Origin of the sequence: Sphingomonas sp. QA11, from assembly GCF_028473665.1 — a bacterium.
Taxonomy (GTDB): Bacteria; Pseudomonadota; Alphaproteobacteria; order Sphingomonadales; family Sphingomonadaceae; genus Sphingomonas; species Sphingomonas phytovorans.
Window position 1 is genome coordinate 2,055,518 of the sequence record NZ_CP098774.1, and the last position, 54,872, is coordinate 2,110,389.

Annotated in this window: 59 protein-coding genes, 1 other RNA gene and 1 pseudogene (1 of these 61 cut by a window edge); 25 read left to right on the forward strand and 36 right to left on the reverse strand. The window is 65.4% G+C overall.

Annotation, left to right across the window (positions count from 1 at the left end; all coding sequences use genetic code 11):
- The 9 genes from addB to NDN01_RS09425 all read right to left on the reverse strand — a co-directional run.
- Nucleotides 1-2,746, reverse strand: the 5' portion of a protein-coding gene (gene addB, locus NDN01_RS09385; RefSeq protein ID WP_272627126.1) for a double-strand break repair protein AddB. It extends 224 nt beyond the left edge of the window; only the first 2,746 of its 2,970 coding nucleotides appear in the window; its start codon is at nucleotides 2,744-2,746; its stop codon lies beyond the left edge, outside the window.
- A complete protein-coding gene (locus tag NDN01_RS09390; RefSeq protein WP_272627127.1) occupies nucleotides 2,739-3,500 on the reverse strand; it encodes a nucleotidyltransferase family protein in 762 nt (253 codons plus the stop codon). The genes addB and NDN01_RS09390 overlap by 8 nt, the downstream gene beginning before the upstream one ends.
- Nucleotides 3,497-4,468 (reverse strand): aminoglycoside phosphotransferase family protein, encoded by a 972-nt coding sequence (locus NDN01_RS09395; RefSeq protein WP_272627128.1) that lies wholly within the window; start codon nucleotides 4,466-4,468, stop codon nucleotides 3,497-3,499. The genes NDN01_RS09390 and NDN01_RS09395 overlap by 4 nt, the downstream gene beginning before the upstream one ends.
- Nucleotides 4,465-4,905 (reverse strand): tRNA (adenosine(37)-N6)-threonylcarbamoyltransferase complex ATPase subunit type 1 TsaE, encoded by a 441-nt coding sequence (tsaE, locus tag NDN01_RS09400; protein WP_272627129.1) that lies wholly within the window; start codon nucleotides 4,903-4,905, stop codon nucleotides 4,465-4,467. Before tsaE ends, NDN01_RS09395 begins: the two co-directional genes overlap by 4 nt.
- Before the next feature lie 7 nt (nucleotides 4,906-4,912).
- A complete protein-coding gene (locus NDN01_RS09405; RefSeq protein WP_272627130.1) occupies nucleotides 4,913-5,212 on the reverse strand; it encodes a CcdB family protein in 300 nt (99 codons plus the stop codon).
- Nucleotides 5,212-5,466, reverse strand: a complete 255-nt coding sequence (locus NDN01_RS09410; protein WP_272627131.1) for a type II toxin-antitoxin system CcdA family antitoxin — start codon at nucleotides 5,464-5,466, stop codon at nucleotides 5,212-5,214. Before NDN01_RS09410 ends, NDN01_RS09405 begins: the two co-directional genes overlap by 1 nt.
- 157 nt (nucleotides 5,467-5,623) lie before the next feature.
- Nucleotides 5,624-7,978, reverse strand: a complete 2,355-nt coding sequence (locus NDN01_RS09415; protein WP_272627132.1) for a sensor histidine kinase — start codon at nucleotides 7,976-7,978, stop codon at nucleotides 5,624-5,626.
- A gap of 126 nt (nucleotides 7,979-8,104) precedes the next feature.
- Complete coding sequence (gene ahcY / locus NDN01_RS09420; protein WP_272627133.1) at nucleotides 8,105-9,526, reverse strand: adenosylhomocysteinase; 1,422 nt, start codon at nucleotides 9,524-9,526, stop codon at nucleotides 8,105-8,107.
- A gap of 135 nt (nucleotides 9,527-9,661) precedes the next feature.
- Nucleotides 9,662-10,222, reverse strand: a complete 561-nt coding sequence (locus NDN01_RS09425) for a YqgE/AlgH family protein (RefSeq protein WP_272627134.1) — start codon at nucleotides 10,220-10,222, stop codon at nucleotides 9,662-9,664.
- A 162-nt stretch (nucleotides 10,223-10,384) separates the two neighbouring features.
- Here NDN01_RS09425 and NDN01_RS09430 point away from each other — a divergent pair, with 162 nt between their 5' ends.
- The 4 genes from NDN01_RS09430 to NDN01_RS09445 all read left to right on the forward strand — a co-directional run bounded on the left by NDN01_RS09430 (nucleotide 10,385) and on the right by NDN01_RS09445 (nucleotide 13,239).
- A complete protein-coding gene (locus NDN01_RS09430) occupies nucleotides 10,385-10,864 on the forward strand; it encodes a peroxiredoxin (protein ID WP_272627135.1) in 480 nt (159 codons plus the stop codon).
- A gap of 121 nt (nucleotides 10,865-10,985) precedes the next feature.
- On the forward strand, nucleotides 10,986-11,189 hold the full coding sequence (locus NDN01_RS09435) for a hypothetical protein (RefSeq protein ID WP_272627136.1): 204 nt from the start codon (nucleotides 10,986-10,988) through the stop codon (nucleotides 11,187-11,189).
- A 110-nt stretch (nucleotides 11,190-11,299) separates the two neighbouring features.
- The gene (locus tag NDN01_RS09440; RefSeq protein ID WP_272627137.1) at nucleotides 11,300-12,754 is read left to right on the forward strand and encodes an AMP nucleosidase; all 1,455 of its coding nucleotides are present in this window, start codon (nucleotides 11,300-11,302) and stop codon (nucleotides 12,752-12,754) included.
- 152 nt (nucleotides 12,755-12,906) lie between these two features.
- The gene (locus NDN01_RS09445; RefSeq protein ID WP_272627138.1) at nucleotides 12,907-13,239 is read left to right on the forward strand and encodes a hypothetical protein; all 333 of its coding nucleotides are present in this window, start codon (nucleotides 12,907-12,909) and stop codon (nucleotides 13,237-13,239) included.
- A 129-nt stretch (nucleotides 13,240-13,368) separates the two neighbouring features.
- On the opposite strand, the gene NDN01_RS09450 is transcribed toward NDN01_RS09445, so the two are convergent.
- The 3 genes from NDN01_RS09450 to NDN01_RS09460 are packed head-to-tail and all read right to left on the reverse strand — an operon-like array spanning nucleotide 13,369 to nucleotide 16,451.
- A complete protein-coding gene (locus NDN01_RS09450) occupies nucleotides 13,369-15,207 on the reverse strand; it encodes a M2 family metallopeptidase (RefSeq protein ID WP_272627139.1) in 1,839 nt (612 codons plus the stop codon).
- Between the two features lie 58 nt (nucleotides 15,208-15,265).
- On the reverse strand, nucleotides 15,266-16,027 hold the full coding sequence (locus NDN01_RS09455; protein ID WP_272627140.1) for an alpha/beta fold hydrolase: 762 nt from the start codon (nucleotides 16,025-16,027) through the stop codon (nucleotides 15,266-15,268).
- A complete protein-coding gene (locus tag NDN01_RS09460) occupies nucleotides 16,008-16,451 on the reverse strand; it encodes a GFA family protein (RefSeq protein WP_272627141.1) in 444 nt (147 codons plus the stop codon). Before NDN01_RS09460 ends, NDN01_RS09455 begins: the two co-directional genes overlap by 20 nt.
- Before the next feature lie 84 nt (nucleotides 16,452-16,535).
- On the opposite strand from NDN01_RS09460, the gene NDN01_RS09465 reads away from it, so the two are divergent.
- From NDN01_RS09465 to NDN01_RS09475, 3 genes are read left to right on the forward strand one after another with little or no spacing between them, the layout of a single operon-like run.
- Nucleotides 16,536-16,982 (forward strand): MarR family winged helix-turn-helix transcriptional regulator, encoded by a 447-nt coding sequence (locus NDN01_RS09465; protein WP_272627142.1) that lies wholly within the window; start codon nucleotides 16,536-16,538, stop codon nucleotides 16,980-16,982.
- Nucleotides 16,975-18,066, forward strand: coding sequence for an HlyD family secretion protein (locus tag NDN01_RS09470; RefSeq protein WP_272627143.1), 1,092 nt, complete (start codon nucleotides 16,975-16,977; stop codon nucleotides 18,064-18,066). Before NDN01_RS09465 ends, NDN01_RS09470 begins: the two co-directional genes overlap by 8 nt.
- Nucleotides 18,059-19,594, forward strand: coding sequence for a DHA2 family efflux MFS transporter permease subunit (locus tag NDN01_RS09475; protein ID WP_272627144.1), 1,536 nt, complete (start codon nucleotides 18,059-18,061; stop codon nucleotides 19,592-19,594). Before NDN01_RS09470 ends, NDN01_RS09475 begins: the two co-directional genes overlap by 8 nt.
- Nucleotide 19,595: 1 nt before the next feature.
- Here NDN01_RS09475 and NDN01_RS09480 read toward each other — a convergent pair whose 3' ends face one another.
- From NDN01_RS09480 to NDN01_RS09505, 6 genes are all read right to left on the reverse strand, one after another.
- Nucleotides 19,596-19,982, reverse strand: a complete 387-nt coding sequence (locus NDN01_RS09480) for a GFA family protein (RefSeq protein WP_272627145.1) — start codon at nucleotides 19,980-19,982, stop codon at nucleotides 19,596-19,598.
- Nucleotides 19,983-20,034: 52 nt separating this feature from the next.
- On the reverse strand, nucleotides 20,035-21,063 hold the full coding sequence (locus NDN01_RS09485) for an aspartate-semialdehyde dehydrogenase (RefSeq protein WP_272628138.1): 1,029 nt from the start codon (nucleotides 21,061-21,063) through the stop codon (nucleotides 20,035-20,037).
- A gap of 428 nt (nucleotides 21,064-21,491) precedes the next feature.
- A complete protein-coding gene (locus NDN01_RS09490) occupies nucleotides 21,492-23,735 on the reverse strand; it encodes a S9 family peptidase (protein ID WP_272627146.1) in 2,244 nt (747 codons plus the stop codon).
- A gap of 124 nt (nucleotides 23,736-23,859) precedes the next feature.
- Complete coding sequence (locus tag NDN01_RS09495; RefSeq protein WP_272627147.1) at nucleotides 23,860-24,411, reverse strand: DNA-3-methyladenine glycosylase I; 552 nt, start codon at nucleotides 24,409-24,411, stop codon at nucleotides 23,860-23,862.
- Nucleotides 24,412-24,487: 76 nt separating this feature from the next.
- A complete protein-coding gene (locus NDN01_RS09500; protein ID WP_272627148.1) occupies nucleotides 24,488-25,603 on the reverse strand; it encodes a serine hydrolase domain-containing protein in 1,116 nt (371 codons plus the stop codon).
- 419 nt (nucleotides 25,604-26,022) lie between these two features.
- Nucleotides 26,023-26,397, reverse strand: a complete 375-nt coding sequence (locus tag NDN01_RS09505) for a MerR family transcriptional regulator (protein WP_272627149.1) — start codon at nucleotides 26,395-26,397, stop codon at nucleotides 26,023-26,025.
- 74 nt (nucleotides 26,398-26,471) lie between these two features.
- Between NDN01_RS09505 and NDN01_RS09510 the strand changes: the two genes are divergently transcribed.
- The gene (locus NDN01_RS09510) at nucleotides 26,472-27,914 is read left to right on the forward strand and encodes a nitrilase-related carbon-nitrogen hydrolase (protein ID WP_272627150.1); all 1,443 of its coding nucleotides are present in this window, start codon (nucleotides 26,472-26,474) and stop codon (nucleotides 27,912-27,914) included.
- 119 nt (nucleotides 27,915-28,033) lie between these two features.
- Here the strand turns inward: NDN01_RS09510 and NDN01_RS25875 are convergent, their stop codons facing one another.
- Together NDN01_RS25875 and NDN01_RS25880 are read right to left on the reverse strand one after the other, a co-directional pair.
- The gene (locus NDN01_RS25875) at nucleotides 28,034-28,381 is read right to left on the reverse strand and encodes a MerR family DNA-binding protein (RefSeq protein WP_336298363.1); all 348 of its coding nucleotides are present in this window, start codon (nucleotides 28,379-28,381) and stop codon (nucleotides 28,034-28,036) included.
- Nucleotides 28,382-28,439: 58 nt separating this feature from the next.
- Nucleotides 28,440-28,538: pseudogene (locus NDN01_RS25880) on the reverse strand (MerR family DNA-binding transcriptional regulator); the annotation flags it as partial.
- 84 nt (nucleotides 28,539-28,622) lie between these two features.
- Here NDN01_RS25880 and NDN01_RS09520 point away from each other — a divergent pair.
- Nucleotides 28,623-29,003, forward strand: a complete 381-nt coding sequence (locus NDN01_RS09520; RefSeq protein WP_272627151.1) for a VOC family protein — start codon at nucleotides 28,623-28,625, stop codon at nucleotides 29,001-29,003.
- Nucleotides 29,004-29,300: 297 nt separating this feature from the next.
- Here the strand turns inward: NDN01_RS09520 and rplS are convergent, their stop codons facing one another.
- The 7 genes from rplS to ffh are packed head-to-tail and all read right to left on the reverse strand — an operon-like array spanning nucleotide 29,301 to nucleotide 33,647.
- The gene (gene rplS / locus NDN01_RS09525; RefSeq protein WP_272627152.1) at nucleotides 29,301-29,690 is read right to left on the reverse strand and encodes a 50S ribosomal protein L19; all 390 of its coding nucleotides are present in this window, start codon (nucleotides 29,688-29,690) and stop codon (nucleotides 29,301-29,303) included.
- A 1-nt stretch (nucleotide 29,691) separates the two neighbouring features.
- Entirely contained in the window at nucleotides 29,692-30,423 is a 732-nt protein-coding gene (gene trmD / locus NDN01_RS09530; RefSeq protein WP_272627153.1) for a tRNA (guanosine(37)-N1)-methyltransferase TrmD, read from the reverse strand.
- A complete protein-coding gene (locus tag NDN01_RS09535) occupies nucleotides 30,420-30,803 on the reverse strand; it encodes a type II toxin-antitoxin system VapC family toxin (protein ID WP_272627154.1) in 384 nt (127 codons plus the stop codon). Before NDN01_RS09535 ends, trmD begins: the two co-directional genes overlap by 4 nt.
- Nucleotides 30,796-31,068: an AbrB/MazE/SpoVT family DNA-binding domain-containing protein gene (locus NDN01_RS09540; RefSeq protein WP_272627155.1), complete on the reverse strand. Its 273-nt coding sequence runs from the start codon at nucleotides 31,066-31,068 to the stop codon at nucleotides 30,796-30,798. Before NDN01_RS09540 ends, NDN01_RS09535 begins: the two co-directional genes overlap by 8 nt.
- A 30-nt stretch (nucleotides 31,069-31,098) precedes the next feature.
- Complete coding sequence (gene rimM, locus NDN01_RS09545; protein WP_272627156.1) at nucleotides 31,099-31,575, reverse strand: ribosome maturation factor RimM; 477 nt, start codon at nucleotides 31,573-31,575, stop codon at nucleotides 31,099-31,101.
- Nucleotides 31,575-32,114, reverse strand: a complete 540-nt coding sequence (gene rpsP, locus NDN01_RS09550; protein ID WP_272627157.1) for a 30S ribosomal protein S16 — start codon at nucleotides 32,112-32,114, stop codon at nucleotides 31,575-31,577. Before rpsP ends, rimM begins: the two co-directional genes overlap by 1 nt.
- 27 nt (nucleotides 32,115-32,141) lie before the next feature.
- Entirely contained in the window at nucleotides 32,142-33,647 is a 1,506-nt protein-coding gene (ffh, locus tag NDN01_RS09555) for a signal recognition particle protein (protein ID WP_272627158.1), read from the reverse strand.
- Nucleotides 33,648-33,902: 255 nt separating this feature from the next.
- On the opposite strand from ffh, the gene NDN01_RS09560 reads away from it, so the two are divergent.
- Nucleotides 33,903-35,543, forward strand: coding sequence for a putative bifunctional diguanylate cyclase/phosphodiesterase (locus NDN01_RS09560; RefSeq protein WP_272627159.1), 1,641 nt, complete (start codon nucleotides 33,903-33,905; stop codon nucleotides 35,541-35,543).
- Here the strand turns inward: NDN01_RS09560 and NDN01_RS09565 are convergent.
- The gene (locus tag NDN01_RS09565) at nucleotides 35,518-36,099 is read right to left on the reverse strand and encodes a DUF924 family protein (protein ID WP_272627160.1); all 582 of its coding nucleotides are present in this window, start codon (nucleotides 36,097-36,099) and stop codon (nucleotides 35,518-35,520) included. The genes NDN01_RS09560 and NDN01_RS09565 overlap by 26 nt on opposite strands.
- A 23-nt stretch (nucleotides 36,100-36,122) precedes the next feature.
- Between NDN01_RS09565 and mtaB the strand changes: the two genes are divergently transcribed.
- From mtaB to NDN01_RS09580, 3 genes are read left to right on the forward strand one after another with little or no spacing between them, the layout of a single operon-like run.
- Entirely contained in the window at nucleotides 36,123-37,355 is a 1,233-nt protein-coding gene (gene mtaB / locus NDN01_RS09570) for a tRNA (N(6)-L-threonylcarbamoyladenosine(37)-C(2))-methylthiotransferase MtaB (RefSeq protein WP_272627161.1), read from the forward strand.
- Nucleotides 37,352-38,293, forward strand: coding sequence for a signal recognition particle-docking protein FtsY (gene ftsY / locus NDN01_RS09575; RefSeq protein WP_272627162.1), 942 nt, complete (start codon nucleotides 37,352-37,354; stop codon nucleotides 38,291-38,293). Before mtaB ends, ftsY begins: the two co-directional genes overlap by 4 nt.
- Nucleotides 38,283-38,900: a septation protein A gene (locus NDN01_RS09580; protein WP_272627163.1), complete on the forward strand. Its 618-nt coding sequence runs from the start codon at nucleotides 38,283-38,285 to the stop codon at nucleotides 38,898-38,900. Before ftsY ends, NDN01_RS09580 begins: the two co-directional genes overlap by 11 nt.
- A 40-nt stretch (nucleotides 38,901-38,940) precedes the next feature.
- Here NDN01_RS09580 and NDN01_RS09585 read toward each other — a convergent pair whose 3' ends face one another.
- Entirely contained in the window at nucleotides 38,941-39,543 is a 603-nt protein-coding gene (locus NDN01_RS09585; protein ID WP_272627164.1) for a superoxide dismutase, read from the reverse strand.
- Between the two features lie 89 nt (nucleotides 39,544-39,632).
- Nucleotides 39,633-40,661, reverse strand: coding sequence for a phage shock protein operon transcriptional activator (pspF, locus tag NDN01_RS09590; RefSeq protein WP_272627165.1), 1,029 nt, complete (start codon nucleotides 40,659-40,661; stop codon nucleotides 39,633-39,635).
- Nucleotides 40,662-40,837: 176 nt separating this feature from the next.
- Between pspF and NDN01_RS09595 the strand changes: the two genes are divergently transcribed.
- From NDN01_RS09595 to NDN01_RS09640, 10 genes are all read left to right on the forward strand, one after another.
- Nucleotides 40,838-40,984, forward strand: coding sequence for a hypothetical protein (locus NDN01_RS09595; RefSeq protein ID WP_272627166.1), 147 nt, complete (start codon nucleotides 40,838-40,840; stop codon nucleotides 40,982-40,984).
- A 100-nt stretch (nucleotides 40,985-41,084) separates the two neighbouring features.
- On the forward strand, nucleotides 41,085-41,756 hold the full coding sequence (gene pspA / locus NDN01_RS09600) for a phage shock protein PspA (RefSeq protein WP_272627167.1): 672 nt from the start codon (nucleotides 41,085-41,087) through the stop codon (nucleotides 41,754-41,756).
- 1 nt (nucleotide 41,757) lies between these two features.
- Nucleotides 41,758-42,024, forward strand: coding sequence for an envelope stress response membrane protein PspB (pspB, locus tag NDN01_RS09605; RefSeq protein WP_272627168.1), 267 nt, complete (start codon nucleotides 41,758-41,760; stop codon nucleotides 42,022-42,024).
- Between the two features lies 1 nt (nucleotide 42,025).
- A complete protein-coding gene (gene pspC, locus NDN01_RS09610; protein ID WP_272627169.1) occupies nucleotides 42,026-42,406 on the forward strand; it encodes an envelope stress response membrane protein PspC in 381 nt (126 codons plus the stop codon).
- A gap of 29 nt (nucleotides 42,407-42,435) precedes the next feature.
- Nucleotides 42,436-42,726 (forward strand): hypothetical protein, encoded by a 291-nt coding sequence (locus tag NDN01_RS09615; protein WP_272627170.1) that lies wholly within the window; start codon nucleotides 42,436-42,438, stop codon nucleotides 42,724-42,726.
- A gap of 25 nt (nucleotides 42,727-42,751) precedes the next feature.
- On the forward strand, nucleotides 42,752-43,063 hold the full coding sequence (locus tag NDN01_RS09620; protein ID WP_272627171.1) for a hypothetical protein: 312 nt from the start codon (nucleotides 42,752-42,754) through the stop codon (nucleotides 43,061-43,063).
- A 10-nt stretch (nucleotides 43,064-43,073) separates the two neighbouring features.
- Entirely contained in the window at nucleotides 43,074-43,349 is a 276-nt protein-coding gene (locus NDN01_RS09625) for a hypothetical protein (protein WP_272627172.1), read from the forward strand.
- A gap of 87 nt (nucleotides 43,350-43,436) precedes the next feature.
- On the forward strand, nucleotides 43,437-43,796 hold the full coding sequence (locus NDN01_RS09630; protein ID WP_336298364.1) for a hypothetical protein: 360 nt from the start codon (nucleotides 43,437-43,439) through the stop codon (nucleotides 43,794-43,796).
- 17 nt (nucleotides 43,797-43,813) lie between these two features.
- Complete coding sequence (locus NDN01_RS09635) at nucleotides 43,814-44,056, forward strand: hypothetical protein (RefSeq protein WP_272627173.1); 243 nt, start codon at nucleotides 43,814-43,816, stop codon at nucleotides 44,054-44,056.
- Between the two features lie 262 nt (nucleotides 44,057-44,318).
- Nucleotides 44,319-44,726 (forward strand): SufE family protein, encoded by a 408-nt coding sequence (locus NDN01_RS09640; RefSeq protein ID WP_272627174.1) that lies wholly within the window; start codon nucleotides 44,319-44,321, stop codon nucleotides 44,724-44,726.
- Between the two features lie 6 nt (nucleotides 44,727-44,732).
- On the opposite strand, the gene NDN01_RS09645 is transcribed toward NDN01_RS09640, so the two are convergent.
- From NDN01_RS09645 to NDN01_RS09665, 5 genes are all read right to left on the reverse strand, one after another.
- A complete protein-coding gene (locus tag NDN01_RS09645; protein WP_443025220.1) occupies nucleotides 44,733-45,056 on the reverse strand; it encodes a hypothetical protein in 324 nt (107 codons plus the stop codon).
- Nucleotides 45,038-45,580, reverse strand: coding sequence for a J domain-containing protein (locus NDN01_RS09650; protein WP_272627175.1), 543 nt, complete (start codon nucleotides 45,578-45,580; stop codon nucleotides 45,038-45,040). Before NDN01_RS09650 ends, NDN01_RS09645 begins: the two co-directional genes overlap by 19 nt.
- 51 nt (nucleotides 45,581-45,631) lie before the next feature.
- On the reverse strand, nucleotides 45,632-47,593 hold the full coding sequence (locus tag NDN01_RS09655) for a hypothetical protein (protein WP_272627176.1): 1,962 nt from the start codon (nucleotides 47,591-47,593) through the stop codon (nucleotides 45,632-45,634).
- 79 nt (nucleotides 47,594-47,672) lie between these two features.
- An RNA gene (gene rnpB / locus NDN01_RS09660) (RNase P RNA component class A) lies at nucleotides 47,673-48,050 on the reverse strand.
- 44 nt (nucleotides 48,051-48,094) lie between these two features.
- The gene (locus tag NDN01_RS09665) at nucleotides 48,095-48,406 is read right to left on the reverse strand and encodes a hypothetical protein (RefSeq protein WP_272627177.1); all 312 of its coding nucleotides are present in this window, start codon (nucleotides 48,404-48,406) and stop codon (nucleotides 48,095-48,097) included.
- Between NDN01_RS09665 and NDN01_RS09670 the strand changes: the two genes are divergently transcribed.
- Nucleotides 48,365-52,312 carry a Pls/PosA family non-ribosomal peptide synthetase gene (locus tag NDN01_RS09670; RefSeq protein WP_272627178.1) on the forward strand — a complete coding sequence of 1,316 codons (3,948 nt, stop codon included), beginning with the start codon at nucleotides 48,365-48,367 and terminating at the stop codon, nucleotides 52,310-52,312. The genes NDN01_RS09665 and NDN01_RS09670 overlap by 42 nt on opposite strands.
- A gap of 16 nt (nucleotides 52,313-52,328) precedes the next feature.
- A complete protein-coding gene (locus NDN01_RS09675) occupies nucleotides 52,329-52,970 on the forward strand; it encodes a 4'-phosphopantetheinyl transferase family protein (RefSeq protein ID WP_272627179.1) in 642 nt (213 codons plus the stop codon).
- A gap of 45 nt (nucleotides 52,971-53,015) precedes the next feature.
- On the opposite strand, the gene NDN01_RS09680 is transcribed toward NDN01_RS09675, so the two are convergent.
- The gene (locus NDN01_RS09680) at nucleotides 53,016-54,683 is read right to left on the reverse strand and encodes an MFS transporter (protein ID WP_272628144.1); all 1,668 of its coding nucleotides are present in this window, start codon (nucleotides 54,681-54,683) and stop codon (nucleotides 53,016-53,018) included.
- Nucleotides 54,684-54,872: the final 189 nt, after the last annotated feature.

Sequence of the window (54,872 nt, forward strand, 5' to 3'; positions counted from 1 at the left end):
TGTCGTTGCGCTTGCCCAGCGACCAATATTCGAAACCACGTGCGTCGCCGTTGATTCCCTCGAACCCGCCCCGCTCGGCGATCAGGCCGAGCAGGCCAAGTTGCAGGCTGAACCCGGCGCGCACCGAGGCGGGCGACGGCGCCTTGCCGGTCTTGTAGTCGATCACCGCCAGCGTCCCGTCGGGCATCCGGTCGATCCGGTCGAACTTGCCGGTCAGCGTCACGCCAGCGATATCGATCCTTCCCTCGCGCTCGACCGCAAGCACCTGCCGGCCCAGCGAACTCCCGCGCGCGATCTCCGCCGCGATCCAGTCGATCGCCTCCATCAGCCGCGGCTGCCACAGCGCGCGCATCATCGGATGAGTGCGCTCGTCGGCCAGCATCGCCAGCGCGCGCACCCGCAGGGTGTCGGGCGCACACTGGTCCTCGCGTGCCCAGACCTCCAGGATTTCATGCACCGCCGTCCCACGCCACGCCGCGCTCGGATCGGCATCGACCGGGTCGAGCGCCATCAGCCGCAGGATGCGCTTGGCGTAAAAGGCATAGGGGTCAGCCTTCAACCGGTCGACATCGGTGACGGCGATTCGTTTCGGCCGCAGGATTGCCGGGGGCGAGGGCGCTGGCTGGTCCGCCGGTTCGTGCATGCCCGGATCGTCCAGCGCTCTCGTCCAGCGCTCCAGTGTCCGCGCCCGCTCGAAACGTTCTCCGGCCAGCGCCTGCAATCGCAGCCAGAACCGCGAGGCGATCGCTGGCTGGCTCGCATCGCGTCGCGCCCGCGTGATCAGCGCCTGCGGCGCGCCTAGCGCGCCGGCGAGATCATGCGCTGACACACCGATCCGGCGCTCCAGCCCCGGCAGGCCAAGCTCCGCCCGGATGCGCGGCGCGAGCCACGGGTCGGGCGCGGGCTGGCCGGGCCAGACGCCCTCGTTCAGCCCGCCCAGGATCATCAGGTCGGCGGTCTGCAACCGCGCCTCGATCAGGCCGTAGATCGCCAGACGCGGATGGCCGCCCTGCGGCGGCCGCACCGCGACCTCATCCATCAGCGTCTTCAGCAGCGGCGCAAGACTGGCCGGTTCGACACTCGCCGGCCCGGCACTCGCCTCAGCTTCCAGATCGGCCAGCAATTCGGCCGCCGCGCGCCCCGCCGGGCCGCTCCACAGCGCATCGCCGCACAGCGCCTGGGCGGTCTCGCGTAGCGCCGCCACCAGCGCCGCCAGAGGCTGCGCGTCGTCCTCGAACACCGTCTCGATCGGCGCCAGCAGCGCGCGCGCGTCGGGCCACCATGCCAACGCTTCGCCGAAGAGCCGCCGCTCACGTTCCGAGGGCGTGGCGAGATGGTCATCGATCCCCGCGAGTCCGGGCGCCGGCCGCGGCCCCCGCAACACGCGGTCGAGTGCGCGGGCGCCATCCAGCCACGCGCCCCGCGCCTCGCCAAAGCGCACCAGCGGATGCTTGAGCAATGTCAGCAGCGCCAGCGGGGCGAAACGCTGGGTCGCGGCTTCGGCAAGCGCGGTCAGCAACGTGCCCGAAGGCAGGATCGACAGCGGCCGCCCGGCTGAATCGTCGATCGCGATCCCCCAGCGCGCGACATGAGCCGCGACCCGACGCGCCAGCGCGCGATCGGGTGTCACCAGCGCCGCGGTCCTCCCGGGGATTTCCAGCGCCTTCCGCAGGGCAAGCGCGATCGCCTGCGCCTCCTCGGCAGGCGTGGCCAGTTCGGCGGCGGCAATGCCCGACAAACGGCGATCCTCGGCGTCGAGCGAGGTCCATTTGCCCGTAAACTCGGCGGGCGCGAGCGCGTTGGCGATGGCCCGGCCCCGCGCCGCGGTGGCATCATGGCCCCCGCCGTCTCGCCAAAGCGAGAATTCGCCGCGGTTCACCCCCATCCGGTGCAGCAGCAGCTTAAGATGGAATTGCGGATGTGTCTCGATCGACCGGCGGCGGAACCCGGTTACCGGATCGGGCTCATGCGGCCCCAGTGCCTGCCATTCCTGCTCGTCCATGCCCGTCGCGAGATCGGCCAGCACCACCATGCCGTGCGGCAACCCGGACACGCGCCGCAGCAGCGCCGCCACCGCCGGCGCTGAATCGGTAATGCCCGCCGCGCACACAAAGCCCGGCGGCGGGATATTTTTCCACCGCTCGGCTAGTCGATGCAGCAACCGCCCGCGCCGGTCGGCCAGGTCGATCTTTCCCAGCCGTTTCAATTCGCCCGGCCAGCGGTCCAGCACGATCCCGAACAGGGCCAGCGCCCGGCGCCAGTGATCCGAGAGTTCCTCGCTCAATTCGAGGTCGCGCAGCTTCGTCGGCGCCACTTCCTCGACCAGTAGCTGGTCAAGCGTCCGCGCGAGATCGCCCGCCAGCCGGACAGCCTCAGCCGCATCGACTGGTTGGCCGCCTCGCGATCGCTCCTCAGCGACCAGCCGGGCCAGAATCATCCGGCGCTGGAGCGGGGCCACCGCCGGGGGGACCGGATCGCCGTCGTCGGCCGGATCGAGCGCAGCCCCCGTCGCCTCGTCCAGGTCACCGATCGCGACCAGCCGTGGCAGCAGCAATCCTCCCTGGCTCGCCCGCACGAACGCATCGGTCATCGCCCGCTTGGCGCGATTGTTGGGCAGCAACACCAGCCCGCGCGCCAGCCCCAGCGATTCCCCGCCGAAGCGCCGGATCAACCCGGCGGCAAGCGCGTCGGCAAAGGCCCGGTGCGCAGGAATGGTGAAGAGTGCCGGTTTGACGGCCTCAGCCATCAGCGAGGATCGCCTCGGTCTGTCCTATCGCGGCGGGTGTGCCCACATCGAACCACAGCCCCTGGTGGACAAGTCCATAAGCCCGTCCGGCCGTGATCGCACGTTCCCAGAAGACCATCGTGGAGAACGGTCCCTCGGGCCAATCCCTGATCACGCGCGGCGACAGGATCTGAACGCCGGTATAGACGAAAGGCGCCGGTCGCCCGGGCTGGCGCCGCCTGGTGATACGGCCGTCGGGCGCCAGGTGGAAATCGCCTTGCCCGCCATGATTATAGGCCTTGGCGAATGGCACCATGAGGAGCAGCGCGTCCATCTGCGCATCGTCCCACCGCGCCGCGAGCAGCCGTATCGCATCCGCCGGCCCGTCGATCCACAGATTGTCGCTGTTGATGACGAGGAACGGCTTGTCTCCGATCAGGTCGCGCGCCTGGACGATGCCGCCCCCTGTCTCCATCAGCCTATCCCGCTCGTCCGACACCGCGATCTCGATGCCCTTCACCCGGTTCATCAGATGCGCTTCAAGCGCGTCGGCCAGATAATGGACGTTGACCACCGCCCGCTTCACGCCGGCCGCGCGCAGCCGGTTGAACACATGGTCGATCAGCGGCCGGCCGGCGACCTCGACCAGCGGCTTGGGCCGAGTCGCGGTGAGCGGCCGCATGCGCTTGCCCAGCCCCGCTGCCATCACCATCGCGGTCTCAGGAATCTCGCCGCCCGGGTCGGGACGGATCGCAAGGGTACGCTTGGTCGTCATTGGCCGGAAATCACCATCGGGTCACCGCGCATGTCGGCAGGGATATTGGCATCGAACCAGGTCTTCACCGGCGCCAGCGCCGGATGAGAGAGGTCGCGCTCCAGATAGCGCCAGACGCGCGGACAAAGTGCCGCATAGCGCAGCTTGCCGTCGCGCTTCCAAAGGCGGGTGAAGATGCCGGCGATCTTGGCATTCCGCTGCGCGCCAAGGACATGATAGGCAATGTCGAAATCCTTTCCGGCGCCGGTGATCCGCTTGTAGCGGTCGAGCATGACGCTTTCGAGCGCCGGGTCGACGTCGCGCCGCGCATCCTGCAGCAGCGAGACGAGATCATAGGCCGGATGCCCCGCCAGCGCGTCCTGGAAGTCGAGCAGGCCGAGCGTGTCGCCGCCGCCGATCAGCATCAAATTTTCGGAATGATAATCCCGCAGCACCGTCACCCGCGGCCCGGCGAGCACGGCATCGAACACCGCATCCCATGCCGCATCATACCCCGCCTGGTCGGCCGCGATGCCGACCGCCGGGCAATACCATTCCGTCAGCAGGCTGGCCTCGCGGTGAAGCACCGAGCGGTCATAGGGCGGGAGCGGTCCCGCCTCGTGCGCGCGCAGTTGAACCAGGATGTCGATCGCCGCTTCGTAGAGTCCGGTCTCACGCTCCGACAGGTCGTCCGCCGTCTCGCGCAGCCGCACGTCGCCGAAATCGTCGAGCAGCACGAGGCCTCGCTCCAGATCCGCGCCGTGGATCACCGGCGCGGCAAAGCCCCGCTCGCACAGCCAGCGCGCGATCTCGATAAAGGGTCGTGGGTCCTCCTCCGGCGGTGGCGCGTCCATCAGGATCGCACTGCGATCGCCGTCGACCACCCGGAAATATCGACGGAACGAGGCATCGCCCGCCACCGGCAGGATATCCGCCCCGCCCCAGCCATTCGCCGCGAGAAAAGCGGCCGCCGCAGCCGGGGGAATCATATCTGTCGCCATCGCGCCTTCCATGCCGCCGGCACCTGCGCTGTCAAGGCGCGGGTGCCATCGGGTTCGATCGTGAGCGCCAGCGCCAGCGCCTCGGGCCACATGCCGGGCGCCCGTTCGGGCCATTCGACGATCAGCAGCGAATCGGACAATGCCTCATCGAGCCCCAGTTCCTCGATCTCATCGGGCTCGTCGATACGGTAGAGATCGACATGCAATACGGGTATGCTCACCTCGGGCGGCGCATAGGGCTGCACGATCGCGAAGCTCGGGCTCGGCGCCTCGCCCTCAAGCCCCAGCGCCGCGAGCAACCCACGCGCGATGCTTGTCTTTCCGGCGCCGAGGGGGCCGGTCAGCGTAATCACGTCGCCGGGCCCGGCAAGCGTCCCGAGACGCGCACCCAGCAACTCGGTTGCGGCGGCATCCGCAAGTGTCATCGTCATCTCAATAGCCGGTCAGGAGCATGTCGATGGCGTTCATGATGGTAGACTGCTCCTCCACCAGCGACGTGACACGTTGACCGATCAATCGGACTGGGATGGTGGCGGCCGACTGAGTCGCCATGATCACGCTCCGCCCCTCTACCTCGAAGGTCGGATTCAGCCGGGCGAACGTCTTGTGGAACATGGATGCCGGCAACAAGGGCACGACAAAACGACTGTCCAGTTCGTCAAGCACATCCGCCTGGCAATCGAGCAGCAATTCGTCACTATCTTTCGGTCGATAGACATCGAAGCGCGCCATCAGAATTGACGGAAGCGCTCAAGTGGCAACCCATGCTCTGCGACATAGGCGTTCCATTCGGCGGTCGCCTCGCGATTCTCTTCCTTCCAGCGTCGCCCGCGCTCCTCGGAGATCTGCTTCGCCAGCCCCTCTTCGCAGGCGCGCGAGATATTGATGCCCAATTCCTTGGCATCCTCGATCATCGTGGAATCGAGCGAGATATTAGTCGGCCGCCTGAACGGCACCTTCGCGTCACGAACGGTGGATCGCGTCATCAACAGCCTCCAGATTATGCGCATATAATATGCGCATAACCATGCACATACAAGCTTGGCCATCGTGCTGAAAAGTGGATACCGGTTTCCAGCTTCCCACGATGCGACAACAAATATCTGGAGCAAGCAGCACGATTCCGATTTCGGACTGCTTGCTCTAACGCCGCCGCAGCCTGACGGTGATGAGGGTTCCCTCGCCCGGTTCGGACACCAGCTCGATCGTGCCGCCATGCGCCTCGACGAACTGCTTGGCGAGCGGCAGGCCAAGTCCGAGCGACCGTTCGCCTCCGCGAGTCACGCCGGGCTCCGCGAAGCGGTCGAACGCATGCGCCACGGCCTGCGGAGTCATGCCAGCGCCGTCGTCCGACACAACGATCCGCGCCGCGGCCGCGGTCCCGTCGACATGGAGCAGGATTCGCCCGCCTTCCTCGGCCCCACTCACCGCATGGCGCAACAGATGCTCGATCACCTGCCGCAGCCGCTTGGCGTCCCCCTTCATGCCGCCGGTCGAGGGCAATATCTCTACCGCGAAATCCAGCTTCTTGCGGGCGGTGAGCGGCCGAATCGTCTCGGCCGCCTCGCGCGCCACCACATCGAGATCGACCTCGAGCATTTCCAGTGCGGGCGTACGACCCTCATTCTGCGTAAGATCGAGCACTTCGTCGACGAAGAAGCCAAGCCGCTCGACCGATTCCAGGATCGCCCCGACATAGCCGTGCGCGTCCTTGCTCAGCTTGCCGGCATAGCCCTCGGCCAGCATCTCGGCGAAGCCGCTGATGGAGGTGATCGGCGTGCGCAATTCATAACTCATATTGGCGACGAACGCGGTCTTGATCCGGTCGGCTGCCTCGAGCGCCTCGTTGCGGTCACGCAGCGCGCGTTCGATCCGGCGACTGTCGGAGATGTCGAGCATCGTGAACAGCCCGTTGCCGTCGGGCAGCGGCACCGCCGCCAGTTCGAAGAAGCGCCCGTCGGCGAATTCAAGCTCCCCGCCGCGCTGCTGTCGCTCCACCGTCGCCGCGCGCACCAGATCGCCGATCAGCGATGCCCGCGCCGGCTTGGCAAGCTGCCGCGCGGCCGCGTCGGCCAGCGTGTCGACGCCCGGATGGCCCGTCAGGAACGCCTCATCGAACCCCCACAGCGCGCGGAACTTGTTGTTCCACAACTGCAGCCGCCCATCAGCCGCGAACACGCCCAGCGCCTCATAGAGATTGTCGAACGTCGCCGTCCGCACCCGCAGCAGCGTGTCGCGCGCGCTGGCGAGCTGGACCTGTTCGGTACGATCCTCGAAGATCAGCAACAGCCCGCCGTCCGGCAAGGGCTGCGCGACGACGCGAAGATGCACGCCACCCGGCAGATGCCATTGCTCCTCGATCGCGCCGCTCGCCTCGAGGAACCAGTCGCGCCGCTCCGCCTTCCAGCCCGGAAAGTCGCGCACCTCGGGCAGGCGGTTGGCCTCGCGCATCCGTTCGAGCACGCGATCGAATTCAGGCCGATCAGCGAGCCATTCGCTCTTCATCGCGAACAGTCTGCGGAAGGGCTGGTTGCAGAAGGCGAGCGTCCGGTCCGGGGCGAACTGCACGACTCCGGCGGAGAGCCGGTCGAGCATCGCGCGCTGCGCATCGCCGAAGCGCTTGATGCCGCTGCGCGCCTGTTCCAGGTCTTCGATATCCACCGCGAAGCCGGCAACACCGCCGGTCGGCAACGGCACGTCATAGACGCGCAGCATCCGCCGCATGGTGCGGATCGTCGCCGGCATCGTCTGCATCTGCGGCTTGCCCGTGTCGCGCGCGATGACCGCGCTCGCCAGCGGCCCGCCGACGCCCGATCCCTCGACCAGTTCAACGCCGCGCCGGATCACGTCGGCGGCATCGGGTGCCTCGACCGCATCGACATAGGCGGAATTGACCATCGCCAGCCGCAGGTCGGGGCCGCGATACCACATCGGCAACGGCGCCGCCTCGATCAGGCCGGTCAGCGCATCGAATGCCGCCAGCGCTTCGGCCCCCTCCTCGCCGAGCCGTGCGATCTCCGCCTCGCTCTCGGTTGCGTCGAAGACCCACAGGACGACACCGCCCGGCGCCTGCAGGTCGCGGGGCGCCCGTGTTCCCCTGATCATCAGCGCCCGGGATGATCCACGCGCCCGGATCGCCCGTGCGAACGGCCGCCCCGCCTTCTGCGCCGCGGCGACATCGTCCGCGATCGCGCGCGAATCCTCGGCGGTCAGCCCACCGTCGCGCCCGGCCAGATCATCGAGATATCGCGGCGGCGGCGATATCCCCAGCCAGTCGGCCAGACGATCGGGCAGTTCGAGCCGGCCGTCAGCCCGCACGATCATCGCCAGTGCCGGCGCTGAGCCGATCAGCGCTTCAAGCCGCGCATTGGCCGCCAGCGTTGCCGCGGCGTCGCGACGCGCGCGAAGCCCGAGATACAGCAGCCATGCCGCCGCAATGACGAACACTGCAAGAACGCATCCGGCAATTGCCGCAGCGCTGGCCGAAAGTCCGATCACCGCGCCATCCCGTCACTCATGCCCGATCCATAAGCCAGTCCTGCGCCTCGCGGGAAGCCTTAACGGCACCGGCCGCCGCGACGTTGGTCGCGACGGCCGGCTGGACATGGTTTTTTCGATCAACGATCAGTAACGATAATGGTCCGGCTTGAACGGACCCTCGACCGGCACGCCGATATAGCTTGCCTGCTTATCGGTCAGCTTGGACAGCTTCACGCCAAGCTTCTCCAGGTGAAGCGCCGCGACCTTCTCGTCGAGATGCTTCGGCAGGACATAGACGTCGTTCTTGTACTTCTCGCCGGCCGTCCACAGCTCGATCTGGGCGAGCGTCTGGTTGGTGAAGGACGACGACATCACGAAGGACGGGTGGCCGGTCGCGCAGCCCAGGTTCACCAGGCGGCCCTTGGCGAGCACGATGATCTGCTTGCCGTCCGGGAATTTCACCAGGTCGGTGCCCGGCTTCACTTCGGTCCAGTCATAGTTGCTCAGCGCGGCGATCTGGATCTCGCTGTCGAAATGGCCGATGTTGCACACGATCGACATCGGCTTCATCGCCTTCATGTGATCGGCGGTGATGACGTCGGCATTGCCGGTCGCCGTCACGAAGATGTCGGAACGCGTGACCGCTTCTTCCATCGTCACGACCTCGAAGCCCTCCATCGCCGCCTGCAGCGCGCAGATCGGATCGACTTCGGTCACGAGAACGCGCGCGCCGCCGTTGCGGAGCGACTGGGCCGAGCCCTTGCCGACGTCACCGAAGCCGGCGACGGTGGCGACCTTGCCGGCCAGCATCACGTCGGTGGCACGACGGATCGCGTCGACCAGCGATTCCTTGCAGCCGTAGAGGTTGTCGAACTTCGACTTGGTCACGCTGTCGTTCACGTTGATCGCCGGGAACGGCAGTTCGCCCTTCTTGGCGATCTCGTACAGGCGGTGAACGCCGGTGGTCGTCTCTTCCGAAACGCCCTTCAGGTTCTTGACCGTCTCGGTCAGATAGCCCGGATACTTGGCGAGGAATGCCTTCAGCGCGCGCTGGAACTCGACTTCCTCTTCATTCTCCGGCTCGCCCAGGGTGTGGCCAGCCTCGATCTTGGCGCCCCACAGCGCGAACATCGTCGCGTCGCCGCCGTCATCGAGGATGATGTTGGCGGTGGTGCCGTCAGTGTCGGCGCCCCAGTTGAAGATGTCGCCGACATAGTCCCAATAATCGGCCAGGCTCTCGCCCTTCACGGCGAACACCGGCACGCCGGTCGCGGCGATCGCCGCCGCGGCATGGTCCTGGGTCGAGAAGATGTTGCAGGTCGCCCAGCGGACGTCGGCGCCGAGCGCGGTCAGCGTCTCGATCAGCACCGCGGTCTGGATCGTCATGTGCAGTGATCCGGTGATGCGCGCGCCCTTCAGGGGCTGCGACGCGCCGAACTCCTCGCGGAGCGACATGAGGCCGGGCATCTCGGTCTCGGCGATGTTGATTTCCTTGCGGCCGAAATCGGCGAGGCCGATGTCTGCGATGACATAGTCTTGAGCGCGGTCGGCAAGTGCGGTGGCCACGTAGTGTCTCCGGATAGGCGAATGGATGCGCGCCACATAGGGCGGGAGCGCCGCCAAATCAAATATAAAGATGTCTTTATATGTTGAGTCGCGATTGAGTCACTTGAGTCACTGCGCGCGCGGTTGGCCGAGGGATCAGGCCGTCCCGGTGCTGTTCGCCAACAAGCGCGGGTCGATCCCCGCCTCGGCGAAGCCCAGCTCCCAGCGCGTCGCCGCATCGGTATCGTAGAGCAGTTCGATATTTCCCGTCACGTTGAACCAGCCATGTCGGGTCAGTTCTTCGTCGAGCTGCCCCTCGCCCCAGCCGGCATAGCCAAGCGCGACCAGCCACCGGCTCGGCCCGGATCCGTCCGCGATCGCCTTCAGCGCGTCGATCGTGCCCGACAGGGCCCAGCGCCCGGCGACGTCGATCGTGTCCAGCCCGCTCCAGTCGCCGGAATGCAGCACGAAACCGCGGCGCTGTTCGACTGGCCCGCCCGAATGGACGGGCGCGTTCGGCGCAACGCCCGGCTCGATGCCGAATTGCGCCAGCACCTCGTGCAGGCCGAGCCCGCGAATCGTCTGGCCGATCCCGATCCCGATCGCGCCCTTGGGATCATGCGCGCAGATGGCGATCACCGCGCGTTCGAAGCGCGGATCGCCGATGCCTGGCATCGCGAGCAGGAGCTGCCCGGTAAGATTCGTCGCTTTGTCCATCAGCCGCATCATAACCCAGCCATCGGCGCTCGCCACGCTTGAAATCCGCCCCCGTCTGCACGAGGTAAGCGCAATCGCGGCTTCGCTGCGATCGATCAGGCCGCAGTCCGCGGCATCTACGGCAACAATGCGCGCCCCAGGCGGCTCCAGGAGGATTCCAACATGACCATCAGCGTCGGCGATCGGCTGCCCAGCACCACTCTCGTCAAGGCGACAGCCAGCGGCCCGGAACAGATCAGCTCGGACGATTATTTCGCGGGCCGCAAGGTCGCGCTGTTCTCGGTACCTGGCGCCTTCACGCCGACCTGCTCGGCGAAGCACCTGCCCGGCTATCTCGACAAGGCCGAAGACCTGAAGGCCAAGGGCATCGACGAGATCGCCTGCACCGCCGTCAACGATCCGTTCGTGATGGGCGCCTGGAGCAAGGCGAACGACGCCGATGCGGTGACCATGCTCGCCGATGGCAACGGCACCTTTGCCGAAGCGGTCGGCCTGACGATGGACGGTTCCAAGTTCGGCCTCGGCAAGCGTGGTCAGCGCTACTCGATGGTCGTCAATGACGGCGTCGTCGAGCAGCTCAACGTCGAGGCCCCGGGTGAATTCAATGTCTCGTCGGCGGAGCATATGTTAAACGAACTCTGAGGTACGAGACTCGGGTCGCAACTCGGCGGGGCGCGGACGGGCAACGATCCGTCTCCCCGCCGGGAACTCGCGGGTTGTCCCTGGCGTTTCCCCGGGCCAGCGATGACCAAGGAGGTATGCAATGACCGACGAAACCAACACGCGCGCCGCAGCTGAGGAGAAATCATTCTTCGAACGCGCCCAGGACGCCATCGAATCCGCGGTAGAGTCGACTGTCGAGGCGGTAAAGGAACACCCTGCGGCGGCGGCCGCTATCGCAGCGGGCGCCACCGCTGCCGTCGCTGGCGCCGCCTATGGCATCAGCAAGCTGCGCGAGGACGATTGATCCTGACATTTCCGGGCAGGGCGCCGCCACGGCGCCCTGTTTCTTTTCCGCGATTGCTGCCGGCCTGCCGCTGACTTGCCAGAGTCATGTGCGTGCTTTAGCCACGGAGGATGACGACTGCCTCCGATATCGTCGCCCAGCTCGATACGCTCTACCGTGCATCGGTCGAGCGGCTGCAAGCGGCCCTTACCGCCTATCTCACTGACGGCGCTGTCCCCTCACCCGATGCCCGCCACGACGGCAGCTTCGCCTATCCCGAAATCCGGTTGCGCTATCACGGCGGCGAGGATCGCCCCACGCCGCTCCGCTCCTTCGGTCGCCTTGTCACGCCAGGCGAATATCGCATCAGCGTCACCAAGCCGGCGATCTTCGCCGACTATCTGACCGAGCAGCTTACCCTGCTGATCGAGGATTATGACGTTGTGGTCGAGGCTGTGCCCGGCCGGCAGGAAATCCCCTTTCCCTATGTCCTGGACGCCGGCCACGCGATGAGCCTGGACGAGGTTTCGGCGCTCGATCTCGCGCGCCATTTCCCGGCCACCGAGCTCGCCTATATCGGCGACGAGATCGCCGACGGTCTCTATATCGATGCGGACGGCACCCGCCCGCTCGCTTTGTTCGATGGATTGCGCACCGATTTCTCGCTCGCGCGTCTGCGCCACTATACCGGCACCCCGCCGGAGCATGTCCAGCGCTACGTGCTGTTCACAAACTATCACCGCTATGTCGACGAATTCGTCCGCTGGGCCTGCGCGCAGCTCGGACCTGACGAAAATGGGAAGCCGAGCCGTTTCACCGGCGTTTCCGGTGCAGGCGGCACATTGATGCGCGCCGGCGACGATGTCGAGGCAATGCTGGCTGACAGCAGCGCCTGGCGCCGTCACCAGATGCCGGCCTATCATCTGATGGCTGACGATCGCACCGGCATCACCCTGGTCAATATCGGCGTGGGGCCGTCCAACGCGAAGACGATCACCGATCACCTCGCGGTCGTCCGGCCCGAGGCATGGATGATGATCGGCCATTGCGGCGGCCTGCGCCCCAGCCAGCGGATCGGCGACTATGTGCTGGCCCATGCCTATCTCCGCGACGATCATGTGCTCGACGATGTCCTGCCGCCGGAGATCCCGGTCCCGGCCATCGCCGAAGTCCAGCTCGCGCTCGCCCGCGCCGCTGAAACGGTCTCAGGCCAGTCGGGAGAAGAACTGAAGCGTCGCCTTCGCACCGGCACGATCGTCACGACCGACGATCGCAACTGGGAATTGCGCTATTCCCGGTCGGCGCTGCGCTTCTCGTTGTCGCGCGCGGTCGGGATCGACATGGAATCCGCGACCATCGCGGCACAGGGCTATCGCTTCCGCGTACCCTATGGCACCCTGCTCTGCGTATCCGACAAGCCGCTTCACGGCGAGCTCAAGCTGCCGGGCCAAGCCAATCGCTTCTACGAACGCGCGATCAGCGAGCATATGCGCATCGGCATCGAGGCATGCGAGGAACTACGGCGCGAAGGCGCCAAGCTTCATTCGCGCAAGCTGCGCGCCTTCAACGAGCCGCCCTTCCGGTAAGCTGGGGCGGCGCAGCGTACTCAAGGCGCTTGAGCACCGAAGCCCAGGGAATCGCGCTTTGCAGGCTGATATGGGCTTGATGTGGACCGGCCCGAGGAAACCCTGCGCGTTTCGTGCGTTACGGCTGCTCACTATTTCCTGAGGAGCATGTGATGGCCACCGCCGCAAAGAAGCCGACCGCCCCCCGCAAGCCCGCGGCCGCTCGCAAGCCTGCCGCGCGCAAGGCACCCGTGCGCGCCAAGAACGGTACGTTCGCTGGCAAATCGACATCGCGTTGGGGTACCGCTGCGATCGTCGGCGGCGTCGCCGCGGTCGGCGCCGCCGCGACCGCCGCGCTCTACGCTTTCCGCGACAGGCTCCCGGTCGACTTCGACACGCTGCTGCACCGTGACAGTGCGCATCAGGCGGACGGCACTGATTCCTCGGCTTCGTTCGAGGCTGGGATCGCTGACGAAGGAACGATTCCTACCCGCACTCGCGCCTGAAACTCCTCCCTTCGGGAGAATAAGGGACGGATGAAGGCGACCAGCGCGGGGACGATCACAGGCATCAGCCTCACCCTCCGGTCGCTACGCTCCTCCCTCTCCCGCCGGGAGAGGGAGGAAGCTCACAACTCACCAGCCGGTCGGCTTGCCCTTGTTCTGCTCGTCGAGCCACGCCTTGAGCGGCGCGAAATATTCGACCATCGCCTGGCCCGACATCTCGCGCGATCCGGTGAATGCTTCAAGCGCGTCCGGCCAAGGCTTGGACTGGCCGAGCTTCAGCATCGCGTCGAGCTTCGCGCCGACTTCCTTGTTGCCGTAGAAGGAGCAGCGATGGAGCGGCCCCTTCCAGCCGGACTGGTCGCACGCCGCCTTGTAGAACTGGAACTGCAGCACCCGCGCGAGGAAATAGCGGGTGTACGGGACGCTTGCCGGCACATGGTATTTCGCGCCCGGATCGAACTTCGTCTCGTCGCGCGCCACCGGCGGCACGATGCCCTGATACTGCAACCGCAAGGCGTTCCAGGACGCCTCATAGCCTTCGGGCTTGATCGATCCGGAGAACACGCCCCAGCGCCATTTGTCGATCAGCAGGCCGAACGGCAGGAACGCCACCTTGTCCATCGCCTGCTTCAGCAACAGGCCGATATCCTTGTCGGCGCTCGGTACCTTCGCCTGGTCAAGCAACCCGATCTTGACGAGATAATCGGGCGTGATCGACAGCGCGACGAAATCGCCGATCGCCTCATGGAAGCCGTCGTTCGCGCCGTTCAGATAGAGAAAGGGCTGCTTGTTATAGGCACGCTGGTAATAATTATGCCCGAGCTCGTGATGGATAGTGACGAAATCGTCGCCATTCACCTTGGTGCACATCTTGATGCGGATATCGTCCTTGTTGTCGATATCCCATGCCGACGCGTGGCAGATCACTTCGCGGTCGGCCGGCTTGGTGATCTGCGACCGCGCCCAGAAAGTCTCGGGCAGCGGCGCAAAGCCGAGCGACGAATAGAATCCCTCGCCGGTCTTCACCATCTTCAGCGGATCATAGCCTTTTTCCTTGAGCAGTTCGCCCGTGTCGAAGCCGAGATCGCCGGCCCCCTTGGGAGCGACCAGATCATAGATGTTGCCCCATTCCTGCGCCCACATATTGCCGAGCAGGTCGGCGCGGATCGGCCCGGTCTTCGACTGGACGGCATCGCCATATTTCTCGTTGAGCTTCCAGCGGACATAGGTGTGGAGCGACTGGTAGAGCGGCTCCACCTGCTTCCACAGCGTGTCGGTCATCCCCGCGAAAGCCGCCGGATCCATGTCGTAGCCGGAACGCCACAACGCGCCCGTATCCTTGTAGCCGAGCCCCTGAGCGCCCTCGTTCGCGATCGAGACCATCCGCTCGTAGTCGCCGCGCATCGGCGCGCCGACATTGTCGTGCCAGCTGACCCACATCTCCTTGAGCTTGGCCGGATCGCGCTCGGTACCCATCGCCGCCTCGATGTCGCTGCCGTTGATCGGCTTGCCGTCGAGTGTTCCCCTGCCCTTGCCATAGCCGGACGACATGCGGGTCACCAGCGTCGACAGCGTGTCGGCCGCGCCGGCACGCGTCGGCGCCGGCAGGGTGATGGCGTTGCGCAGCAGGTTCAGCTTGCGCCTGGTATCAGGAGAAAGGCCTGCGACCTTGTCGTATTTTGCTGCCTCAAGCGCCGCATTGACCTGCATTTCGGTCTGCTGCGCGTTGGCGCGCGCAGCGATCGCGTCGGTATCGTCGGTGATATAGGTCGCGTTGACCCAGCCGACCTGGTTCGCCGTCACGGAGAAGTCGGCAAGCGCCTTCTCCGTCCGCTCGACAAAAGCATCGGCGTCGGCGGCGGTGACCTTCGACTGGGCAGCGGCGGTTTTCTTCGGGCTCTGGGCGAGCGCCGGCGTCGCGGCGAGCGACAGGATCAGGGCAAGGGTCGAAATTCCGGAACGGATCATGCGGCGAGTCCTCGATATATCGGGTGATGCCGCAAATTGTGCCGCCCCCGCGTCGCGGTCAAGCGGCGAGGAAGTCGGCGATCTCCTGCCCGAGCTCGGGCTTCGTCACCGCGCTCATATGGCCACCCGGAGTCGTTCGTAAAATGGCATTGGGCAACACCGCCGCCAGTTCCGCCGCCGATCCATTGTCGTTGTCCTCGTCGCCCGTCAGGACGAGCACCGGCTCCCCGATCGCCACGACATCGGCCTGATCCGTATTGACGAAGGTGTCGATGATCCTGAGCAGCGCGACCGGGTCGCCCTTGGTCGTCTTCAGGAACGCCTCGGCCAGCCAGGCCGGCGTGCCGCGTTCGTGCTTGCCGAGATTGGTCAGGATATGCCGGAAATGGTCGCCGCGCCGCGCCGTGCCGACCAGGCCGGACAGGCCCATCCCCGACAGCACGACCTTCCCGGGCGCCGCCCCCTTCATCAGCATCCGCACCGTCGTGCGCGCGCCGAGCGAATAGCCGCCCAGATCATAGTCAGTGAGACCAAGATGCGCGATCAGCGCGAACTGGTCCTGCGCCAGCACGTCCGGCGGATAGCTCGCCGCATCGTGCGGCTTCGCGCTCGATCCGTGCGCGCGCAGGTCGGGCATGATCACCCGGAAACCCCTGGCGGCGATCTTCTCCGCATGGCCGTAGCGGATCCAGTTGGTAAAGGCGTCCGAGAAGAAGCCGTGGAGCAGCACGACCGGCCGCCCCTCTCCCATCTCCCGCCACGCGATCCGCGCGCCGTCGAAGCTTTCGAAATAGTCGGGCTCAATCGGGGAATTTGCCAATGGCGTCCATCCAGCGTTGCACAAGGCGGTAGTTCTGGTCAGTCCGTTCGGCGGGCAGGCCGGTCGTGTCAAGCCACGCTTCGTGCCAGCTCTCCGCGCCCGAATGCTGGGTCGGGCGAAAGCCGGACGGATCGTCGAAGCTGCCGACCGTCAGATCCAGATACTCGCTGTCATGCGCTTCATAGGTCAGCGGCGTCCCGCACGCGGCGCAGAAGCCGCGCACCGCGATCGGCGAAGAGGCGTAACGCTCGGGAGCACGCTCCCACGTCACGTCAGCCTTGCGCGCATATTTGAAGGCAATCGACACGCCGCCGGTGGCACGCTGGCACATCCGGCAATGACAGAGATAGGCGTCGCGATCGTCGATCAGGATCCGGTATCGAACCCGCCCGCACTGGCATCCACCGGTCATTGCCTCCCGCATTTCCCACCTCCCGGATGTTGCAATGCAAAATAATCACCCCGCTTGGGCTAGGATTATATAAGCATGCTTATTATATGCGCGCCCATGAGTGACTCGGTCGGCTTCATGATTAGCGATGTTTCGCGCCTGATGCGCCGCCGTTTCGATGAACGTGCGCGCCTCATCGGCGTGACGCGGACTCAGTGGCGAACGCTCACCACGCTCAAGCGCCATGAAGGCATCAACCAGGGTGGCCTGGCCGATCTCCTCGAAGTCGAGCCGATCACGCTCTGCCGCATGATCGACCGACTTGAGGAAGCCAGTCTGGTCGAGCGCCGCCGCGATCCCGCCGATCGCCGCGCCTGGCAGATCTTCCTGACCCCCAAGGCGCTGCCCATCCTGGACCAGCTTCGCGGCCTCGCCGAGGGCATGATCGAAAACGCGCTCTATGGCCTGGACGAAGCGCAACGCGACCAACTGATGGCCTCGCTCAACACCATCCGCACCAATCTCACCACCCCGACTGAAAGTGACGAGGCCAACCATGGCTGATGCAGACCCCAAGATCGACCGCAAGGTCGAGACGATCGCCATCAATCCGATCGAGGAGGTTATCGCGCCGCCCGCGAAGAAGCGCTCCTGGGGCCGTATCGTCCTGATGCTCAGCGTGCCCCTGCTGCTGGTCGCGCTGGGTGGTTATTTCTGGCTGACCTCGGGCCGCTATGTCTCGACCGACAATGCCTATGTCCAGCAGGACATGGTTTCGGTCAGCCCCGACGTCACCGGCCGTATCGTCGCGGTCAATGTCCGCGAGAACCAGCGGATCAAGGCTGGCGATGTCCTGTTCCGCATCGATCCCGAGCCCTTCCGCATCGCCCTGGCCCAGGCCGACGCAGCGCTGGCGGCCGCGCGCGTTCAGATCGATACGCTCGCGACCGACACCGGCAGCGCCAATGCCGACATCCAGAGCGCCAATGCCGATATCAAGCTCGCCCAGGCGACCTATGATCGTCAGGCAGCGCTGATGAAGCAGGGCTTCACCACCCGCGCCAGCTTCGACGCAGCCGCGCAGCAGGTGTCCGCGGCCAGGGCCCGCCTCGCCACGGCGGAGGCGAGCGCCGCCAAGGCGCGCAACCAGGTTGGCAGCGGCGGCGGCGCCTCGGGCCTTCCCGCCGCGATCCAGGCAGCGATGGCGCAACGCGCCAAAGCAGCGCTGGAGCTGTCGCGCACCACGGTCTACGCGCCGGAGGACGGCGTGGTCAGCCAGACGAGCCGTCTCCAGGTCGGCAATATCATGCCGAGCGGCGTGCCCGTGCTGAGCCTCGTCGCAAGCCATGCCGCCTGGGTCGAGGCGAACTTCAAGGAGACCGATCTCAACCATATGGCCGTCGGCCAGTGCACGGAGATCACGCTCGACGCCTATCCGGGCCTCAAGGTGAAGGGCCATGTCGCCAGCATCGGCGCCGGCACCGGCTCCGAATTCTCGGTCCTGCCGGCGCAGAACGCCAACGGCAACTGGGTGAAGGTCACGCAGCGGGTGCCCGTCCGCATCGCGATCGACGGCACGCCCGCGCGTCCGATGATCGCTGGCCTCAGCACCAACATCTCGATCGACACGAAGAACAATTGTGCCTGATCCGGTTCCCGGCCAGGCGTCGCTGCCGGTCAAGAACCGGGGCCTGCTGACCATCGGCATCATGGGGGCGATGATCATGCAGATCCTCGACACCACCATTGCCAACGTCGCGCTGCCGCACATGCAGACCAGCCTCGGCGCGACGATGGACACGGTCACCTGGGTGCTGACCAGCTATATCGTCGCCTCCGCGATCGCGATCCCGGCGACCGGCTGGCTCGCCGACCGGTTCGGCTCGCGCAATCTCTTCCTGTTCGCCGTCGGCGGCTTCATCATCGCGTCGATGCTGTGCGGCACCGCCGTCAGCCTGGAGGAGATGGTCGCTTTCCGTATCTTCCAGGGCGTGACCGCTGCCTTTATCGGCCCGTTGTCACAAACGGCGATGCTCGACATCAACCGTCCGGAAGACGCCGCCAAGGCCATGTCGGTCTGGGGCATGGGCGTGATGGTAGGGCCGATCATGGGCCCGGTGATCGGCGGCTGGCTGACCGAAAGCTACAACTGGCGCTGGGTATTCTACGTCAACGTGCCGGTCGGCGCTCTCACCTTTGCCATCCTGTGGTTCCTGCTGCCCTCCCGGCCGAGGCGCACGCGGTCCTTCGACCTCACCGGCTTCGCGATGATCTCCATCGCGGTCGCCAGCTTCCAGCTCATGCTCGACCGCGGCCAGCAGGAAGACTGGTTCTCGAGCTGGGAGATCATCATCGAGGCGATGATCGCCGCGGCGGCGCTGTGGATGGGCGTCGTCCATCTCGCGACCGCAGAGAAGCCGCTGTTCGAACGCGTCCTGTTCACCAACCGCAACTTGGTGATGGGCATGATCTTCATGATCGTGATCGGCATCTCGACCATGGCGCCCATGGCCCTGCTGCCGCCGATGCTTCAGCAATTGTTCGGCTATCCGGTGGTCGATACCGGACTAATGATGGCGCCGCGCGGCGTTGGCGTGCTCATGACCATGTGGTTCGCCGGGCGGATGATGGGCAAGATCGACACCCGAATCCTGATCACCGTCGGGCTGATCATCTTCGCCTTCTCGCTCCGCCAGATGGCGGCCTGGACGCTGGAGATGGATTTCTGGCCGGTGATCACCAGCGGCTTCGTGCAGGGGCTCGGCATGGGCCTGGTGTTCATGCCGCTGAACTCGCTCGCCTTCGCGACGCTCAGCCATCATTATCGCACTGACGGCGCCAGCCTGCTCAACCTGATGCGCAGCATCGGCCAGTCGGCCGGCATCTCGATGGTCACGGTGCTGCTGGCGCGCAACATCCAGACCAGCCATGCCGATCTCGCCAGCCATGTGACCTCGCAGACGATCCCGGCGATCGATCTCAGCTCGATCGACCGGTTCGGCTCCCTGTCGGACAGCGTATTCGGCTTCGCCGACGGCATGATCAACAAGCAGGCCGCGATGATCGCCTATATCGACGATTTCTACCTGATGGCGTGGATCTCGATCCTCGTCGTGCCGCTGGTGCTGCTGCTCAGGAAACCCAAGGGCAAGGTCGAAGCGGTCGTCGCTGAATAGCTCAGCGCATCAGGATCGCGGCGAACTCGGCCGGGGGCGCATTCTCGCCAAAGACCGGGATTCCCTCGGGCAGCACCAGCCAGGGCTGTTTGCGACTCGTCCAGATATGCAGCCGTGGCTCGATCATATGGCTCGCGTCGAACGTCCCGGCGCGCACCACGGCGATGCCGGGCCGCGCGCTGTTGGTGTTCCACAGACGCGTATGACAGGTTCCGCAGAGACGCTGGTGCGATTGCGATCCGCTCGGGCTGGTGAAGCGATAGTCGACGATCGGCCCGGTCGCGGCGATCGAATCCTCGCGCACCACGCCCTGCTCGGTGAAGGCGCTGCCCGACCAGGTCTGGCAATCGAGGCAGTGGCAGCAATAGACCGGGGGCAGCTGCTCCATGGCCAGCGTGTACCGACACGCGCCACAGCGGCAGCCGCCCTCGATCATTGCCTCACGCCGCCTTTTGCAGGTGCCGCCGTCCGAGCAGTTCGGCGATCTGCACCGCGTTCAGCGCAGCGCCCTTCCGCAGATTGTCGGAAACGCACCACAGCGCCAGGCCGTTCTCGACCGTCGGGTCCTCGCGGACTCGGCTGATATAGGTCGCATATTCGCCGACGCACTCGATCGGCGTGACGTATCCGCCATCCTCGCGCTTGTCGACGAGCATCACGCCCGGCGCCTCGCGCAGGATCTTCTGCGCCTGCTCGGCCGAGATTTCGTCCTCGAACTCGATATTGATCGCCTCGCTATGCCCGACAAAAACGGGAACACGAACGCAGGTGGCGTGGACCTTGATCTTCGGATCGAGGATCTTCTTGGTCTCGACCACCATCTTCCACTCTTCCTTGGTCGATCCGTCGTCCAGGAAGCTGTCGATGTGCGGGATCACGTTGAACGCGATCTGCTTGGTGAACTTCTTCGGCTCGGCCGGATCGCCGACGAAGATGTTGCGGCTCTGCTCGAACAGTTCGTCCATGCCCGCCTTGCCCGCGCCGGACACCGACTGATAGGTCGCGACGACGACACGCTTGATCCGCGCCACGTCATGCAGCGGCTTCAGCGCGACGACCATCTGGGCGGTCGAGCAGTTCGGGTTCGCGATGATGTTCTTCTTGGTGTACCCGTTGATCGCCTCGGGGTTCACCTCCGGCACGATCAGCGGCACGTCCGGGTCCATGCGGTAGAGCGACGAATTGTCGATCACGGTGCAGCCGGCCGCGGCAAAGCGGGGCGCATGAATCTTGGTCGCCTCGGATCCGATCGCGAACAGCGCCATGTCCCAGCCGGTGGGATCGAAATGCTCGATGTTCTGAATCTTCAGCTGTTTACCGGTTTCGCCATAGTCGACCATATCGCCCTGCGACCGCGACGATGCGACGACGGCGATCTCGTCCGCCGGAAACTCGCGCTCCGCCAGGATGTTGAGCATCTCGCGTCCGACATTCCCCGTCGCGCCTGCGACTACTACCCGGTACCCCATATCCATCTTTCCATAAATTGCGCCCATGCGGCGGGCATCGCCATTTAGGCGCAGCGATGGCGAATGGAAGCGAGTTTTTGTGTCCCAGGCACGAGCCACTCTTGCCCGTCAGGACATTTCCCTTCCGTTCGGCCACCAACATCGGCAAGCAATCGTCGCGGGAACATCATTACGCCGCCGACATCAATCCAATGTCCGTCCATATTCTGCAGGATACAACTCATTTACGCGATCGCAGCGAAAATGGTTCGGACTCCCCTTGCAATAAAGTTCCGGCCGCCAATTAATGCCGCCAGTCGAATAGCCTTGATGACAGCGGTCGCGGGATGCTCAAGCTCTCCGTGCCTTTGGCGAATAATCGCTGTCGTCCTCGTTGGCCGGGGCGGGGATTCTCCCTTGGACCCTCCCCGGTCAACGCAGCCCTTCGCTTATTTCCCCAATTTCTCGTCGAGGAAATCGAAGATCGTCGTCCAGACATGGACGCTCTTGCCCGCGCTGTGGGTCTTGCCGGGATAGAACATCATTTCGAACGGCACATTCTCCGCCTGCATCTTCGCGGCGAACGCCGTCGAATTGTCGAGCACGACGTTGTCGTCAGCCATGCCGTGGATCAGCAGCAACGGGTCCCTGATCTTCGCTGCGTCATCGATCGCATCGGACCTGACATAGGCCGCCGCGTCCTTCTTCGGATCGCCCATGTAGCGCTCGGTATAGTGGGTGTCGTACAATTCCCACTTGGTCACCGGCGCACCGGAGATGCCGGCCGCATAGACGCCCGGGTTCGCCTCGAGCATCTTCAGCGTCATGTAACCGCCATAGGACCAGCCATAGATCGCGATCTTCGCCGGATCGACGAACGGCTGGGCCTTGACCCATGTCGCCGCGGTCAGCTGGTCCTCGACCTCGACGCCGCCCATCGCGCGATAGATATGGTCCTCGAACGCCTTGCCACGATGGGTCGAGCCGCGATTGTCGATCCGGAAATAGATATAGCCGCGCGACACGACATATTGCGCCAGCGGATTCTGCCAGGCGCGCGTGACCTGCTGGCTGCTCGGGCCGCCATAATGTTCGAAGAACACCGGATATTTCCTGCCCGGCTCAAGCACCGGCGTGATCATCTCGTACCACAAAGTCGTGCCGTCAGCCGCCTTGAAGCTGCCGAAGGTCCTGGCCTGGTGATTGCCGAGATAGGGGTAATAGGGATGTCCCGGCACGAAGGCATTCTCATTGACCCAGGCGATCCGCTTGCCGCTCGTATCGGCCAGATAAGTCTGCGGCGGCTGGGTCGGGCTTGAGCGCGTGACGATGATCCGGCTCGCCGCCTTGTCCATCTTCCCCATGTTCCACCAGCCCGGCTCGGTCAGCCGGGTAATGACGTTCGGCCGCTGGATATCGACTGAATAGAGATGCTGTTCGAGCGCGCCGTCCTTGTTCCCGGTGAAGAAGATCCGGCCCTTCGCCTCGTCCACCCCGTTCAGGTCCTCGACGGCCCACTCTCCTTTGGTGAGCTGAGTCCATTTGCCGTCGGCAAAGCGATAGAGATGGCCATAGCCATCGCGTTCCGACCGCCAGATCAGGCTGCCGTCCCGCATCGAGCGATACGCATCGGAAAGGTTGATCCAGCTCCGCTCGCCCGATTTCTCGGTGAAGAGCACGCTGCTCCTGCCCGTCGCGGGGTCGACCTTGAGCATGTCCAGGCTTTTCTGGTCGCGGCTCTCGCGCTGGACCAGCAAGGTCTTGCCGTCGGGCGTCCAGTCGACGCGGGCGAGATAGATGTCGGGGTTGCTGCCAAGGTCCACCTTCACCTGGCCGGTGCCGTCGGCATTCATCACATACAGCTCGACCAGCACGTTCGGCGTGCCGGCGGCGGGATAGCGCTGATTGTACACCTTGGTGCCGTCGGCGCCGATCGCCGCGCGCGTGACGATGCCCACCGGCGCCTCATCGAACCGCTCGACCGCGACGCGCGCGTCGGTCGGCGACCACCAATAGCCGGTAGTACGGTGCATTTCCTCCTGAGCGACGAACTCGGCCTCGCCCCAATGAACCGTGCCGGCACCCGTCGTCGTGACCTGCCTTGCCTCGCCCTTGCCGCCCAGCGGCTGGACGTACAGATTCTGGCCCCGCACGAAGCTGACAAAGCCGCCCTTTGGGCTGACCACCGGGTTCAGCACGCCATCGGGGATGTTGGTCAGGCGCGAGACCTGGCCGTCAAGCGTCGCCAGATACAGGTCGCCGTCCAGCGGCACCAGGATCGACTTGCCGTCGGGCGCCCAGCCATAACTCACGATGCCCTTCGAACCGCCGATACGCGCCCGCTCGCGCTGCATCTTCTCGGCCTCCGACAGTTCGGCGCCGCTGCCGACTTTCCGTGAATCGACCAGCATCCGCTCCTCGCCGGTCCTGGTGTCGAGCGCCCACAGGTCGAGCCGGTCCTTCTCGTCGGGCCTCGGCCTGAGCGAGGTGAGCAACGTCCCGTCAGGCGAAAGCTTCAGCACGCGCGGCTGCGCGCCGGCGAGGTCCGGGCTGGAGAACAGGCGTTCGAGGGAAAGCTTCGCCGCCGTATCGGCACTCACTGCCGCGACCGGCGCCGTGCCCGGCTCAGCGGCCATGACAGGTGTCACCAGTGCAGCGAGCATCACGCCCGCCAGCAGCCAGGTTCTCGGCATCGTCCATCTCCAGTCCCGCTACGCTAAAGCCCGGCAAATGCGGGCGAATACCCTCGCTTATTGCGGGGTACGGCAATGGTAAAGGGATGAGCGAGCAGCGCAGCGAAGCCCTTGCGCCGCGATCCTACCCTGTCCGCCGGAAGCAGCCTGCTGCATGATCATCAACGATGCCCGTCGCCTGCATCCACGCATAGACGATCACCGGCCCGACGAACTTGAACCCCCGCTTCTTCAGCGCCGCCGATATCTCCTCCGACAAGGGCGTCTTCGCGGGCAGGGTCACGCCATCCCCGATAATCGGCTTGCCGCCCGCCATGCCCCAAACAAAGGCGGAGAAATCCTCGCCCGCATCACGCATCGTAAGATAAGCCCGGGCATTGCCGATCGTCGCCTCGATCTTAGCGCGCGACCGGATGATCCGGGCATCGCCGAGCAGGCGCACCACCTCAGCCTCGCCGAACCGCGCCACAATCTCGGGATCGAACCCCTCGAACATCTCCCGGAATGCGTCGCGCTTGCGCAGGATGGTGATCCAGGCGAGTCCCGCCTGGAACCCGTCGAGCATCAGCTTCTCCCACAGCGCCCGACTGTCACGGACGGGCACGCCCCATTCCTCGTCATGATAGGCGCGCATCTGCGCATCATTCTCGGCCCAGCCGCAGCGTTGGACGGTCATCACAGGGTCTTTCGAAAGCTCCGCCGATCCTTTGGTAGTTTCCTCCCTGACGCAAGCCGCTTCACCGGGCCTTACGTCATCGAACCTTGTCGGCGGGCATCTGCCTGAGCGCCTTGAACACCCCGTTGGCCACCGCCGCGGCCGGGGCGTCGCCGGTCAAGGCGACGGCGACGATTGCCCGGTCGGTGGGCGAATATGCCAGCATCGCGTTCGCGCCGGGCGCTCCGCCTGCATGGCCAAGCCACAGATCCTGCCGGCCACCGTCACCGACCTCGAGCACCATCGCGCCGAGTCCGTAGAAAGTCCCCGGGTCGAACATCGGATAGAGCCGTTCGAACATGCCCGTCACCGTGGCAGGGCGAAGCAGCTTGCCTCCCAGCAACGCGCTCCAGAACCTGACCATGTCGGCGGGGGTGCCGACGATCGGCCCGCCTGCCCCGACGATGGAGAAATCGGTCGCGGCGCCCTTCGCCGTCACCGGCGGCGCCACATCGGGCACTGCCTGGCCCGGCCGCACCGCCATGACCGACGACAGGCCGAGCGGCCGCACGATCCGCGCCTCGATCGCCTCGGCCAGCGGGCGCCCGTCGACTGCCCCGACGATCACCGCCAGCAGATCATAGCCGCTGTTCGAATAGCGCCAGTTCGCCCCCGGGCAGAACATCGCGCCATGCCGGCGGAGGATCGCCAGCGTCTCGTCGGGTGCCAGATAATGGGGTCGTGCATGGACGCGCAGATCCTCGTTCGCGCTGAACAACCCGCTGCTGTGCGCCAGCAGGTCGCGGACGGTGACGGAATCGCCGTTCGGCACATCCTTGATCCAGCGCGAGGCCCTGTCATCGAGCGAGAGCTTCCCCTCCTCCACCAGTTGCAACACGACGACGGCGACGAAGGTCTTGCCGGCGCTTGCCCACCACAGGCGCTGCTTTCCCATCGGTCCCTCGCTATGCGACCACATGCCCTCGCCGATCCGGCCAACGGCGATCCCCATCGCCTCGGGCTTCGCCGCATTGCGCATTGCCGCAAAGCTGCGGTCGAGATCCGCGGCGACGGCAGGCGGCAACGGCGCGTCGGGAATCGTCCCGGCAAGCGTCGGATCGATGGCGGCGTGAAGCGGCTGGCCCTGATAATCCTGCCGCGCGGCGCAGCTTACCGGCTTATAGTCTTCGGCGACTACGGGAGGCGCAGCCACGGACGCGACAGCCAGGGTGCAGATATACCCCGCATATGATCTCGGCACGATTGCGTCCCTCCGCGTCATCTGTCTTGAACGGCAACCCCTCGCTGCCGTCGCGGCAGTAGCGCGCGCTCCCTGAACGTCGCCGAAACCACAACCGCGTGCGCTGCCTCGAACGCATGGGCGGTGGTTTTCGGATACGAGGCCGCGAACTCATAAACGACCGCTTTCGCATAAAGGCTGAACGGCCGACATTGGGTGGGAAGCAGACATTGCCCTTTCCCGGCAGTGAGTGCTTCCATGCTCCACATGGCTCCCGCTGATCTCAATGCCCTTCTTGAACCTGGCGCGGCGCGGCTGTTCGTGCAGGCGCGGGGGAAGTGGCGGCGATGCTCCGCCTGTTCGGGCAGCCAGAGGATCTGGCGCGCCAGGCTTTACTCGACGCGCTCGGCTGACGCGGGGACGCAGCGCGCCAGTTCCTCGATCAACGCGCCGACCTGCCGACGTTTGGCCGAGGCCTCCTTGATCAGCTGCCTGAGTTCGGCGTGCTTGCGGCGGAGACCGTCCAGCAACTCCACCCCGGCGGGCAGATCGTTGGGGCTGGCGGTAATCGCGGCGCTGAGTTCGGCGAGCGTGAAGCCCATCGCCTGGCCGCGATCGATGAAGGTGAGCGCCGCGACGGTCGCGGGCGGATAGTCGCGATAGCCGTTGTCGCGACGCGTGGGCGGCGGCAGGATGCCGCGCGCCTCGTAGAAGCGGATGCGCGAGCGGGACAATCCTGTCGCGCGTGCCAGTTCGCCGATCTGCATTTCGTCGCTTGACCTTCAACCAAGGTCGAAGGTCTATCGCCTTGCCCAGACGAGAGCAAGGCGGGGATCGGCGCATGACGGGCGAGGGCAGGACGCGGTGGATGTGGCTGGCGGGCGGGGCCGGGCTTTCGGTGTTCGCATGCGGGGGCGGGTGGGACATTGCGCTCGCCGCATGGGTTGCACCGGTACTGCTGCTGCGCTTCAGCAGGACCAGCGGGGTGGCGGTCGCGATCACCGGGCTGCTCGCGGCTTCGCTGGTTCAGAACCTCGCCTATTTCCTGCTCAATGCGATCCCGCTCAATCCGCTGACGGCGACACTGTGCGGGGCAGTGAGCATCGCCTTTGCCCTGCCCGTGATTCTCGACCGGACGCTGGGCGCGCGGCTGTCGACGATGGGGCGATTATTTTTGCTGCCGGTAGCGATGGTTGCGGTGGAATATGGCGCGGGGTCGGTGCTGCCGGTCGGCACGGCGCTGGGGATGCGGGCGATCACGCAGGGCGAGAATCTTGCGCTGCTGCAGGTGACGGCGATCACCGGGCCTTATGCGATCGCCTTCCTAATCGGCTGGGCGGCGACGGTGGCCAACCGGGCGATCGAGACGCCGCGGACGGCCGTGCGATATGGCGCGGTGTTTGGGGGAACGCTCGCGCTGGTGCTCGCGGCCGGGCAGGCGCGCCTCGCGCTCGCGCCGGTTGGGCCGGTGCAGACGGCGACGGTCGCGGCGGTGATCCCGAACAAGGCCGCGCGACTTGCGTCGGACGATCTGCTGTCGGCCGATGCCGGGAGGCCCAAGCAGGCGGCACAGGCAGTGGTGGTGCGGCAGTTGCTCGACGACACGCGCAGAGCGGCGCGGGCCGGGGCGCAGCTGATCGCCTGGTCGGAGACGGCCGCGCCGACGACCGCGGCCGACAAACCGGCGCTGCTGGCGCAGATCGCGCGCGTGGCGCGGGATGAGCGGGTCTATGTCAACGCGGCGGTCGGCATCGCCCGTCAGCGCAACGAGACCTTCCTGTTCGGCCCGGACGGCGCGCTGGCGTGGCATTATCGCAAGAACCATCCGGTGCCGGGGATGGAGCCGGTCGCGCCCTTCGCCAATGCGGTGCCGGTCGTGCAGACGCCATTCGGCCGCGTGTCGAACCTGATCTGCTTCGACGGCGATTTTCCCGCGCTGGCGCGGGTCGATGCGGATCTGATGCTGGAGCCGAGCTGGGACTGGCCCGAAGTGACCTATGCCCATACGATGCGGATGATCCGGCTGCGCGCGATCGAGAACGGCTATGCGCTGGTGCGGCCGACGTTCGACGGCGTGACGGCGGCGTTCGACCGCTATGGCCGGGCGCTGGCGATGCAGGCGACCATGGGGGCGGCGCAAGTCGTGATGGTTGCGGTACCGATCGAGCGCGGACGCACGATCTATAACCGCATAGGCGATGTCTTCGCTTTCGCGTGCATTCTGGCGCTGGGAGCACTTGCCTGCCACGGGGCGATACCCCGGAATCCAAGGCGCTCGGCATAGTTACCCTTGGTTTGCAGCTCCCTGCTTCTCTGGGCGTGCGGATGCGAGCTCGCCGCGCCCGGTGGGACTTGGACCGGCAGGGTAGATTAGCCAAATTGTGACGTCGGCGCCGTCAATTTCTATGTCCATAATTGGGGCGGTAGCGGACAAGCCGCTTTTATGAATCTACGACTCAGTCGGGCAAACCCAGCGCGACGCGTGGCCCGGTTCCCGACAGGCCCGCCCGGTCGTCCCGATTGTACAGCGCATTTCTTCAGCGAGAGGCACCCGCAGCCGATGCACCCGTTGAGCACGTCGCGCGTCTGTTGCAATGCGGCGATCCGCGCCTCGATCGCGATTTTGAATCTGCCGCTGATCTGCCGCCAGTCGCTTGCGCTTGGCGTGCGGCCCTGGGGGAGCTTGTCGAGCTCTGCCGCGATCTGCTGGATCGAGAAGCCCAACTGCTGCGCGATCAGCGCGAAGGACAAGCCGGCGAATATCCGATCGCAGGAAACGACGCTGCCCGCCTCCGGTGCGCAGCGCCTGAACCAGCCCCTTCGCCTCGTAGAAGCGGATCGCCGATACCGACAGCCCGGTTCGTGCCGCCAGTTCGCCGATCGCCAGCAGCTCGTTCCCGCGCTCCATCCGACACTCCAAATAATGCTTGACCTCAACTTAGGTTGAGGTTGCATCAGGCGGTGCATGACGGTCAATATAAAGGACGACATCATGCCATCTCCCTTCATCGAGCACGTCAATCTCACGGTCCGCGAACCCGAGCGCTCGGCCAGGTTGTTGCTCGACCTGTTCGGCTGGAAGGTTCGCTGGATGGGCCCGGCCCGCGACGGCGGCCGCACCATCCATGCCGGCGACGATCGCTTCTACATCGCGCTCTACACGCCGCCCGCCAGCACGCCCGTCCGGGATGATTTCCAGAAGGGAGAGCCGTTCAACCATGTCGCCATCGTGGTCGATGACCTGGATGAGATCGAACGCCGCGTGATCGCCGCCGGGCTCGAACCCTTCGCGCATGGCGACTACGAGCCTGGCCGCCGCTTCTATTTCTTCGACCATGACCGGATCGAGTATGAGATCGTCAGCTACGCCTGATTCAACGCGCGCGGGCGGCGTGGCCGCCCGGAGCGGTTGGGGCACAATATCCGTCCCCCTATTTCCGTTCGTGCCAGGTAGGGACCGGGTAGGCGCACCCGTATCGAGGGCCCGTATCGAGGTACGGGTGGGGCGCGAAACGCCTGCCCTCGACACGCCCGTCGCGAGTGTCCTCGACAGGCTCGACGGCTTCTCGGGACGAACGGAGGTGTCGGACAGTTCCGGCACAACGAAACAGGGCGCGGAGACCATTGTCTCCGCGCCCTGTTCGAAACTTCAGCGAAATCGCCTGGCCGATTACTCGGCGGCGGTTGCCTTGGCCGGACGAGTGTCGCGGCGCTCGGCGATACGCGCCGACTTGCCGGTGCGGCCACGCAGATAATAGAGCTTCGCGCGACGTACGGCGCCCTTGCGGACGACTTCGATCGAATCGATGTTCGGCGAATAGAGCGGGAAGACGCGCTCGACGCCCTCACCGAACGAAATCTTCCGCACGGTGAAGTTGGAGCCCATGCCCTTGTTCGAACGCGCGATGCACACGCCTTCGTAGTTCTGAACGCGGGTGCGCTCGCCTTCCACGACCTTCACGCCAACCTTCAGCGTGTCGCCGGGGCGGAATTCCGGGATCTTCTTGTTCGCCAGGAACTTGGCGATGTTCTCGGCTTCGATCGTCTGGATGAGATTCATCTCATTCGTCCTTCGTCTGTCGCTGCGCACCAGAGGGCGACCTGACCCGAGCACCCTCATGGCGCTCCCAAAGGTCCGGCCGCCTTAGCCGTGTATCGGTCTCGGCCATGTGCTTTCGCCATGCCGAGATCCTCGCATGATCCCCCGATCGCAGCACTTCGGGGATCGTGCGCCCTTCCCAGTCAACAGGTCGGGTATATTGCGGGTATTCGAGCAGCCCCGTTTCGAAGCTCTCGTCCACACCGCTGGAAGCCGCGCCCATTACGCCGGGCAGCAGCCGAATGCAAGCGTCGAGCACCACCAGCGCGCCCATCTCTCCGCCGGAAAGGATATAGTCGCCGATCGATACCTCTTCGACCCGCCGGCCCTCGAAGATCCGCTCGTCGAAACCCTCGAACCGGCCGCAGAGAATGATGACGCCAGGACCGTTCGCCAGCGCCCGGACACGCTCCTGCGTAAGCGGGGCACCCCGCGGCGTCATCGCCAGCACGGGCCGGTCGTCCGCAACACTGTCGATCGCAGCGGCGAGCACATCCGCCCGCAGCACCATCCCGGCGCCGCCGCCTGCCGGCGTGTCGTCCACGGTCCGGTGCTTGTCGATCGCAAAGTCCCGGATATTGACTGCATCGAGCGACCATTTCCCTTCGCCCAGTGCCCGCCCCGCCAGCGACACGCCGAGCGGACCGGGAAACATCTCGGGGTAGAGCGTCAGGACGGTAGCGGCGAAGGTCATATCGTCCAGTTCTCGACCTTGAGCTCATCGATATCGGCAAAATCGCGCTCATTATTGGTAACGAGCGTCAAACCGAGCGCGAGGGTCTGCGCCGCGATCAAACGGTCGAAACGACTGCGCTTGAACGGCAGGGTGACATATTTTTCGGCCGCCGCGCGGTCGAACGGCAGCGGCGGGATGAGGGCGAACAGGCGCTCCGCCGACGTAAGCGCGGCGCTTTCGGATCGCGGGATACCGCGCAACACCTCGGCCATCACGATACTGGAGGTTACCAGCAGTTCAGCTGGCATCGATCCGATGCGCCGCGCGACCACACTCTCCGCATCGCGAAGCGTATAGATGAACATGTTGGAATCGAGGAGAAATCGGGCGTTACTCACGCTTGAGTAACTTTCCCTCCCAATCGAGTTCGCGCTCTTCGAATTCGCGATCTTCGGAGGTGAGCGGCTTGAGCCACGGGATCGATCCAGCGATCCCGGTCAGGTCGATCTTGCGCGGTTCGGCAGCGACTGGCTCGACGATGAACCGGCCCTTCTCCTCGCGCACGGTCATCTCGACGCCGGCCTCGATGCCCAGTGACTTTGGCAATCGGAGGGCGACAGAATTACCGGATTTAAAGGTGCGCGATTTGCGGGGGGCGTTCATGCCGGGCTCCGTATATACAAAATGTATATACTAACTCACGAACCCGGCGTCAACGATGAGCCGCTCGCTATCCCATTCGGGTACGGCATCGGCGTTCATCGGCACCATGAAGCGCTTGCCATCGGGCCGCTCGATCTCGATCACGTCGCCCGCGCCAAAATCGTCGATCGCGACCACGCGACCGAGCGCTTCGCCACCCGTGGAGATCGCGGACAGCCCAAGCAGGTCGGCATGGTAATATTCGCCCTCTTCGAGTGGGGGCAGCGCGGACCGGGGCACCGTCAACTCGGTGCCACGCAGCGCCTCGGCAGCGTTGCGGTCGTTAACCTCGGCAATACGGGCGATCTCGCCATTATTGCCGTGGCGCACCGACTTGAGGGTCATCTTGCCGTCGTTGAAGCTCTTGTAGCGCTTCAGGTCCTCGGTGAAGACCTTCAGACGGACTTCCCCCGTCACGCCATGCGCGCCGATGATGACGGCGAGCGTGACGGGGGAATCCTGAGGCATCAGCCCTCGACCGGCGGAGTCACTTCCGAAACCGCCTCGGCAACGGCTTCGGCTTCCGGCGCCGGCGCTTCGGTCGCGGCTTCGACCTCGGCGGCAACTACCGCCTCGGCTTCCTCGTTGCTGTCCTGCGCCGGGGCAACTTCCTCAACGACAGGCTCGGGAGCCGGAGCGGCTGCCGCTGCGGCCTTCGCCTCTTCCGCCTCGGCCAGCTTGGTCGCACGCTCTTCGGCGCGCTCGGTGGCCTTCTCGCCCGGCTTGCCCTTGTTCGGGTTGTTGCGTGCCGGACGCTCACGGACGCCAGCGACGTCGAGGAAACGGGCAACGCGGTCGGTCGGCTGCGCGCCGACGCTCAGCCAATGCTTCGCGCGGTCGCTATCGAGCACGATGCGCTTGTCATCGTCCTTGGCGAGGAGCGGGTTATAGGTGCCGAGCTTCTCGATAAAGCGGCCGTCGCGGGGCGACCGGGCGTCTGCAACCACGATGCGATAATAAGGACGCTTCTTGGAGCCGCCACGCGACAGACGAATGCTGAGTGCCATTACTTCTTCTTCCTTCTTTCGATTACGTTATTTCTTCTTGATCAAATTCTCGAAGCCTGGGGGCAGATTGGCCTGCCCGCCACCAAGCCCCGGCAATCCGGGGCCGCCGACGGGGCCGTTGCCGCCCCCCAGCATGTTGCCGAGCGCGGGGCCGCCAAGGGCACCGCCGAGACCGCCCATGCCGCCTCCCGGACCGCCTTTTCCAAGCATCGCCATCATGCCCTTCAACCCGCCCATCTTGCGGATCTTCTTCATGGCCGTGGACATTTCCTGGTGCATCTTCAGCAGCTTGTTCACGTCCTGCACGGTCGTGCCGCTGCCCTTGGCCACGCGGATCTTGCGCTTGGCGTTGATGATCTCCGGCTTGGCCCGTTCCTTGGGCGTCATCGACGTGATCATCGCGTCCATGCGAAGCAGGATCTTCTCGTCGACCGCGCCCGACGCCATCGCCTGCTGCGCCTTCTTCATGCCGGGAATCATGCCGGCGAGCGCGCCGAGTCCGCCCATGTTGCGCATCTGCGTGAGCTGCTGACGAAGATCGTTCAGGTCGAACTGGCCCTTGGCCAGCTTCGCCGCCATCTTCTCGGCGTCTTCCTGCTGGATCGCCTCGGCCGCCCGCTCGACCAGGCCGACCACGTCGCCCATGCCGAGGATTCGGCCGGCGACCCGCCCCGGGTGAAACGCTTCGAGCGCGTCGAGCTTCTCGCCCATGCCGGCGAACTTGATCGGCTTGCCGGTAACGGCCCGCATCGACAGCGCCGCACCGCCGCGCGCATCGCCGTCCATGCGGGTCAGCACCACACCGGTCAGCGGCACCTGCGCGGAGAAGCTGCTCGCGACATTGACGGCGTCCTGGCCGGTCAGCGCGTCGACCACGAGCAGGATCTCGGCGGGCTTCGCGACGTCGGCGACGGCGCGCATCTCGTCCATCAGCGCCTGGTCGACATGGAGTCGGCCGGCGGTGTCGAGCATCAGGACGTCATAGCCCTGCAGCTTCGCCGCCTGCAGCGCGCGCCGCGCGATATCGACCGGCTGCTGGCCCGGCACGATCGGCAGCGTCGCCACCTCGGCCTGGGTGCCGAGCGTCGCCAGCTGCTCCTGCGCGTTCGGGCGATTGACGTCGAGCGACGCCATCAGCACCTTCTTGCGCTCGCGGCCCGTGAGGCGCTTGGCGATCTTCGCGGTCGTAGTCGTCTTGCCCGAGCCCTGAAGCCCGACCATCATGATCACCGCCGGCGGCGTGACGTTCAGCTCGAGCTCGGACGCATCCGAGCCGAGCATCTCGACCAGCGCGTCGTTGACGATCTTCACGACCTGCTGGCCCGGCGTCACCGAGCGCAGGACGTTCTGGCCGATGGCCTTCTCGGTCGCCTTGTCGACGAACTCGCGCGCCACCGGCAGGGCGACATCGGCCTCGAGCAACGCGACGCGCACCTCGCGCATCGCCGCGCGCACGTCCGCCTCCGTCAGCGCACCGCGCCCACGCAGTCGATCGAACACACCGCCAAGACGGTCGCTCAGGCTCTCGAACATCAACAACCTTTCATTCCGGATCGCGGCGCGGCATGGGAAACGCAAAGAACGCCGGCGGACGAAACCTCGTCGGCCGGCGTACGCCCCATGGGCGGCCCTTCACGAATCCCATGACGGAAACGATCGGCGCGGCCTTTAACCCAGGCAGCCGGGTTGCGCAACCTCGCCGCTCGCGCCTTGCATGCACCGCGCTTAACCCGATCTATACCGCTGTCATGGGAAGAGCGTTCCTCGGGGATCTTGGGGCGCGTCGGCATGGCTGGTGAAATGGGCGACGAATCGAAGATTGAGCCGCCACAGGGGCGCCGCGACATGATCAGCGGCGCGATCACGGTCGCCTCGATCCTGCTGTTCGTCGGCACGGGCAGCTCGGTGCTGTCGTCCACGCTCCAGCATTATTTCGCCGGCGGCGAAGGCACCGACCAGACACTGGTCATCGCCCTGCTCCTCAATGTCGCACTCATCCTGTTCGGCTGGCGCCGTCACCGCGAGCTTGCCCGCGAGGTCTCGATTCGTGCCGCTGCCGAAGAGCGCGCGCACCAGCTTGCCGCGAAAGATCCGCTGACCGGCTTCCTCAATCGCCGCAGCCTCGGCGAGGAGGGCGCTGCGATGTTTGTCCGTGCCCAACGCCGGGGCAAGGCGATGGCGATGATGATGCTCGATCTCGATCACTTCAAGACGATCAACGACATGCATGGCCATGCCACCGGCGATGCGCTGCTGCGCGAGGTCGCTGAAGAGATTGCCGCGGCAATGCCGTCGGTCGCCTTGACGGCGCGCTTCGGCGGCGACGAATTCGCCTGCGCCTTCCTGTTCGATCCATCCCATCCCGCCACCGTCGAACGCATCGCCGAGCGCCTCGTCTCGCGTCTCGCCCAGCCGTTCAAGGCAGACGGGCTGCAACTCCATATCAGCGCCTCGCTCGGCATTGCCCGCTCCGACTTCGACTGCGCGAGCATCGATGCGCTGATGCGGTCAGCCGACATCGCCATGTATGCGGCGAAGAATTCCGGCCGCAACCGCTTCGCCTGGTTCGACCTTTCGATGGAGCGCGAGCTCCAGACCCGCAACGAGCTTGAGGTCGGCCTGCGCGGCGCGATCCCGCGGCAGGAAATCGTGCCCTATTTCGAGCAGCAGATCGATCTCACCACCGGCCGCCTCGGGGGTTTCGAGGTGCTGGCCCGCTGGGAACATCCGCAGCGCGGGCTGATCGTACCCGATGTCTTCATTCCGATCGCTGAAGAGACGGGCATGATCGCCGACCTCTCGCTGTCGATCATGCGCCAGGCCTTCATGGCCGCCAAGGACTGGGACCCCGCGCTGTCGATCTCGGTGAACATCTCACCTTGGCAGCTCAAGGACGCCTGGCTCGCACAGAAGATCATCAAGGTCCTGACCGAAACCGGCTTCCCCGCCACCCGGCTCGAGATCGAGATCACCGAAAGCTCGCTGTTCGACAATCTCGCGCTCGCCCAGTCGATCGTCGGCAGCCTGAAGAACCAGGGCATCCGCCTCGCGCTCGACGATTTCGGCACTGGCTACTCATCGCTCGCGCATCTCCGAGCCCTGCCGTTCGACCGGATCAAGATCGACAAGAGCTTCATCATGTCGATCAACGAGAATTCGGAAAGCGCCGCGATCGTCAACGCGATCACCCGGCTCGGCGACAGCCTCAACCTGCCGATCACGGCGGAGGGTATCGAGGACGCTTCGATCGAGGAGCGGCTTCGCACCCTGGGCTGCTCGAAAGGCCAGGGCTATCTCTATGGTCGCCCGATGAGCATCACCAGCACGCGCCGCCTGCTTGCCGAGAAGCGCCTGCTGCTCCAGCCACCCGCGGCCGATGCCAAGGAAAGTGCCGCCGGCCCAGCTACCACCCAGCGCCTGGCCGGCTGAGATACACTTCCTCCGCGGGCGTCGACTGCCGCCCGAGCGCCGCGTTGCGCGATGGAAACCGCCCGAACCGGGCGATCACCTCGGCATGATCGAGCGCGTAGAAGAGATGCTCCTCGTTCCCGAGCTGCTCGAAGCACGCCACCGAGAGAGTCTGCGCCTCGCGATTCTCCGCATGCATGAGGGGCATGTAGAGGAAGGGTCGCCGCTCGTCGGGATCGAGACGCTCGTCCCAACCCTTCTCGATCGCCTCCCGCGCCAGATCCAGCGCCAGGGCATCCCCGGCAAAGGCTTCCGCCGTGTCGCGATGCATATTGCGAGAGAACTGGTCGAGCAGGATGATCGCCGCGAGCAGGGTCTCGGAATCGTCCCGCCAGCCCCGCGCGCCGTGCGCCAGCACATCGTCGCGCATCGCGCCGAACCGCTCGGCGATCTCCCGGTCCAGCGCCTCGTCCCTGGCGAAGCGCTTCTTCGCCGGCACCTCATCGAACCAGAAGGAAAGTACCGTGCGGGCCTTTTCATGGACTTCGCCCGAACCCGCCCCTAGATCACCGCGCATGTACCACCGTTCCGGCCTCCCTCATGGCTGAGCCCGATATTATCAGCCTGGGCTGCCGCCTCAACATCGCTGAAAGCGAGACGATCCGCGCGCTTGTCGGCGGGCGGGACATGGTCGTCGTCAATAGCTGCGCCGTGACCGGCGCCGCGGTGCGCGAGACGCGCAGCGCCATCCGCCGCGCCCGACGCGACCGGCCCGGCGCTCAGATCGTGGTAACCGGCTGCGCCGCGCAGATCGATCCGAAGGGCTTCGCCGCCATGCCCGAGGTCGATCGGGTGATCGGCAATGCGGAGAAGCTGAAGAAAGAAGCCTGGGAATCCCGTGACGAGATACTGGTCGGCGACATCATGCGGGTGCGCCAGACCGCGCCGCATCTCGCCGCCGCCTTCGCGTCGCATGCCCGCGCCTTTGTCGAGGTGCAGAATGGCTGCGACCATCGTTGCACCTTCTGCGCGATCCCGTTCGGCCGCGGCAACAGCCGCTCGGTCCCGGCGGGCGGCGTGATCGACCGGATCAAGGCCCTGGTCGATGGCGGCTATCGCGAGGTGGTGCTGACCGGGGTCGACCTCACCAGCTACGGCCCCGACCTTCCCGGCACGCCCTCGCTCGGCATGCTGGTGGAGCGGATTCTTGACCATGTCCCAAAGCTGGAGCGCCTGCGCCTGTCGTCGCTCGATTCGATCGAGATCGACGACCGGCTGTTCGACCTGCTTACCGGCGAGCCGCGGATGATGCCGCACGTCCATCTTTCGCTCCAGGCGGGCGACGACATGATCCTGAAGCGCATGAAGCGCCGCCACAGCCGCAGTGAGAGCGTTCGCGTGGTCGAGCGCCTCAAGGCTGCCCGCCCCGACATCGCGATCGGTGCTGACCTCATCGCCGGCTTCCCCACCGAAACCGAAGAAATGTTCAACAATAGCCTCGCGCTGATCGACGATTGCGACATCGTCCATCCGCACATCTTCCCCTATTCGCCACGCGAGGGCACGCCCGCCGCCCGGATGCCGCAGATCGAACCCGAACTACGCAAGCGCCGCGCCGCTTTGCTGCGCGAGGCTGGCTCGACTCGGCGTACGGCGTGGCTGCAAAGCCTGGTCGGCACCGTCCAGCCCGTATTGGTCGAACGCCCCGGGGACCGCGGCCATGCTCCAGCGTTCGCCGAAGTGCGCTGGAATCCGCCAGGCGATATCGGCGCCGTTCAACCTATCCTCATCACCGGCGCCAGCGCCACATCTCTCACCGGAACCCCTGCATGAGCACCACACCAAGCTGGCACGACAAATTGCTCGGCGGCTTCAAACGCACTTCCGACCGGCTGCTCGGCAACCTCGCCGGTCTCGGCACCGCCAGGCTTGACGATGCGACCCTCGACGAGATCGAGGAAGCGCTCATCGCCTCAGATCTCGGCCCGGAAACGGCGGCGCGAATCCGCGCGCGCCTCGCCGAGGGCAGCTTCGAACGCAACATGGAGGAACTCGGCATCCGCCTGGTCGTGGCCGAGGAGATCGAGAAGGTCCTGGCCAAGGTCGCCAGGCCGCTCGAGATCGAGGCGTTCCCGCGCCCGCAGGTGATCCTGGTCATCGGCGTCAACGGGTCGGGCAAGACGACGACCATCGCCAAGCTCGCTCATTACCTCACGGAGCAGGATTACGGCGTGATGCTCGCCGCCGGCGACACCTTCCGCGCCGCTGCGATCGGCCAGCTTGCCACCTGGGCCGGGCGGGTCGGCGTGCCGATCGTCTCGGGCAACGAAGGCGGCGACGCTGCCGGGATCGTCTATGAGGCGGTCAAGCAGGCGACCGCCACCGGCATCGACGCGTTGATCGTCGACACCGCCGGACGCCTGCAGAACAAGCGCGAGCTGATGGACGAACTGTCCAAGATCCGCCGCGTGCTTGGCCGCATCAATCCGGAATCGCCGCACGACATCCTTCTCGTGCTCGATGCCACGACCGGCCAGAACGCGCTCAACCAGATCGAGGTGTTCAAGGAATTCGCCGGCGTCACCGGCCTCATCATGACCAAGCTCGACGGCACGGCACGCGGCGGCGTGCTCGTCGCCGCGGCGGAGAAATACGGCCTGCCGATCCATGCCATCGGCGTCGGCGAGGGCATGGGCGATTTGAGGCCCTTCGACGCGAACGAGGTTGCGCGGATCATCGCTGGTGTGGAAGGGATCCGCAATGGCAAGTAACCCCAAGAATCCGCCGATCGGCCCCGGCCTCCGCCTCGCGATCGACATCGCGCCGCTGGCGGTGTTCTTCATCGTCAATTTCGTGAGCAGCGGCCCGCAGATTGCCCGCCTGCTCGCCGCGACCGCCGCCTTCATGGTGGCGAGCGCCATCGCGATGGTCCTATCCCGCTGGAAGACCGGACGCATCTCCCCGATGCTGTGGATGACGGGAACGCTCGTGCTCGTGTTCGGCGGGCTGACGCTCTATTTCCACGACGAGACCTTCATCAAGGTCAAGCCGACCTTCGTCTATGCAAGCTTCGCGGCGATCCTGACGTTCGGCCTGGTGACGGGCCGTCCGCTGCTCCAGTCGCTGCTTGAAGCTGCGTATCCCGGCCTCACCGAAACGGGATGGCGCAAGCTGACGATCAACTGGGCGATCTTCTTCGTCTTCATGGCGGTGCTGAACGAGATGGTCTGGCGCAACACCACCACCGATGTCTGGGTCGCGTTCAAGCTATGGGGCGCCATTCCCCTGACCATGGTCTTCGCGATTGCGAACGTGCCGATGCTGATGAAGCACGGTCTCAATACCGGACAGGAACCGCCTGTTCCACCGGAAGGCTGAAAATCCTCCCCATGGCTCAGCCACGGGGAGGAAAGAAGGGTCAGATCGCGTCGTAGATGCGACCTGCCTCGTCCCAGTTCACCACGTCCCACCAGGCCTTCAGATAGGCGGCGCGATCGTTGCGATAGGTCAGGTAATAAGCGTGCTCCCACACGTCATTGCCCAGGATCGGCGTGCCCTTCACGGCCGCGTCGTCCATCAGCGGGTTGTCCTGGTTCGGCGTGCTGGCGATCGACAGCTTCCCGTCCGCATCGGCAACCACCCAGGCCCAGCCGGAACCGAACTGGCCAGCGCCCTTGGTGTTGAAATCTTCCTTCAGCTTGTCGAGGCCGCCATAGGCGTCGATCGCCTCGGCCAGCTTGCCCGACGGCGCGCCGCCGCCCGGCGTCATGATCTTCCAGAAAAAGGCGTGGTTCCAGAAACCGCCGCCATTGTTGCGCACGAGTGGCGGCTGGGTCGAGATCACCGCGAGGATTTCCTCGATTGTCTTGCCTGCCAGCGCGGGGTCCTTCTCGACGCCCTCGTTGAGCTTGTCGGTATAGGCCTTGTGATGCTTGTCGTGATGGAACTTCATCGTCTCTTCGTTGATGGTCGGCTCCAGCGCGTCATAGGCGTAGGGAAGCGGGGGCAGTTCGAAAGCCATGAGTCATCCTCCTTGGAAATGCGCGGGTCACAGACGCAACGCCGAGCGGGTGAAATGGGTCCGAAGACCTCGTTACGCAACCGATTCCGTCAGGCGCCGGCCGAAATAAGCCCATGGCGTTTCAACGCATGGCGAAGCTGGTCGTAGCTCAGCCCCAGCGCTTCCGCCGTGGCCCGCTGGTTGAAGCGATGCTCGGCCAGTGCCTTGGTCAGCAGGTCCCGCTCGAACCGGGCAATGCGCGTCTTGAAGTCGGACGATTCCTCCCCTGCCTCTTCCGGTGCGGCGCTTTCCGGCACGGCCACCGCAGCCGGCGCAACAGCGAAGGACGCCCCCGCGGGTGCCGGGCGATAGGGCGAATGAAACGGATCGAACTCGATCGCCTCGATCGGTCCTGCCTCCTCCCAGCGATAGACCGCGCGTTCGACCACGTTGCGCAACTCGCGCACATTGCCCGGCCATTGATAGTCGACCAGCGCCGCAACCGCATTCGGTCCGAAACCGGGCCAGTCGCCGAACCCCATCTCAGACGCCATGCGCCGCCCGAAATGCTCGGCCAGCACCAGGACGTCACCCGGGCGCGCGCGCAGCGGCGGCAGCGTGACCACCTCGAACGAGAGCCGGTCGAGCAGGTCGGCGCGGAACTGATGCCGCGCGACCTTGTCAGGCAGGTTCTCGTTGGTCGCCGCGACGATGCGAACATCGACCTGCAACGGCCGGGACGAGCCGATCCGGGTGATCTCGCCATATTCCACCGCCCTGAGCAGCCGCTCCTGCGCGCCCATCGAAAGCGTGCCGAGTTCGTCAAGGAACAGGGTCCCGCGATGCGCTTCCTCGAAGCGCCCCACCCGCGACTTGGTCGCGCCGGTGAACGCCCCCGCCTCATGCCCGAACAGTTCGGCCTCGATCAGCGTCTCGGGCAAGGCTGCGCAGTTCATCACCACCAGCGGCTGATCCCAGCGTGGCGACAGGCGGTGCAGACGCTCGGCAACCAGTTCCTTGCCGGTGCCGCGTTCGCCGATCACCAGCACCGGGCGATCAAGCGCGGCGGCGCGGCTGGCCCGCTCAAGCGTCTCCAGAAAAACGTTCGACTGGCCGATGACCTGGGTAGTGCGATCCATGCCCAATGCTTGGCGTAAAGTCCCAAGGCTTGGCAAGATGCTTTGATGCGGTTCATCGGCCGTTCAGCCGAAAATAGCGGAAAACCGCGCTTTTTAAAACTGGCACGCTCCCTGCAATACTTCAGGCATCTGCCCCACGGGGCGCCACCGACAACCAGTTTCAGGGAACCACGACAATGAACAACAACTACAAAGCCCGCGACCTCCGCCACACTGTCGCAGCCATCGCCTGCTCGATCGTGCTCGGCTCCACCTTCCTGCTCGGCGCCGTCGCGCCGGCCCAGGCCGCTCCCGCGGTCCTCTACACCCAGACCGCCGCCTGACCCCCGGGCGGTGCCGGCCGGAGCGGTATCCCTTGCACCGCCCCGGCCCCCTTCAACCCTTCACCCAGTATCCTGCGTACCCAATAGGAGAGTTTTCGAGATGGGCATTTTCTCCCGAACCCGCGATATCATCGCCGCCAACTTCACTGACCTGCTCGACAAGGCGGAAGACCCCGCCAAGATGATCCGCATGATCATCCTCGAGATGGAGGAGACCCTGGTCGAGGTTCGCGCTTCCGCAGCGCGCACCATCGCCGACCAGAAGGAAATGCGCCGTCACATCTCTAAGCTCGAGACGCTTCAGGAAAGCTGGACCGAAAAGGCCGAGCTGGCGCTGTCGAAGGGCCGCGAGGATCTGGCCAAGGCAGCCCTGGTCGAGAAGCAGAAGGCAGTCGACATGGCAGCCCAGCTCGGCGGCGAGATCAGCGTGCTCGACGAGGCGCTCAAGGCCTCGGAAGAGGACATCAACAAGCTGCAGACCAAGCTTCGCGAGGCCCGCACCCGCCAGAACTCGATCGTCACCCGGCTCGAGACCGCGCAGAACCGCTTCCGGCTCCGCGAAATGTATGCCGGCCCGAAGATCCAGGACGCGTTCTCGCGCTTCGAGATCATGGAGCGCCGGGTCGACATGGCCGAGGGCCGCGCCGAAGTCGCCGGCATGGGCGCCCCGAAGAGCCTAGAGGAGGAGATCGCCGAGCTGAAGGCAAGCGAGAAGGTCGAGGCGGAACTCGCCGCGATGAAGGCTCGCGCCGCCGGATCGAAGGACGTCTGAAATGGAAGATGTCCTCATCCCCGCGATCGTCTGCAGCATCCTGTTCATCGGAATGCCATGGGTGATCCTCCACTACGTCACCAAGTGGAAGCAGGCACCCAAGATCACCACCGAGGACGAGAACCTGCTGGACGAACTCCACTATCTCGCCCGCCGCCTCGAAGACCGCCTGAACACCGTGGAGCGCATCGTCGCTGCCGACCACCCCGAGTGGCGCCCCGGCACGATGACGTCTTCGACCAGCAACGACCTCCCCAGGAGCAACTGAGATGTCCGCAAGCCGCACCAAATTCTACCTCGACAAGCAGAACCGCAAATGGCTGGGCGTCTGCTCCGGGATCGCCGACTATACCGGGGTCGATGTCACCTGGGTCCGCGTCGGCGCCGTCCTGCTCACCGTCGCCGGTGGCTTTCCCTGGACCCTGATCGCCTATTGGGTGGTCGCCTGGATGGCCGAAGCCAAGCCCTACGGCCTGTACGAGACCCCGGAGGACGCGAAGTTCTGGCAGGGTGTCCGCTCGAACCCGAAGCGCTCGACCGCAGAGGTCCGCTCCAAGTTCCGCGACATCGACCGCCGGCTCGCCGACATCGAGATGATGTACACCAGCCGCAACAGCCGCCTCGCCGACGAGATCGACAGCCTTCGCTGATCGATCCGGGGCGAACAGGGAGAAAGACAATGACTTGGGGTGGACCAGGCTTCGTGATCGCCATCATCGCGATCTCCTATGCCGGCTGGATCATCAACAACTGGGTTCGCGCCCGCCACGGCTATCCGCTGGAGGATGAGTGGTCAGGCAAGACCGCGAAGGGAGCCCCCGACGCGGAGCGCAAGATCCAGCTGCTCACGACGGAAAATGAGCGCCAGGCCGGCCAGATCAGCCGGCTGGAGGAACGGATCGCCGTGCTTGAACGCATTGCCACCGATCCGGCCGAGCGAACCGCCCGCGCCATCGACGAGCTGCGCTGACAGCGCGGTTTCAGGAGTTAGAACGATGCATAACGGTCAAGTTTTCGTCCTCGCGATCATCGCCCTCGGTATCTTCGGTGGTATCGCGAAGATGTGGATCAGGGCACGACACGGCCTTCCGATCGAGACCCGGCGCGACCGCCGGCACCGCGATCGCTACGGCGACGACGCCGGCCCCGATGCGGAACGCAAGATTCACCTGCTCTCGACCGAAAACGAACGGCTGGTGGGCCAGGTTTCCCGCCTCGAGGAGCGGATCGCCGTCCTAGAGCGCATCGCAACCGATCCCGCCGAGCGTACAGCCCGCGAGATCGAGGCCCTTCGCGGCCAGAACTGAGGAATCTCCCATGTTCAATGGTTTCACGATCTTCATGCTGGCCGTCGTGGTCGTGGGCATCCCCGTCGTCGGCGGGCTTCTCTACGAGACCTACCGGATCAGCCTGAAGCACAAGGAAAAAATGGCCAACGCCATGAACGCCCAGGCAGCCGAGAAGGCAGCGCAATATGCTGCCCACACCGAACGCCTCGAACAACGGGTCCGCGTTCTGGAGCGCATTGTCACCGACCGCGGCATCGATGTCGCCGCCGAGATCGAGCAGCTCCGCGATCGCCCGCTCAACTGATTTGAAGAGAAGGATGTGGTATGATTATCTTCCTCGCCGTGATGACCGCCATCGGTGGTGTTGCCGTGTACCTCTGCGAGAGGGTCGATGCCCCTCGCCGCCGCCTCGAGCGTGAGGCCGGCACGGCCCTCTGAACCAACCATCGTCATTTCCCGCCACACCAGGGAGTCGGAATACATGAACCCGTTTGAAATGGTCGCCCTCATCGTCATCACCGTGACGATTGGCAGCGTCCTTCGCGCCCGCTTCGGTGTCGCCCGCGACCGCAAGGGAGGAGGCTATAGCCTCCAGGACGATGCCGCCGCCCAGGCCGAGAACCGACGGCTACGTGATGAACTTCAGGCCATGAAGGAACGCCTCGCAGTCCTCGAACGACTTGCCACCGAAAACGACACCAGCGGCGCACGCCTCGATCGCGAGATCGAAAAGCTGCGCGACCGCACTTGACCGAAGGAGCAGGGATCATGACCGATCCGAACTTCTACATCACCATCGCCGGAGCGACGCTCGCTGGCCTCGGCATGCTGACCTACGCCACCCTCAACGGCTGGCGCGGCTGGCTCGCCCTGAAGCACCAGGAACTGACCATCCAGGGCGACATGCACACCACACCTTCCCTCCCCAACGCCAGCGCCCGCATCGAGATCGCCGACCTCAAGGAACGCATCCGCAAGCTAGAGGCGATTGCTGCCGGCGTGGATCTCTGAACTGCCCCCCATGCCCCCAATGCCGGCCCCAATCCGGCATCCACCGCGCCGCCGACGCATTCCCCTAGGTGCGAAGCGGCGCGGTGACCCGGGATCTGGGTTTATTCCATCTTCCCCGGCGAAGGCCGGGTTCCCCTCGGAGAACGGGAGGAAACGGACATTGCCCGCGGGCACGGACATCCCCCGCTGGATGGGGCCCTTCGCCGGGAAATCAAGAGTTCGACGTTTGATTTTGACCCGCACAGGCCCTAGCGCGCATCGCATGCCGAGCCTGACCGACCTGCAAGACGAATACAGCTTCCTCGACGCCGACGACCGCTATCGTCTGCTGATCGATCTGGGCAAGGACCTGGAACCGATGCCGGAGGCGTTGAAGACCGATACCACCCTGGTCCGCGGCTGTTCCGCCTCGGTATGGGTCTATCCCACCGTCCGGGAAGACGGCACGCTGCACTTCCTCGCGGATTCCAATGCCGCGATCACCAAGGGGATCATCGCGCTGGTCCTGCTGACGGTGCAGGATCAGGCTCCAGCCGCGATCCTGACGACGGATATCGAGGCGGCGCTGGCCCCCTTCGACCTGAAGAACCAGCTCAGCTCCAACCGGACCCAGGGAATTCCCAACATGATCGCGCTGATCCGCGAGACGGCTGCGCGCTACCGGGGTTGAGACGCCTCAGCGTCGGTCGTCGACAAAGCCAACCGCCTCGGCCACCGTATCGAGATCAGCCCCCGCCTTCACCAGCATCCATTCGCCGGGAGCGGCACCGTCGACCACCGTGACTGCGCCGCGCGGGCAGATCCCCAGGCACTTGACCTCGAGTATCCCTGCCCTGCCCTTACGGCCCTTCTTCAGCCCGAGGTGCTGGCGCAACGCCTTGGCGAGCGGCGTCCGACCTTTCGGCCCGAACCCGCCATCCAGCTTTTTCGAACATTTCTTGCAGACCAGCAGGGTGCTCGACCAGTCCGACCGGACTGATTTCACCCGGCAGGCTTCCACTGCCGCGCATCCTCGGCGGCGCGTAGCACGTCATAAGCCGCCTGGATCGCCTGGAAACGCGCCGCCGCTTCCTTGTCACCGGGCCGAACGTCGGGATGGCAGGATTTCGCAAGGCGCCGCCACGCGACGCGCACCGCCTCGAAATCGGCATCGGCTTCCAGTTCGAGCACTTCCAGCGCGCGCATCTCGTCGCGCGAACGACTGCCATCGCCCGGGCCCGCCCAGCCATAATGCCTCGCCTCGGCATAGCCGTCCGCCGTACGCGTTTCCTCGGCCTCGCGACGCGCCGCTTCCTCGGCGGTCAGGCCTTCGAAATAATTCCAGCCCCGATTATATTCGGCCGCGTGATCCTGGCAGAAATACCAGCGATCCGGGCTGTTCGGCGATTTCGGCGCCGGGCAATTGCCCGGCGAGTCGCAGCCATGCCGGTCGCACAGCCGAACCGTCGTCGCCTCGCGCCCGGCACCATAGCCGCGCCAGCGGGGAAAACCCCAGTCGACCGATCGGGAGGAGGAACGCGCCATTGGCTCGACATAGGCGAAGCTTCCGCTGGCGCAACCCCGGCCGTTGCATCATCAGGTGGCGATCCGGAAACCGGTCCGCATCGTATTGCTGCCGCAACCAAGGCCGCCGTCGGGCCGATAGGTTTTTTCGAAACGGGACCTGCCGATCACCCTCGCGCCGGCCTTGCTGAAGACGAACGGCGGATAGGCCATGATCGGACGCTCGTTCCGGACCAATCCGTCCGCGGTTACGTCGAACTGAGTCAGCACCCAACCCTCGAAACCCCAGCTAAGCGCTTCCTTCGGGAAGTCCCCCTCGCTTCCACCGAAATGAATCTGCTTTGGCGCCGAATCGACCAGCGCGCATTGACGCGCCGACAGGCCGGACTTCTCGAACGCCGAGTGCGCCGCTTCAGCGTTGCCGTTCGCCTCCTCGAGCGAGGCAAGGCGTATGAGCGCACCCACCCGCAAGGGGTCGTTCGGTGCCAGCGCGCTCTCTTCTCCGACCTCCCGGAGCAGTTGCCGCGTCTTCTTCTCGTCCTTTCGCCCGAGCGCATCGACAAGCGTCAGCCGGATCGCCGCCCGTGCCTCCGGATCGTTGAACCGCGGCTCTCCAAGGAGAGGCTCGACACTGCGCAGAAAGACACCCGGTCTCCAGCGATCCGCCTGATCGCTGCTCCAGATGAAGCGCGACAGCGTGACTCGCGCGATCGGTGTCACCCCGTTTGCATCAGCGATCGCAAGCGCCCGGCGTGCCAGGAGATTGGTTTCCTCGCGCCCCACCACCGAGTTGTTCATGATGGCGTACAGCAGCGGGACAATCGCCAATGCTGCCTTCCCCTGCGCCGCCTCTGCCGCCGCAAGCCGTGCCCGTTGCTTCGGCAGCGCCACTGCATCCGATTCGGCCGTGGTGGGCTGCAACGAAACCCCCTTGCCGATGAGCCACGCGTCGAGCCTGGAACCCATATAGTCGCCGATCGACGGTCGGGCGAACGCGGTCGAACACCGCATTTCAATTCGCACGCGATACCGGAAGAAAGGAGGGATCTTCTTCACCTGCTCAGATGTCCAGGACCAGCTTCGCGCCGCGCGCGCAAAGGCCAGGCCGGCAGCCCCACCCCCCGCGGCATAGACCGGCACGCTGGAGATGACGGTTCCGTCGTCTCCGATGCTGAACTCGATCACCGCCGCGTCATTGGGCGACAGTCCCGATTCACTGCACCCCGGCGGTTTCATCTGCACGCCCGTCGCGAAGATGCCATCTGGAAGCCGCCCGGCGCCCGTCATTGCCATATAGCGCCGCGCATCCTCCGTTCGTCCTTCGAGCAGCGCAGCAATGGAATAGTCGGAACGGGCCGTCACATCGTTGAGATCGGTCTTGCTGGTCAATCCACCCAGGAACTTCACCGCGTCGCCGGCGGCCAGTCGCGCCTCGGAGTATTTGCCGAGATTGAGCATCAGCTCGCTTCTAAGCGTAGCGAAAAGAGCCTTGCTCTTCGCATCGGTCTTCGTAGCCGCAAGGATCGCGTCGGCACGTGCGAGATCGGCCTTGGCACTCTCCGGATCGACGAAGGTTTCGCTCGTGATGAGGCCCCGCAGCGCCGCCAGGCGATCGGCCGGCGCAAGCCCCCCGATCGATTCGGCCATGCGATAATTCTCCGCCGCGCTGGCATAGTCGAGGCCGGACTCGGCGATTCGCGCGAGCTGTGAATAGGCTTCGTATCGATAGGCGGCGAGCGTCGGGTCGGAGACCGGCAGATCGGCGAGACCCGCACGAACCGCCACCACGGCTTCATCCATGCGGTTCAGCCTGTACAGCGCCGCCCCCGTGCGCACGCGCACGATCGCCACGCTTCGGTGGTTCCTGGTGCTCATCCGCTTTTCGAGCGTCTGCCAGGCGGCAAGGGCGCCTGCATCGTCACCCTTGTCCGCAAGCGCTGCCGCAGCGTCGAAATCCTGCTGGATAGTGGTTGCCGCCTGCTGCGCGACAACCGGCGGCGCTGCAGCAATCAATGCCGCGCTCGCAATTCCCACCTTAAGTATCCGCATGACATCCCCACCCCTCGCAGAATATGCGACGGAAATATTGCAGCGTAAAGAAGGGTTTCGCAAAAGCGCCAGAGGGTCTGTAAGCCGGGTTCTGTCCACCCTTTTCAGGGATGGGCGACCATTCCTCTAGGCCGGCATTTGCATGCCGGCTCAAGCAACCAACCCGGGCGACGGGCAGAAACGATGCCCCGGAACCGAAGTCCCATGCCGCCCCTATTCGGTCTTGCTCCCGGTGGGGTTTGCCGTGCCGCTCCTGTTACCAGTCGCGCGGTGCGCTCTTGCCGCACCCTTTCACCGTGGCGGGGCCGAAGCCTTCGCCGTCTGCTCTCTGTGGCACTTTCCCTGGGGTCGCCCCCGCCGGGCGTTACCCGGCACCGTCGTTTCGCGGAGCCCGGACTTTCCTCGGCACGCTGACGCGTGACGCGGCCGCCCGACCCTCTGGCAGGAGCCCCTTAGTCCAGCCAGGGCTGCGAACCAAACGAACTTTTAGCTGCTGCCCGCCGATAGGACCACGACGGTGCGTTCGCATTCTTTGCTTTGTCCGATGAGGAGTTTACCAACCGGAATCGTCAGAGGACAGAATCTTCGCTGCGCATGCAGGCGGCGGTAGCCGCCTGTCACGATGTCCGAGACGGCAAGAAGAACCTGAAAAGAGGCGCGGTCGTGGTCAGCCAAATCAATCAACTTCATGGTGACAAAGTCTTGGAAGCCGATCTTCCCGTGAAAATATTCGCGCCCATCGCGCCCTCTCCCGCCTTGCGCGACGACGAACCCTATGCGCGCGACGAGCTCCTCCATGAGATGTTCGAGGCAAGCTACCGTCGGCATTTCTCCCGTACCGCCGTCCGCCTGCTGGGTGACAACCTGGAAAACAGCCGGCGTGCCGCGCTCAGCTACCTTGAGTTGCACCAGCGGGCGTTGCGTTTCGCGCGGATGCTGCAGTCGATGGGCGTGCGACATGGCGATCGCGTCGTGCTCTGCCTTCCGCGCGGGCTCGACCAATATATGGCGATCCTCGGCACTCTGTGGTGCGGCGCCTGCTACGTTCCGGTCGACTGGGCCTATCCGCAGGACCGGATCGACTACATCATCGAGGACAGCGGCGCCGTCCTGGTCGTCACGGAGACGGAACGCGCCGCGGCGATGCCGATCCGCAGCCTGTCGGTCGACGCCATGCTGGGCGACCTCGCAGCGCTGGAGGCTGACTCGCTCGGCAGGCAGGAAACCGGGGCAAGCCCCGACGATCTCGCCTATATCATCTACACCTCAGGCACGACGGGCCGGCCGAAGGGTGTGATGATCACGCACCGCAACGCCTGCCATCTGGTCCGGTCGGAGAGCGCCATCCTGGCGCTCGACGGCAAGGACCTGGTCTTCGGCGGCTTCAGCCTTGCCTTCGACATGTCGGTCGAGACGATGTGGAGCGCGTTCTTCGTCGGTGCGGAACTGCTGGTCGCATCGGAAGCGCTGGCAAAGGCAGGGCCGGACATGGCGCTCGTGCTCGCGCGCGAGGCTGTGACGGTGTGGCATGTCGTGCCGTCGCTGCTCACCCTGGTCGATATCGACATGCCGGCGCTTCGCCTGCTGAATCTCGGCGGTGAGGCCTGTCCACCCGATCTCGTGGAACGATGGGCGCGACCGGGGCGGCGCATCCTCAATACCTATGGCCCGACGGAGACGACCGTCACCGCGACATGGACCGAGGTGCAGCCCGGGCGCCGGGTCACGATCGGACGGCCGCTACCCGGCTACACCGCATGGATCGTCGACGAAGCCTTGTGGCCGGTGGCGGCTGGTGCGGAAGGCGAACTGGTCATTGGCGGGCCTGGTGTCGGGGCAGGCTATGTCGGGCGGCCCGACCTGACGGCGGAAAAGTTCGTCCAGACCCCATTCGAGGGGCCCGACGGCCAGACCGCCCTCATTTATCGCTCCGGCGATCTCGTTCGCCTCGACGCGGTCGGCGATATCGAATTCATCGGGCGAATCGATACCCAGGTGAAGATTCGAGGTTTTCGCGTCGAGCTCGCCGAGATCGAGGCAGTCATCGCCGAGGACCCGGCGGTCGCCCAGGCGGTTGTCCATCTCTTTCGCGACGACGACGGCTCGGAATTCCTCGCGGCGTTCCTGGTGGCGCGCGCGAACGCCCGGATCGACCTCGACGACGCCAAGGCCCGGGTACGGGACCGGCTTCCCAATTATATGCGCCCGGCCGCCTATGAAATCCTGTCCTCGCTGCCGACCCTGCCGGCATCGGGCAAGGTCGACCGCAAGGCGCTTCAGCGTCCCGTCATGCTTGTGGACACGACACGCGAGACGGTCGAGCCGGCAACCCCGCTTGAAGCCACGCTTCACGCGATCTGGAGCGAGTCGTTCGCCCCACAAAAGGTTTCCGTTCTCGACGACATCTTCGAGGATCTGGGCGGGCATTCGCTGAAGGTCGCCCGTCTCGTTTCGGCCATTCGCACTGCCCCGGGGCTCGAGGGCGTCTCCATCCAGGACCTGTACGCTGCATCGAACATCCGCGCGCTGGCGACACGGATAAGCGGCCAGGCGCCCGTCGAGCAGTCCGAGGAACTGCCGTTCCACAGGATCGCCGCCTGGAAGCGCTGGCTGTGCGGATTTGCCCAGACGATCGCCTTGATTCCGATCTTCACGGTCGCCGGGCTGCAATGGTTCTTCCCCTATCTCGCCTATACCCGCATGGCCGATCAGGTGGATCGGGTGACGGCGCTGTTGCTGAGCGGCTTCAGCTTCGTCTTCATCCCCCCGCTGGCCATGATCGCGTCCGTCATCGTGAAATGGCTGGTGATCGGGCGATTCCGGGCGGGCGATTATCCGCTCTGGGGCAGCTATTATTTCCGCTGGTGGTTCGTTCGCCGCTTCTCCGAAGTGATCGCGACACCCTATCTCGCCGGCACGCCCATGATCCGCGTTTATTATCGGCTCCTTGGCGCGCGCGTCGGCACCGATGCCTTTATCGGACGCGGCAATATTGATGCGGCTGACCTGGTGACGATCGGCCCGCGGGCGATCATCAGCGATTATGCCATGCTGGCAACCAGCTCGGTCGAGCGCGGGTTGCTGCGGCTTGGATCGGCCGAGATCGGCGCCGGCGCCTTTGTCGGATCGATGGCCGTGGTCGGTCGTGGATCCGTCCTGGAGGAAGGTTCCGTGCTCGAAGATCTGTCCGCCTTGCCCGTTGGCGCCCGTATCCCCGCCGGCGAGCGCTGGGATGGATCGCCGGCACAGCGGGTCGGGACCGTTTCGCCGCTGGAGTCCGTCACGCCGGTATCGGCGTCCGGGCGCCTGCTGGTGAATATCGCACTCATGCTGGCGGCCCTGATCCTGCCGCTCGTCGCGATCCTGCCGATCGCGCCCGGCCTGGTCGCGATGATCGAAATCGACTGGCGCAGCGAAAGCTACACCTATCTCCTCATCTCGCCGATACTGGCGACCACTTACGTGCTGCTGATGTGCGTGCTCACCGTCGCGGCGAAGCGGCTGATCCTGGGACGGGTGAAGCCCGGGCGCTACGCGACGGACAGCTGGTTCTATGTCCGCTTCTGGTTCGTGCAGCAGATTAACGACCTCGCGCTCCGGCTGCTGCATCCGATCTATGCGACGCTTTATGTCGTGCCCTGGTATCGGGCGCTTGGCGTGAAGGTCGGGCGCCGCGCGGAGATTTCGACCGCGGCGGCAATCGTGCCCGACCTCGTCGATATCGGGGCCGAGAGCTTCATCGCCGACGCGGTGCTGTTCGGCGCGGCCCGAGTCGAGCCGGGCGCGATCCGGCTGGCCCATACCCGCATCGGCCGCCGGTCGTTCATCGGCAATTCGGCATTGCTGCCGACCGGCGCGACGATCGGCGATGGCGTGCTCATCGGCGTACTGTCCAAACCGCCCGAGGATGGCGGCGCGGAACGCCCCGACGGGACCTGGTTCGGGTCCCCGCCGATTTCGCTGCCGGTTCGCCAGACGGTCGGGCTGTTCGACGAAGGCGCGCGCTTCAATCCCGGCCCACGCCTGGTGATGACTCGCCTCGCGATCGAGGCAGTCCGCGTCACGCTGTCGCTCACGGTCTTCATCGCGCTGTTCAGCGTCCTGTTGTCGATCGTCGGCGAACTCGACGACCTGCGCAACGGCGGGCTGCTGATCCTCATCGCCTTCCCCTTCCTCTATATCGGCTTCGCGCTCGCCTGCGGGCTGGCGGTGGTCCTGCTCAAATGGCTCGTCATGGGAGTCTACAAGCCGACCACCCAGCCCTTGTGGAGCACCTTTGTATGGCGGACCGAACTGGTGACGGCGACCTTCGAGAATCTCGCGGTGCCGAACCTGCTTGAACCGTTGCGCGGCACGCCGTGGCTGCCCGCTTATCTTCGTCTTCTCGGCTGCCGCATCGGTAAGCGCTGCTATCTCGATACGACTGATCTCACCGAGCATGATCTCGTCACGATCGGCGACGATGTCGCGCTCAACGACCTTTCAGGGCTTCAGACTCATCTGTTCGAGGACCGGGTCATGAAGGTGAGCGGCGTGACGGTAGGCGACCGGGCGTCGATCGGCTCCTACGCGATCGTGCTGTACGACGCCGATATCGGCGCTGACGCGCAACTTGGCGATCTGTCGGTCATCATGAAGGGGGAGACCTTGCCTCCCGGCACATCCTGGGAAGGAGCCCCTGCCCGGCTTGCGCGATCGATCTGAGCCTGGCGATCCGACCATGGCGACCTGGCTTTCCGATACGCTGGACTCGTTGCCGCGCGCACCCGATGCGCCGGTCGCCTGGTCGGTCCGCCTCGACCGTCCCGCCGCGCCGACGATGGTGGCCCGTGCGAACCTGTCGCCGGATGACCTGACTGACCTCGCGAAGCGGCCCGACGCCGGATTGCGCGGTCTGCGGCGACGACTGGCTAAGCTGCTTGTCGCAACGGCAACCGGCCAGCACCCGGACCTGATACGGATCGAACGCTGGCGACATGGCGCCCCTATCGTCGCCGTGCCCGACGGCTGGCATATCAGTCTGGCGGGGCAATGGCCGTTCTGCGTCATAGCGCTCTCCCGCGACCCGGTGGGCATCGATGTCGAACCGCTCGCCACCGCCACCCTCCCCCTCGACCTGTTTACCCGTGCCGAGCATTCAGCTCTGAAGAACGAGGAGCCGGTCGAACGACTGTTCCGGTGGATCGCGAAGGAAGCGCACGCGAAGAGGCTGGGGCGGGCCAGCCTGGCCGACCCCGCCCGCATCGAGACATGGCGATCGCACGGAAATCTGCTGGTCCGGTGCGCTGACGGCACATCCCGCTGCGAAATCCGCATCCTGAACGACGCAGCTCACGCCCTGGCCATCGCGGCGGAAAGCTGACGGCGCGCCGTCGACTTTATTCCCCGCCAGCTTCACCGGCTCCGGCTAGACCGATCCGCTCGGATCGATCATCGGACCCGACATCTCGCGCGATCCGGGCGCACGGGTGAACGGCAGGGATCCGGTCTGCCGTTCGATCATGCGGTGGACAACCGGCGGTGCCGGCCCCTCGTGCAACGCCGCGAGGTCAGCGCTGTTGTCCGCATCCGCGTGCGTACGCCGCTGGTTGTGCCGCACATAGTCGAGCCAGGTCGCCACGTGATAGCGTTCGACCCAGAGCAGCGGATCGCCGAGATCGCGCAGCAGCGTCCAGTGCCGCGCACCATCGCGCCGACGGATTCGGCTGCGTTCGCCCATGACGCGCAGGAAGGTGACGATGTCCTTCTGCGCGATCCTGTATTCAATCGTGATCACCACCGGGCCGCTGCGCGATTCGATCGGGACAACCGTCTCCGGCTCGGTCCATCGGCTGAGGGGATCGAGGTTGAGCTGTTCCACCTGCGGCAGCGGGACCCGGAAGCCCAGCAGCGCGCCGGCGACCTGCACTACCGCCGCGACGAAGAGGGCGGTGGATACCCCGCGATCTTCCGCGATCACGCCGAACAGCCAGCTCCCGGCTGCCATGCCGCCAAAAGCCGTCATCTGGTAGAGTGCCAGGCCACGCGCCACGACCCAGCGCGGTGACGCCATCTGAACGGTCACGTTGAAGGTCGACAAGGACAGCACCCAGCCCGCACCGGCCAGCATCAGCGCCGGGATGGTCGCGGCCATGTAGGGGCTGGCGGCGGTCGCCGCCGCGCCGAGCGCGAGCGCGATCGCCCCGATCAGGACGATTCGTTCGTTGGAGAGGCGCTGCCGCAGCCGGCCGCTCGCCAGCGCGCCACCCACCGCACCGATGCCGAAACCGCCGAGCAGCACGCCGAAGGTCAGCGCGCCGCCGCCCATCAGGTCGCGCGCGATGAGCGGCATCAGCGCCGGTACCGCGCTCGCCGCCAGGCCGAAAAGGCCGGCGCGCACCATGACGACGCGCAGGTTGGGCGACATCGCGACGTAGCGCAGCCCTGCCCCCATCGCGACGCCGAGCCGCTCGCGCGGAAGCAGTCGCGGGGGGATTTCGGGTCGCCAGCGCGCGAGCACGACGATCAGTCCGACATAGCTCACCGCATTGGCCAGGAAGGCAGCCGCCGCCCCCGCCGCCGCGACGATCAACCCGCCGATCGCGGGGCCGACGCTGCGCGCAATGTTGAAGCCCATCGAGTTGAACGCGATTGCCCCGGGCAACACCGGCCGGGGCACCATGTCCCCCACCGAAGCCTGCCAGGCCGGCCCGTTGACCGCCGTGCCGCAGCCGATCAGGAAAGTGAAGCCGAGCAGCAGCCAGGGACTGAGCAACCCCAGCCAGGCACAGACGGCAAGCCCCGCCGATACGATCAGCATGAAGCTCTGCGCCCAGAGCATGACGAGCCGGCGGTCGAGATTGTCGGCGACCGCTCCGGCCCAGAGCGAAAGCAACATGATCGGCAAGGTGGTCGATGCCTGCACCAGCGCGACGAACTGTGGAGAGCTGGCCAGCGACACCATCATCCACGACGCACCGACCGACTGGATCAGTCCACCGAAATTGGAAGCCAGGTTGGCGATCCATACCTCCCGGAAGATCGGGATCGAGAAAGCCGAGGCTGGCCTGGCGGAGTCGGGCGCGGTGGCTGGCATGGCATGTCGTTGCGGCAAGCCGTCCGTGATGCCAAGCCTCGTCATGCCAGAATCGCCGCTGATCTTCCCGCCGGGAGGAGGCAGGGCTTCATCGCGCGCGGGATGCCTGAGCGACGATATCGGCGACAGTCAGTGACGGCCGCCTTCCGAACCCGGCCCCCGCGTTTCACATCGGATCGGCATCATCAA

Bases quoted from the DNA above. Each gene is read 5' to 3' on its own strand.
- NDN01_RS09390 (WP_272627127.1), bottom strand. From the start codon at position 3,500: ATGACGACCAAGCGTACCCTTGCGATCCGTCCCGACCCGGGCGGCGAG.
- NDN01_RS09395 (WP_272627128.1), bottom strand. From the start codon at position 4,468: ATGATTCCCCCGGCTGCGGCGGCCGCTTTTCTCGCGGCGAATGGCTGG.
- tsaE (WP_272627129.1), bottom strand. From the start codon at position 4,905: ATGACACTTGCGGATGCCGCCGCAACCGAGTTGCTGGGTGCGCGTCTC.
- NDN01_RS09405 (WP_272627130.1), bottom strand. From the start codon at position 5,212: ATGGCGCGCTTCGATGTCTATCGACCGAAAGATAGTGACGAATTGCTG.
- NDN01_RS09410 (WP_272627131.1), bottom strand. From the start codon at position 5,466: ATGACGCGATCCACCGTTCGTGACGCGAAGGTGCCGTTCAGGCGGCCG.
- NDN01_RS09425 (WP_272627134.1), bottom strand. From the start codon at position 10,222: ATGGACAAAGCGACGAATCTTACCGGGCAGCTCCTGCTCGCGATGCCA.
- NDN01_RS09430 (WP_272627135.1), top strand. From the start codon at position 10,385: ATGACCATCAGCGTCGGCGATCGGCTGCCCAGCACCACTCTCGTCAAG.
- NDN01_RS09435 (WP_272627136.1), top strand. From the start codon at position 10,986: ATGACCGACGAAACCAACACGCGCGCCGCAGCTGAGGAGAAATCATTC.
- NDN01_RS09440 (WP_272627137.1), top strand. From the start codon at position 11,300: ATGACGACTGCCTCCGATATCGTCGCCCAGCTCGATACGCTCTACCGT.
- NDN01_RS09445 (WP_272627138.1), top strand. From the start codon at position 12,907: ATGGCCACCGCCGCAAAGAAGCCGACCGCCCCCCGCAAGCCCGCGGCC.
- NDN01_RS09450 (WP_272627139.1), bottom strand. From the start codon at position 15,207: ATGATCCGTTCCGGAATTTCGACCCTTGCCCTGATCCTGTCGCTCGCC.
- NDN01_RS09460 (WP_272627141.1), bottom strand. From the start codon at position 16,451: ATGCGGGAGGCAATGACCGGTGGATGCCAGTGCGGGCGGGTTCGATAC.
- NDN01_RS09465 (WP_272627142.1), top strand. From the start codon at position 16,536: ATGAGTGACTCGGTCGGCTTCATGATTAGCGATGTTTCGCGCCTGATG.
- NDN01_RS09470 (WP_272627143.1), top strand. From the start codon at position 16,975: ATGGCTGATGCAGACCCCAAGATCGACCGCAAGGTCGAGACGATCGCC.
- NDN01_RS09480 (WP_272627145.1), bottom strand. From the start codon at position 19,982: ATGGAGCAGCTGCCCCCGGTCTATTGCTGCCACTGCCTCGATTGCCAG.
- NDN01_RS09485 (WP_272628138.1), bottom strand. From the start codon at position 21,063: ATGGGGTACCGGGTAGTAGTCGCAGGCGCGACGGGGAATGTCGGACGC.
- NDN01_RS09490 (WP_272627146.1), bottom strand. From the start codon at position 23,735: ATGCCGAGAACCTGGCTGCTGGCGGGCGTGATGCTCGCTGCACTGGTG.
- NDN01_RS09495 (WP_272627147.1), bottom strand. From the start codon at position 24,411: ATGACCGTCCAACGCTGCGGCTGGGCCGAGAATGATGCGCAGATGCGC.
- NDN01_RS09505 (WP_272627149.1), bottom strand. From the start codon at position 26,397: ATGCAGATCGGCGAACTGGCACGCGCGACAGGATTGTCCCGCTCGCGC.
- NDN01_RS09510 (WP_272627150.1), top strand. From the start codon at position 26,472: ATGACGGGCGAGGGCAGGACGCGGTGGATGTGGCTGGCGGGCGGGGCC.
- NDN01_RS09520 (WP_272627151.1), top strand. From the start codon at position 28,623: ATGCCATCTCCCTTCATCGAGCACGTCAATCTCACGGTCCGCGAACCC.
- rplS (WP_272627152.1), bottom strand. From the start codon at position 29,690: ATGAATCTCATCCAGACGATCGAAGCCGAGAACATCGCCAAGTTCCTG.
- trmD (WP_272627153.1), bottom strand. From the start codon at position 30,423: ATGACCTTCGCCGCTACCGTCCTGACGCTCTACCCCGAGATGTTTCCC.
- NDN01_RS09540 (WP_272627155.1), bottom strand. From the start codon at position 31,068: ATGAACGCCCCCCGCAAATCGCGCACCTTTAAATCCGGTAATTCTGTC.
- rimM (WP_272627156.1), bottom strand. From the start codon at position 31,575: ATGCCTCAGGATTCCCCCGTCACGCTCGCCGTCATCATCGGCGCGCAT.
- rpsP (WP_272627157.1), bottom strand. From the start codon at position 32,114: ATGGCACTCAGCATTCGTCTGTCGCGTGGCGGCTCCAAGAAGCGTCCT.
- ffh (WP_272627158.1), bottom strand. From the start codon at position 33,647: ATGTTCGAGAGCCTGAGCGACCGTCTTGGCGGTGTGTTCGATCGACTG.
- NDN01_RS09560 (WP_272627159.1), top strand. From the start codon at position 33,903: ATGGCTGGTGAAATGGGCGACGAATCGAAGATTGAGCCGCCACAGGGG.
- NDN01_RS09565 (WP_272627160.1), bottom strand. From the start codon at position 36,099: ATGCGCGGTGATCTAGGGGCGGGTTCGGGCGAAGTCCATGAAAAGGCC.
- mtaB (WP_272627161.1), top strand. From the start codon at position 36,123: ATGGCTGAGCCCGATATTATCAGCCTGGGCTGCCGCCTCAACATCGCT.
- ftsY (WP_272627162.1), top strand. From the start codon at position 37,352: ATGAGCACCACACCAAGCTGGCACGACAAATTGCTCGGCGGCTTCAAA.
- NDN01_RS09580 (WP_272627163.1), top strand. From the start codon at position 38,283: ATGGCAAGTAACCCCAAGAATCCGCCGATCGGCCCCGGCCTCCGCCTC.
- NDN01_RS09585 (WP_272627164.1), bottom strand. From the start codon at position 39,543: ATGGCTTTCGAACTGCCCCCGCTTCCCTACGCCTATGACGCGCTGGAG.
- pspF (WP_272627165.1), bottom strand. From the start codon at position 40,661: ATGGATCGCACTACCCAGGTCATCGGCCAGTCGAACGTTTTTCTGGAG.
- NDN01_RS09595 (WP_272627166.1), top strand. From the start codon at position 40,838: ATGAACAACAACTACAAAGCCCGCGACCTCCGCCACACTGTCGCAGCC.
- pspA (WP_272627167.1), top strand. From the start codon at position 41,085: ATGGGCATTTTCTCCCGAACCCGCGATATCATCGCCGCCAACTTCACT.
- pspB (WP_272627168.1), top strand. From the start codon at position 41,758: ATGGAAGATGTCCTCATCCCCGCGATCGTCTGCAGCATCCTGTTCATC.
- pspC (WP_272627169.1), top strand. From the start codon at position 42,026: ATGTCCGCAAGCCGCACCAAATTCTACCTCGACAAGCAGAACCGCAAA.
- NDN01_RS09615 (WP_272627170.1), top strand. From the start codon at position 42,436: ATGACTTGGGGTGGACCAGGCTTCGTGATCGCCATCATCGCGATCTCC.
- NDN01_RS09620 (WP_272627171.1), top strand. From the start codon at position 42,752: ATGCATAACGGTCAAGTTTTCGTCCTCGCGATCATCGCCCTCGGTATC.
- NDN01_RS09625 (WP_272627172.1), top strand. From the start codon at position 43,074: ATGTTCAATGGTTTCACGATCTTCATGCTGGCCGTCGTGGTCGTGGGC.
- NDN01_RS09630 (WP_336298364.1), top strand. From the start codon at position 43,437: ATGCCCCTCGCCGCCGCCTCGAGCGTGAGGCCGGCACGGCCCTCTGAA.
- NDN01_RS09635 (WP_272627173.1), top strand. From the start codon at position 43,814: ATGACCGATCCGAACTTCTACATCACCATCGCCGGAGCGACGCTCGCT.
- NDN01_RS09640 (WP_272627174.1), top strand. From the start codon at position 44,319: ATGCCGAGCCTGACCGACCTGCAAGACGAATACAGCTTCCTCGACGCC.
- NDN01_RS09650 (WP_272627175.1), bottom strand. From the start codon at position 45,580: ATGGCGCGTTCCTCCTCCCGATCGGTCGACTGGGGTTTTCCCCGCTGG.
- NDN01_RS09665 (WP_272627177.1), bottom strand. From the start codon at position 48,406: ATGGAGGAGCTCGTCGCGCGCATAGGGTTCGTCGTCGCGCAAGGCGGG.
- NDN01_RS09675 (WP_272627179.1), top strand. From the start codon at position 52,329: ATGGCGACCTGGCTTTCCGATACGCTGGACTCGTTGCCGCGCGCACCC.
- NDN01_RS09680 (WP_272628144.1), bottom strand. From the start codon at position 54,683: ATGCCAGCCACCGCGCCCGACTCCGCCAGGCCAGCCTCGGCTTTCTCG.